The organism is Salegentibacter maritimus (assembly GCF_016236915.1).
Classification (GTDB): Bacteria; Bacteroidota; Bacteroidia; order Flavobacteriales; family Flavobacteriaceae; genus Salegentibacter; species Salegentibacter maritimus.
This window is the reverse complement of the sequence record NZ_JAEHOK010000002.1, coordinates 115344-173014: the sequence shown is the minus strand read 5'-3', so window position 1 is coordinate 173014 and position 57671 is coordinate 115344. Positions and strand designations below refer to the sequence as shown.

47 protein-coding genes and 1 tRNA gene (2 of these 48 cut by a window edge) are annotated in these 57671 nt (G+C 37.6%); 18 read left to right on the top strand and 30 right to left on the bottom strand.

Annotated elements, in window-relative coordinates; translation table 11 throughout:
* The 3 genes in view from I6U49_RS02330 to I6U49_RS02320 are tightly spaced (at most 26 nt apart) and all read left to right on the top strand, a layout consistent with a single transcriptional unit that may run on beyond the window.
* A protein-coding gene (locus I6U49_RS02330) for a T9SS type B sorting domain-containing protein (RefSeq protein ID WP_198627437.1) crosses the window boundary here: on the top strand, nucleotides 1-2691 show its 3' portion. It extends 1833 nt beyond the left edge of the window; 2691 of the gene's 4524 nt are visible here — the last part of the coding sequence; its start codon lies off the left edge, out of view; the stop codon is at nucleotides 2689-2691.
* Nucleotides 2692-2717: 26 nt separating this feature from the next.
* Nucleotides 2718-3659 (top strand): PorP/SprF family type IX secretion system membrane protein, encoded by a 942-nt coding sequence (locus tag I6U49_RS02325; protein ID WP_198627436.1) that lies wholly within the window; start codon nucleotides 2718-2720, stop codon nucleotides 3657-3659.
* A gap of 12 nt (nucleotides 3660-3671) precedes the next feature.
* Entirely contained in the window at nucleotides 3672-5291 is a 1620-nt protein-coding gene (locus I6U49_RS02320) for an OmpA family protein (protein WP_198627435.1), read from the top strand.
* A gap of 146 nt (nucleotides 5292-5437) precedes the next feature.
* Here I6U49_RS02320 and I6U49_RS02315 read toward each other — a convergent pair whose 3' ends face one another.
* The 3 genes from I6U49_RS02315 to I6U49_RS02305 all read right to left on the bottom strand — a co-directional run bounded on the left by I6U49_RS02315 (nucleotide 5438) and on the right by I6U49_RS02305 (nucleotide 8272).
* Complete coding sequence (locus I6U49_RS02315; RefSeq protein ID WP_198627434.1) at nucleotides 5438-5959, bottom strand: DUF4136 domain-containing protein; 522 nt, start codon at nucleotides 5957-5959, stop codon at nucleotides 5438-5440.
* An 88-nt stretch (nucleotides 5960-6047) separates the two neighbouring features.
* Nucleotides 6048-7055, bottom strand: coding sequence for a GTPase ObgE (obgE, locus tag I6U49_RS02310; RefSeq protein ID WP_198627433.1), 1008 nt, complete (start codon nucleotides 7053-7055; stop codon nucleotides 6048-6050).
* 104 nt (nucleotides 7056-7159) lie between these two features.
* Complete coding sequence (locus I6U49_RS02305; protein ID WP_193710288.1) at nucleotides 7160-8272, bottom strand: adenylate kinase; 1113 nt, start codon at nucleotides 8270-8272, stop codon at nucleotides 7160-7162.
* Nucleotides 8273-8390: 118 nt separating this feature from the next.
* On the opposite strand from I6U49_RS02305, the gene I6U49_RS02300 reads away from it, so the two are divergent.
* From I6U49_RS02300 to I6U49_RS02285, 4 genes are all read left to right on the top strand, one after another.
* Nucleotides 8391-9551, top strand: a complete 1161-nt coding sequence (locus I6U49_RS02300) for a 5-(carboxyamino)imidazole ribonucleotide synthase (protein WP_198627432.1) — start codon at nucleotides 8391-8393, stop codon at nucleotides 9549-9551.
* 52 nt (nucleotides 9552-9603) lie between these two features.
* Nucleotides 9604-10089, top strand: coding sequence for a 5-(carboxyamino)imidazole ribonucleotide mutase (gene purE / locus I6U49_RS02295; protein WP_198627431.1), 486 nt, complete (start codon nucleotides 9604-9606; stop codon nucleotides 10087-10089).
* A 270-nt stretch (nucleotides 10090-10359) separates the two neighbouring features.
* A complete protein-coding gene (locus I6U49_RS02290) occupies nucleotides 10360-12393 on the top strand; it encodes a M3 family metallopeptidase (protein ID WP_198627430.1) in 2034 nt (677 codons plus the stop codon).
* Between the two features lie 260 nt (nucleotides 12394-12653).
* Nucleotides 12654-13205 (top strand): sigma-70 family RNA polymerase sigma factor, encoded by a 552-nt coding sequence (locus I6U49_RS02285; protein WP_193710284.1) that lies wholly within the window; start codon nucleotides 12654-12656, stop codon nucleotides 13203-13205.
* A gap of 250 nt (nucleotides 13206-13455) precedes the next feature.
* Here I6U49_RS02285 and I6U49_RS02280 read toward each other — a convergent pair whose 3' ends face one another.
* Entirely contained in the window at nucleotides 13456-14274 is an 819-nt protein-coding gene (locus I6U49_RS02280) for a UbiA prenyltransferase family protein (protein WP_198627429.1), read from the bottom strand.
* Nucleotides 14275-14405: 131 nt separating this feature from the next.
* On the opposite strand from I6U49_RS02280, the gene gcvP reads away from it, so the two are divergent.
* From gcvP to I6U49_RS02260, 4 genes are all read left to right on the top strand, one after another.
* Complete coding sequence (gene gcvP / locus I6U49_RS02275) at nucleotides 14406-17252, top strand: aminomethyl-transferring glycine dehydrogenase (protein ID WP_198627428.1); 2847 nt, start codon at nucleotides 14406-14408, stop codon at nucleotides 17250-17252.
* Nucleotides 17253-17418: 166 nt separating this feature from the next.
* Nucleotides 17419-18477 (top strand): 3-oxoacyl-ACP synthase III family protein, encoded by a 1059-nt coding sequence (locus I6U49_RS02270; RefSeq protein ID WP_198627427.1) that lies wholly within the window; start codon nucleotides 17419-17421, stop codon nucleotides 18475-18477.
* Complete coding sequence (locus I6U49_RS02265) at nucleotides 18478-18999, top strand: class I SAM-dependent methyltransferase (RefSeq protein WP_198627426.1); 522 nt, start codon at nucleotides 18478-18480, stop codon at nucleotides 18997-18999.
* A gap of 38 nt (nucleotides 19000-19037) precedes the next feature.
* Nucleotides 19038-19886: a glycosyltransferase family 2 protein gene (locus I6U49_RS02260; RefSeq protein WP_198627425.1), complete on the top strand. Its 849-nt coding sequence runs from the start codon at nucleotides 19038-19040 to the stop codon at nucleotides 19884-19886.
* Here the strand turns inward: I6U49_RS02260 and pafA are convergent.
* Nucleotides 19878-21536 (bottom strand): alkaline phosphatase PafA, encoded by a 1659-nt coding sequence (pafA, locus tag I6U49_RS02255; protein WP_198627424.1) that lies wholly within the window; start codon nucleotides 21534-21536, stop codon nucleotides 19878-19880. The two genes, I6U49_RS02260 and pafA, sit on opposite strands and share 9 nt — an antisense overlap.
* Before the next feature lie 118 nt (nucleotides 21537-21654).
* Here pafA and I6U49_RS02250 point away from each other — a divergent pair, with 118 nt between their 5' ends.
* Together I6U49_RS02250 and I6U49_RS02245 are read left to right on the top strand one after the other, a co-directional pair.
* Nucleotides 21655-22392: an MlaE family ABC transporter permease gene (locus I6U49_RS02250; RefSeq protein ID WP_193710277.1), complete on the top strand. Its 738-nt coding sequence runs from the start codon at nucleotides 21655-21657 to the stop codon at nucleotides 22390-22392.
* On the top strand, nucleotides 22393-23157 hold the full coding sequence (locus tag I6U49_RS02245; RefSeq protein WP_193710276.1) for an ABC transporter ATP-binding protein: 765 nt from the start codon (nucleotides 22393-22395) through the stop codon (nucleotides 23155-23157). It abuts the gene before it with no gap.
* Here I6U49_RS02245 and I6U49_RS02240 read toward each other — a convergent pair.
* The 9 genes from I6U49_RS02240 to porV form a co-directional block, all read right to left on the bottom strand.
* A complete protein-coding gene (locus I6U49_RS02240) occupies nucleotides 23154-24596 on the bottom strand; it encodes a DUF389 domain-containing protein (protein ID WP_198627423.1) in 1443 nt (480 codons plus the stop codon). The two genes, I6U49_RS02245 and I6U49_RS02240, sit on opposite strands and share 4 nt — an antisense overlap.
* A gap of 97 nt (nucleotides 24597-24693) precedes the next feature.
* Nucleotides 24694-25776 carry a mannose-1-phosphate guanylyltransferase gene (locus I6U49_RS02235; RefSeq protein WP_198627422.1) on the bottom strand — a complete coding sequence of 361 codons (1083 nt, stop codon included), beginning with the start codon at nucleotides 25774-25776 and terminating at the stop codon, nucleotides 24694-24696.
* A gap of 10 nt (nucleotides 25777-25786) precedes the next feature.
* Nucleotides 25787-26386 (bottom strand): SprT-like domain-containing protein, encoded by a 600-nt coding sequence (locus tag I6U49_RS02230; RefSeq protein ID WP_198627421.1) that lies wholly within the window; start codon nucleotides 26384-26386, stop codon nucleotides 25787-25789.
* Between the two features lie 3 nt (nucleotides 26387-26389).
* The gene (locus I6U49_RS02225; protein ID WP_198627420.1) at nucleotides 26390-27070 is read right to left on the bottom strand and encodes an SDR family NAD(P)-dependent oxidoreductase; all 681 of its coding nucleotides are present in this window, start codon (nucleotides 27068-27070) and stop codon (nucleotides 26390-26392) included.
* A 70-nt stretch (nucleotides 27071-27140) separates the two neighbouring features.
* Nucleotides 27141-28121, bottom strand: a complete 981-nt coding sequence (locus I6U49_RS02220) for a M20/M25/M40 family metallo-hydrolase (protein ID WP_198627419.1) — start codon at nucleotides 28119-28121, stop codon at nucleotides 27141-27143.
* Nucleotides 28122-28188: 67 nt separating this feature from the next.
* On the bottom strand, nucleotides 28189-29829 hold the full coding sequence (locus I6U49_RS02215) for a pyruvate dehydrogenase complex dihydrolipoamide acetyltransferase (protein WP_193710270.1): 1641 nt from the start codon (nucleotides 29827-29829) through the stop codon (nucleotides 28189-28191).
* Between the two features lie 3 nt (nucleotides 29830-29832).
* The gene (pdhA, locus tag I6U49_RS02210) at nucleotides 29833-30834 is read right to left on the bottom strand and encodes a pyruvate dehydrogenase (acetyl-transferring) E1 component subunit alpha (protein ID WP_193710269.1); all 1002 of its coding nucleotides are present in this window, start codon (nucleotides 30832-30834) and stop codon (nucleotides 29833-29835) included.
* 108 nt (nucleotides 30835-30942) lie between these two features.
* Nucleotides 30943-31425: a cytidine deaminase gene (gene cdd / locus I6U49_RS02205; RefSeq protein ID WP_198627418.1), complete on the bottom strand. Its 483-nt coding sequence runs from the start codon at nucleotides 31423-31425 to the stop codon at nucleotides 30943-30945.
* A gap of 191 nt (nucleotides 31426-31616) precedes the next feature.
* Entirely contained in the window at nucleotides 31617-32771 is a 1155-nt protein-coding gene (gene porV / locus I6U49_RS02200; RefSeq protein WP_193710614.1) for a type IX secretion system outer membrane channel protein PorV, read from the bottom strand.
* 432 nt (nucleotides 32772-33203) lie between these two features.
* Between porV and gldJ the strand changes: the two genes are divergently transcribed.
* Both gldJ and I6U49_RS02190 read left to right on the top strand, forming a co-directional pair.
* Nucleotides 33204-34892: a gliding motility lipoprotein GldJ gene (gldJ, locus tag I6U49_RS02195; protein ID WP_198627417.1), complete on the top strand. Its 1689-nt coding sequence runs from the start codon at nucleotides 33204-33206 to the stop codon at nucleotides 34890-34892.
* Nucleotides 34893-35001: 109 nt separating this feature from the next.
* Nucleotides 35002-36300 (top strand): UDP-N-acetylmuramoyl-tripeptide--D-alanyl-D-alanine ligase, encoded by a 1299-nt coding sequence (locus I6U49_RS02190; RefSeq protein ID WP_198627416.1) that lies wholly within the window; start codon nucleotides 35002-35004, stop codon nucleotides 36298-36300.
* On the opposite strand, the gene I6U49_RS02185 is transcribed toward I6U49_RS02190, so the two are convergent.
* From I6U49_RS02185 to I6U49_RS02175, 3 genes are all read right to left on the bottom strand, one after another.
* On the bottom strand, nucleotides 36290-36910 hold the full coding sequence (locus tag I6U49_RS02185; protein ID WP_198627415.1) for a DUF4403 family protein: 621 nt from the start codon (nucleotides 36908-36910) through the stop codon (nucleotides 36290-36292). The two genes, I6U49_RS02190 and I6U49_RS02185, sit on opposite strands and share 11 nt — an antisense overlap.
* Before the next feature lie 243 nt (nucleotides 36911-37153).
* On the bottom strand, nucleotides 37154-37642 hold the full coding sequence (locus I6U49_RS02180; protein WP_198627414.1) for a hypothetical protein: 489 nt from the start codon (nucleotides 37640-37642) through the stop codon (nucleotides 37154-37156).
* A gap of 379 nt (nucleotides 37643-38021) precedes the next feature.
* A complete protein-coding gene (locus I6U49_RS02175; protein ID WP_198627413.1) occupies nucleotides 38022-38912 on the bottom strand; it encodes a bile acid:sodium symporter family protein in 891 nt (296 codons plus the stop codon).
* Nucleotides 38913-39167: 255 nt separating this feature from the next.
* Between I6U49_RS02175 and galK the strand changes: the two genes are divergently transcribed.
* Together galK and I6U49_RS02165 are read left to right on the top strand one after the other, a co-directional pair.
* Nucleotides 39168-40328, top strand: coding sequence for a galactokinase (gene galK, locus I6U49_RS02170; RefSeq protein WP_198627412.1), 1161 nt, complete (start codon nucleotides 39168-39170; stop codon nucleotides 40326-40328).
* A 10-nt stretch (nucleotides 40329-40338) separates the two neighbouring features.
* Nucleotides 40339-41379 (top strand): UDP-glucose--hexose-1-phosphate uridylyltransferase, encoded by a 1041-nt coding sequence (locus I6U49_RS02165; protein ID WP_198627411.1) that lies wholly within the window; start codon nucleotides 40339-40341, stop codon nucleotides 41377-41379.
* Nucleotides 41380-41683: 304 nt separating this feature from the next.
* Here I6U49_RS02165 and I6U49_RS02160 read toward each other — a convergent pair.
* The 6 genes from I6U49_RS02160 to I6U49_RS02135 all read right to left on the bottom strand — a co-directional run bounded on the left by I6U49_RS02160 (nucleotide 41684) and on the right by I6U49_RS02135 (nucleotide 49737).
* Nucleotides 41684-41756 (bottom strand) — tRNA-Met (locus I6U49_RS02160).
* A gap of 151 nt (nucleotides 41757-41907) precedes the next feature.
* Nucleotides 41908-42090: a CPXCG motif-containing cysteine-rich protein gene (locus I6U49_RS02155; protein ID WP_193710258.1), complete on the bottom strand. Its 183-nt coding sequence runs from the start codon at nucleotides 42088-42090 to the stop codon at nucleotides 41908-41910.
* Nucleotides 42091-42093: 3 nt separating this feature from the next.
* Complete coding sequence (locus tag I6U49_RS02150) at nucleotides 42094-43428, bottom strand: TolC family protein (RefSeq protein ID WP_198627410.1); 1335 nt, start codon at nucleotides 43426-43428, stop codon at nucleotides 42094-42096.
* Nucleotides 43412-46618: an efflux RND transporter permease subunit gene (locus tag I6U49_RS02145; protein ID WP_198627409.1), complete on the bottom strand. Its 3207-nt coding sequence runs from the start codon at nucleotides 46616-46618 to the stop codon at nucleotides 43412-43414. Before I6U49_RS02145 ends, I6U49_RS02150 begins: the two co-directional genes overlap by 17 nt.
* A complete protein-coding gene (locus I6U49_RS02140) occupies nucleotides 46615-47757 on the bottom strand; it encodes an efflux RND transporter periplasmic adaptor subunit (protein WP_198627408.1) in 1143 nt (380 codons plus the stop codon). The genes I6U49_RS02145 and I6U49_RS02140 overlap by 4 nt, the downstream gene beginning before the upstream one ends.
* Nucleotides 47758-47817: 60 nt before the next feature.
* On the bottom strand, nucleotides 47818-49737 hold the full coding sequence (locus I6U49_RS02135; protein WP_198627407.1) for an ABC-F family ATP-binding cassette domain-containing protein: 1920 nt from the start codon (nucleotides 49735-49737) through the stop codon (nucleotides 47818-47820).
* A gap of 107 nt (nucleotides 49738-49844) precedes the next feature.
* Between I6U49_RS02135 and I6U49_RS02130 the strand changes: the two genes are divergently transcribed.
* The gene (locus I6U49_RS02130; protein ID WP_198627406.1) at nucleotides 49845-50231 is read left to right on the top strand and encodes a DUF983 domain-containing protein; all 387 of its coding nucleotides are present in this window, start codon (nucleotides 49845-49847) and stop codon (nucleotides 50229-50231) included.
* Here the strand turns inward: I6U49_RS02130 and I6U49_RS02125 are convergent.
* From I6U49_RS02125 to topA, 7 genes are all read right to left on the bottom strand, one after another.
* Nucleotides 50228-51283, bottom strand: coding sequence for an NAD(P)/FAD-dependent oxidoreductase (locus I6U49_RS02125; protein WP_198627405.1), 1056 nt, complete (start codon nucleotides 51281-51283; stop codon nucleotides 50228-50230). The genes I6U49_RS02130 and I6U49_RS02125 overlap by 4 nt on opposite strands.
* A 210-nt stretch (nucleotides 51284-51493) precedes the next feature.
* Nucleotides 51494-52387, bottom strand: coding sequence for a type IX secretion system ring subunit PorN/GldN (gene porN, locus I6U49_RS02120; protein ID WP_198627404.1), 894 nt, complete (start codon nucleotides 52385-52387; stop codon nucleotides 51494-51496).
* Between the two features lie 13 nt (nucleotides 52388-52400).
* The gene (gene porM, locus I6U49_RS02115) at nucleotides 52401-53945 is read right to left on the bottom strand and encodes a type IX secretion system motor protein PorM/GldM (protein WP_198627403.1); all 1545 of its coding nucleotides are present in this window, start codon (nucleotides 53943-53945) and stop codon (nucleotides 52401-52403) included.
* 56 nt (nucleotides 53946-54001) lie between these two features.
* Nucleotides 54002-54658, bottom strand: coding sequence for a type IX secretion system motor protein PorL/GldL (porL, locus tag I6U49_RS02110; protein ID WP_193710249.1), 657 nt, complete (start codon nucleotides 54656-54658; stop codon nucleotides 54002-54004).
* A 42-nt stretch (nucleotides 54659-54700) separates the two neighbouring features.
* A complete protein-coding gene (gene porK / locus I6U49_RS02105; protein ID WP_198627402.1) occupies nucleotides 54701-56068 on the bottom strand; it encodes a T9SS ring complex lipoprotein PorK/GldK in 1368 nt (455 codons plus the stop codon).
* Between the two features lie 115 nt (nucleotides 56069-56183).
* On the bottom strand, nucleotides 56184-57344 hold the full coding sequence (locus tag I6U49_RS02100) for a formimidoylglutamase (protein WP_198627401.1): 1161 nt from the start codon (nucleotides 57342-57344) through the stop codon (nucleotides 56184-56186).
* A gap of 3 nt (nucleotides 57345-57347) precedes the next feature.
* On the bottom strand, nucleotides 57348-57671 hold the 3' portion of the coding sequence (gene topA / locus I6U49_RS02095; RefSeq protein WP_198627400.1) for a type I DNA topoisomerase. 2217 nt of this gene lie beyond the right edge of the window; the window shows 324 of its 2541 coding nt (coding positions 2218-2541); the start codon falls outside the window, past its right edge; its stop codon occupies nucleotides 57348-57350.

Genomic DNA, 57671 nt, shown 5'->3' with positions numbered 1-57671 from the left:
ACGGTAGATGAATCTATAAATTGTGTTGAGGGTAACGATGAAACTACTTTTACAATCGAAGTGACCCAGGGACCAAATGCTGGAAATGACGTTATAGACTCAATCTGTATCTCTGAACTTGAAGAAATTGTTGGCGATTACGACCCACAAAATCCAAACGCAACCTTAATACAACTTTTTGAGCGTTTTGATTGGAATGGTGATACTGACGGTGAGTTCACACCTAATATAGATATCTTAGGAGCCCAGTTACTGAATTACTACACAGATGAAAACAGAGGTCCTGAATTAACTCTCAGCGGAACTTATACCGTTGGCGATAGCCAAGACAATTGCGGCACCGACGAAGCTGCTTTTGCAATCACTATTGTAGATGGAACCCTGGTAGATGCAGGTGCAGACAATCTTGATAATGAATTATGTAATTCTCAAATCCCTGGTTTAGTAAATAGCACTCCAGGTGATGTAGAGGCATTGTATTTTGACCTATTGGAAGAAGGAGTTCCACAAAATGGAACATTTAATCCAACAATCCCTGAAATTATAGCTAGGTACAACTCAAATAACTTCCAAACATTTAGTACTACTTATACTGTAGGAACCGGTGCTTGTAGTGATTCAGTAGATCTTGCTATTACCGTTATTCCTGTTACTGATGCAAATGCAGGTAATATTGATGACCAGGTAGTTTGTTCTACCGATTCCATGGTTGATTTAATGGATTACCTAGAGTCAGGAGCTCAAACAACTGGAACTTTTAGTGGAAACGGAGTTCAGGGCAACATGTTCGACCCTTCTGCCGGAACTAGTGAGATTACTTATACCGTAAATGGTGATGATGAATGTGTTACTGAAGGAACAGAAGATTCAACTTCATTTACAATTTCTGTTGTTGAACCTGGTGAAGCTATTGCAGAAGCAATAGACGACACTATTAGTGTTTGTACCAGCGAAACATCTTATGATCTATTCACAGCTTTATCAGACGATACTACACCAGGGGGTAGCTTTACGCTAAATGGAGCTGCTTTTGCAGGAAGCACTTTTGACGTAACAGCTGTTGACGCAGGAGAGTATTCTTTCAACTATACTGTTGGATCTGATGATGTTGATTGTATTGAAGGACAAGCTAGCGCTTCTTTTACAATAAACGTAACTCCTAACGCAGTGGATGCCGGGGCAGACCAAACAGCATCTATCTGTAACGAAAATATTACAAATGGAATGTTCCCTAACTCTACTAGTGTTAGAGACTATTATTTAAACTTGCTTGATGAAGGAGTTTCCAGAGATGGTACTTTTAGTCCAAGCATTCAGGAATTAGTTAATTGGTACAACAACGAAAGTGAGATAGGCGATTTCACTACAACTTATACAGTTAACCAGGGCGAGTGTTCTGATTCAGCTGTTTTAACAGTGACAGTATTTGACGCCATTGATGCCGAAGTTGGTGAAATAGTAGACCAAACTCTTTGTTCAAGCGACGACGATTTAAACCTTTATAGCCTAATTACCTCTGGAAATGAAGATGGTACTTTCGAAGGCTACGAAGACGGAGTATTTAGTCCTTCAATGATGGGAGCCGGAACTTACGAAATAACCTATACCGTAGGAGAAGATATTCCTTGTGTTGAAGGTGAAGCCAGCACTACTTTTAGCGTTGAAGTACTTCAAGGAGCAGACGCTGGTGAAAACCTGGCAGTTAACCTTTGTACTAACGATGAGACACAAGACCTTTATTCTCTACTTTCTGCAGGAGCAGATATGGATGGTGAGTTCACTTTAAATGGTGAAGTTATTACAAACGGAACTATGGATCCTTCAGCTTTTGATGCTGGAGTTTACGAAGTAACATATACTGTTGAGGCTCAGGGAGACGATTGTGGTGGAGACGATGTATCTACAATTACTATCACACTTGGCGATGCCCCAGAAGCACCAACTACTGGAGAAACACTGGCCTTCTGTGCAATTGATGCTCCAACTGCCGATTTATTAGTTGCAGATGGAACCAACTTAACCTGGTATTCTGACGCTGACCTAAGCATGATGGTAAGCGATGACGACTTATTGGTAAACGGAGATTATTACGTAACACAAACTGCCGATAATGGATGTGAATCTGAAGCTGCAGTACTTACTGTAAATATTGTAGACTCTCCAGCACCAACTATTAATTCAGATTACGAGTTATGTACATTTGATGATCCTACACTTTCAGACCTTTCTGACGAGATCAATGAAGCTGGTACGATAACCTGGTACGATGCGGCCGATAGCATGACTGCATTAAGCAATAATGCCATGTTAACCGATGGTACTACTTATTATGCCACCTTAATATCAGACAACGGTTGCGAAAGTTCAGAAAGATTAGCTGTTACAGTTACTTTAGAAGACTGCCCATTACTATTCCCGGAAGCAATTACGCCAAATGGAGATGGCAAAAACGACAATCTGGTAATTGAAAATATTGCAAAAGAATATCCAAACTACAACATTACAATCTTTAACAGATGGGGTAATGCAGTGTACAAAGGCAACGCCTCTACTCCTGCCTGGGATGGAACTTCTAACCAATCGGGTAACCTGGGAGATGATGTACTACCTGTAGGTGTATATTTCTATGTGGTAGACTTTAACGACGGTAGCACAGAGCCACGTCAGGGTAAAGTATACTTGAACAGATAATATAAAAGGATAAACATTAGAAAGAAATGAAAAAAACAATCACAAAATATTTAATATTCGCTGGCATTATCCTTTTCTCGATTAAAGGTATGGCTCAGCAAGACCCATTATTCACTCAGTATATGTATAACATGAGTGTAATAAACCCGGCCTACGCTACCGATGATCCCGGTATGCTTAACCTGGGGGGGATATACAGATCTCAATGGCAAAATGTTGACGGTGCTCCAAGCACCGCCAACTTCTTTGCCCACACCCCAATTAGTGAAAGGGTAGAACTTGGTTTAACCGTTGTTCATGACGAAATAGGTAATATTGTTAAAGAGAACAATATTACTGCAGACTTCGCTTATGTAATTCCAACAAGCGGAGATAGTAAGATCTCTTTCGGTATAAAGGGTGGTCTTACCACTTTTGATGCAAACCTTGCCGGTTTACAGGTAAACGATCCTACAGATCCAGCTTTGGAAAATGTAAACGAAGTTTTCCCGGTATTTGGAGTAGGTGCTTTTTGGTTTGGAGACAATTACTATTTAGGTGCTTCTGCCCCTAACTTGTTTACTTCAAAATATATTGAGAACGAACAAGGTCTTGAAGCTTTAGGTGAAGAAGCCATCCACTACTATTTAACCGGTGGATATGTTTTTCAACTTAACCCAGATCTTAAATTGAAGCCTGCCTTTATGGCTAGAGGTGTTCAAGGTGCTCCATTAGCTGTTGATGTTACTGCTAATGTTTTGTTATATGATAGATTAGAAGCCGGTATTGGTTACAGGTTTAATGAAACCATTACAGGACTTGTAAACTTTAAAATTACCCCATCACTTCGTGTAGGGTATGCTTACGATCACTTTACTTCAGATTTCGCTACTTACGATTTAGGTGGAACTCACGAAGTAATGCTATTATTTGATCTTGATCTATTTGGCCTTACTAAAGGATATGACAAATCACCTCGATTCTTCTAAAACCTGAATAATATGAAAAATTTATATAGTACATTTTTTATTCTTTTTATAGGCGTAGCTACTTTTGCACAAAATGCCGAAATAAAGAAAGCAGATAAAATGTTTGCTCAAAGAGCTTATATTGATGCTGCAGAAGCTTATGAACAAGTTGTAGATAAAAATCAGCAGGTTTTACAAAACCTTGGAGATGCTTATTTCTACACTAACCAAATGGAAAATGCTGCAGAATCTTACCGTACCCTTTTCCTAAGACACGAAGAGAATACTGCTCCCGAATATCAATTTCGCTTTGCACATTCTTTACGCGCTATAGGAAACCATGACGAGGCTAACGAGTATATGAGTGCCTATAAAGGTGAAGATGTAGACTTCGAGGAATTTGCACGTAATTTAGATACTGTTGCACCTCACGTTTATACTACTGAGCAAATTATGAATAACAGTGCTTCAGCCGATTTTGGTATTGCATTTTATGGAGACCGAATTGCTTTTGCTTCTACCAGAAACCAGGCTCGCCCGGTTTACCCATGGAACAAAAAGCCAACCCTAGACCTTTACACCGCTGAAATGTCTGAAGACGGTGAACTAAGCGATATCGTATTATTTTCAGATAAAATTAATACCGATGAGCACGAAAGTTCTGCTACTTTTAGCCAGGATGGCCAGGTAATGTATTTTGATCGTAATAGCGAAAAAAGAGTAAAGAACGAAGAAGGAGTTAGAGTTGCCCATATTAAAATTTTCCGTGCAGAAATGGTAGATGGCGAGTGGAGCAATATCGAAGCACTTCCTTTTACCAGCGACGAGTATTCTACCGAGCACCCAAGTTTAAGTGCAGATGGAACTAAACTTTATTTTGCCAGCGATATGCCAGGCTCTGAAGGTTCTTTCGATATTTATGTGGTAGATGTAAATGAAGACGGAACTTATGGGGAACCAAAAAATCTAGGTACGGGAATTAACACCCCACATCGCGAGCAATTCCCTTACATTAGTGAAGAAGGCGTACTTTACTTTGCTTCCGATGGTCACCCTGGGTTTGGTAACTTAGATGTTTTTAGAGCTGAAGGAGACTTCTCTGAAGCACAAAACCTTGGTAGCACAGTAAACAGTGGTCACGACGACTTTGCCTTTGTTATAGATGAAGAAAACGAAAAGGGATATCTTGCTTCTAACCGAAGAGGTTCAGATAACCTTTATGTATTTACCAGAGAAGATTATGTTCCTCCGGTTGTTGATTTCGACGACAGAGAAACCAACCTTGAAACCGGTAGACAACAATTAAGAGACGTTGGAAACATTTACTTTGCCTTCGATAAAGCAATTATCAAAGAAGAGTCTAAACCAACACTTGATAAAGTTGTAAGCATTATGAACAAATACCCTGAACTTAAAATAGAAATTGGCTCTCACGCCGATGCTAGAGGTTCAGACAAATACAATATGGCTCTTTCTGAAAGACGTGCAGCTTCTACTCTAGAATATCTTGTTGAAAATGGTATAGACCGAGACAGGCTAACTTCTAAAGGTTACGGAGAAAGCATGCCTCTTAACGATTGTACTCAACCTACTGGTTGTACTTCAGAGCAATATGCAAAGAACAGACGTAGCGAATTCACTATTATGAATTAATGCTAAAAAAAATGAGAGGTATCTTTTTATCTTTCATTAGGTTAGCTACTAACTAACCAACCAAAATGAGAAAAGCCCCGGAAATTTCCGGGGCTTTTTTTATTGAATACTTTAAAAACCTAAACCCGGCTGTACTGAATATCCCATTATTTCTTTGGTGGATAGGCTTCAAGAGCCTTTTTAGCCATCTTATTGAATACTGCCCTACGTTCTTCCGGACTAGCATTAGAATTAAATTTAGTCTCTACTATAGCCTGCCATATTAAAGAATCTTTATTTACATCTATAAAGTCAACAGTAAGCTCTAATATAACCGAATTATTCTCTAATGGAATTCCTCCCGAAACTCCTACTCCCAGGTTACCACCACCGCCACCAATACCTATACCAAGACTACTACGATTTTGATCTATATATTCCCTGGAATAAACATTAACATAAATATCGGGGCTATCAGATTTAGAAAAACCCTGTACCTTCATCTCGGCTTCTAAACTTTTAATAAGCCGGCTTTCGTCCAATTGCGATAAACCAGATTGAAAATCAGGAAAAAATTGATAGGTTTTAAATTGATTAAAATTAACGCTATCATCGTAATCGTAAATAGCCCTGGTAGAATTACAGGAACTAAATATAGCACAAACAAAAAGTAAATTTATTAGTTTCATGAGTTCTTGTTTTTAATTATCATAAAAAAAGCAGCGAAGAAAAGATCTACGCTGCTTAAATTTAAACAAAAACTGTACAGAAAACGATTTAAGAAGTTTCCTTATTTAGCATTTCCCATAACCTGTCTTTAAGCTCTGTTAAGCCTTGCTGTGCCACCGATGAAATAAATAAATAAGGTGCTCCTAGATTTTTATCCAACTCATTCTTCATTTCTAATTTTAATTCGGCATCTAACATATCACTTTTAGAAATAGCAACAAGCCTATCTTTATCCAACATTTCAGGATTATAACGCCTTAATTCATCGAGGAGAATTTCATATTGTTCAGAAATATTTGGCGCATCTGCCGGAATTAAAAATAAGAGCGTAGAGTTTCTTTCAATATGCCTAAGAAACCTATGGCCAATACCTCTTCCTTCTGCAGCACCCTCAATAATCCCGGGAATATCTGCAACCACAAAAGTTTTAAAATCACGATATTCTACAATTCCCAAATTAGGCTTAAGCGTAGTAAATTCATAGTCGGCAATTTTAGGTTTTGCGGCAGTAATTACCGACAGCAAAGTAGACTTTCCCGCATTAGGAAAACCAACAAGTCCTACATCTGCCAAAACTTTTAGCTCTAATGTAATGTCTACCTGCTTCCCTTCAATTCCGGGTTGCGAATAGCGTGGGGTTTGATTGGTGGCGCTTTTAAAATGCCAGTTTCCACGGCCACCCATTCCTCCTTCGGCAACAAGATATTCTTTGCCATCCTCGGTGATTTCGTGAATAATTTTTTGGGTTTCGGTATCTCTAATAACCGTTCCAAGAGGCACCTCAATATACTCATCGGAGCCATCTGCGCCGCTACTTCGTTGTTTACTCCCGTTGCCCCCATGTTCAGCACGAATATGTCTTTTAAATTTTAGGTGAAAAAGTGTCCAAAGGTTTTTGTTTCCCTTCACAATAACATGACCACCACGGCCACCATCCCCTCCATCGGGACCACCTTTCGCTATGTATTTTTCGCGGTGCAGGTGTGAAGAACCACTTCCTCCTTTCCCGGAGGCTACATGTATCTTTACATAATCAACAAAATTCCCTTCAGTCATATTTTAAAAATTTAATAGAACTTATCGATAAACCTGAGCCGTTTAACCCTATGCTTTCCAATAATTCTGTAACAGGTCTTTTTGGTGTTCCCACCAATTAGTGTTTAGTCCTGTAGTTTATTAATTACGTCACTAAGCCGTTGGTTAATTTCTTCTATAGAACCTACGCCATTTACTCCGTAATATTTGTCTTGTTTTTTGTAATATTCTTTAAGAACTGCGGTTTCATCATAATACACCTTAATTCTATTTCTTATTACATTTTCATCGGCATCATCTTTTCTACCGGAAGTTTTTCCTCTTTCTAAAAGACGTTTTACCAAAACCTCATCTTCAACCTCTAAAGCAATCATTCCTGTAACTTCGGTATTCTTAGACTCCAGCAATTCAGCTAATGCGTCTGCCTGTGCCTTGGTACGCGGAAATCCATCAAAAATAAATCCGTTAGCTCCTTCGTTTTTATCAACTTCGGCATTCAACATTTTTATGGTTACCTCATCGGGAACCAACTGGCCTTTATCCATATAAGACTTGGCGCTTAAGCCTAATTCAGTTTCATTTTTAATATTATACCTAAACACATCTCCTGTAGAGATATGAACAAGTTTATATTTTTCCTTTAAGATGTCTGCCTGAGTTCCTTTGCCGGCACCGGGAGGGCCAAACAAAACCAAATTTGTCATGATTTTTTCTTTACGTTTATAGATTTGTGTTAGGTTACGTCCCAGACCATCGTAGTCCAGACCATAACCTACAATAAATTTATTGGGTATCTCAAACCCTTTATATTTAATCTCAAAATTCTTTTTATAAGCTTCAGGCTTGTAAAAAAGGCTCGCCACCTCATAATTACGCACCTCCTCTTTTTCTAAAATTTCATTGATTTCTTCCAGGGTATTACCGGTATCTACAATATCTTCAAGTAAAATTACCTCCTTACCTTTTAAAGACTGATTTAAACCAAGAAGCGTCTTTACATTACCGGTTGTTTGCGTTCCCTGGTAAGACCCAAGTTTTACAAAACTCACTTCACAATCTCCAGAAAATCTTTTTATCACCTCGCTGGCAAACATAAAAGAACCATTCAGCACTCCTAAAAAAACAGGGGTAACATCCCGATAATCCTTATTAAGTTCTTGTGCTAGTTTATCTATGGCCGCGTTGATTTCTTCCTCTGAAATGTATGGCTCAAATTCTAAATCATGTAGTTTAATCAAATCTGAAAAATTTTAAAAGGCAAAGATAAGGATTCTTAACAACCCAAACTGCCAGATTTCCATAAGAATAATAGCACAACTTAAGCTAAAAAATTATTTTTGCTGAAACTTATACGCTATGATCAACTATTTTTCTTCAAACTTTAAACTAGGAATACTTGGCGGCGGTCAGTTGGGTAAAATGATGCTCTACGAAACCCGCAAATACGACATTCAAACCTGTGTTTTGGAGCCAAACCCAGCTGCACCCTGTAAAATTGCCTGCGATTATTTTGAAACCGGCAATCTTATGGATTTCGATACTGTAGTTAACTTTGGAAGAAAAGTAGACGTGCTCACCTTTGAAATTGAAAGTGTAAATATTGAAGCACTAAAACAATTAGCCAGCGAAGGGATTAAAACATACCCTTCGGCTGAAACTTTAGAGAAAATACAGAATAAAGGAGTTCAAAAAAACTTCTATAAAAAACATCAAATTCCAACGGCTGATTTTGAAATTTTCCCAACAAAGAAAGCATTACAAAGTGCCCTGGAAAGCAATAAAATTAATTTCCCATTTGTTTGGAAAAGTACCACCGGCGGTTATGATGGTAAAGGAGTTTCAGTTATAAAAAACAGAGAGTCCCTAAACGAGCTCCCCGATGCCGAATGCATTGCTGAGTCGCTTGTACCTTTTAAAAATGAATTAGCAGTAATTGTTGCAAGATCGGCTTCGGGAGAGGTCAAAACCTACCCTGTTGTAGAAATGGAGTTTCACCCTACAGCCAACCAGGTAGAATATGTAATTTGCCCGGCTAGAATTGAAGATACTGTAGCCACTAACGCCAGGGAACTTGCAGTTAAAGTATCTGAAGCATTTGAACATGTTGGCCTACTGGCCGTAGAGATGTTTCAGACAGAAAATGATGAAATTCTCATAAACGAAGTTGCGCCAAGACCTCATAACAGTGGCCACTATAGTATTGAAGCCAGCTATACAAATCAATTTGAGCAACATATTCGTGCTATTTTAGACCTTCCCCTGGGAATAACCGACAGCAAAGTAGGCGGCATAATGGTAAATCTTGTGGGAGATTCAAATTATGAAGGAGAGGTAATTTACGAGAATATTGAAAAAATTATGAAAATGCCAGGAGTTACACCACATATCTATGGCAAAAAAATAACCCGGCCTTTTAGAAAAATGGGCCATGTAAGCATTGTTAACAAAGACCTTACTGAAGCAAGAAAAATAGCCGAACAAGTTAAAAATTCAATTAAAGTTATTTCTAAAAAATAAATATACCCCACAGGTTTCGAAAATCTTTGAGGTATTCATAACCATAAAAATTATGAGTAAAGTAGCAGTAATTATGGGAAGCACCAGCGACCTACCGGTAATGCAGGATGCAGTAGACATCCTGGAAGGTTTTGACCTGGAGGTAGAAGTAGACATCGTTTCTGCCCATCGCACCCCCGAAAAATTATTTGAATATGGCAAAACCGCCCATGAACGCGGAATTAAAGTAATTATTGCCGGTGCCGGTGGCGCAGCTCACCTACCGGGAATGATAGCTTCACTCTCTCCACTGCCGGTAATTGGGGTTCCGGTAAAATCCAGCAACTCCATAGATGGCTGGGATTCGGTTTTATCTATTTTACAAATGCCAGGTGGAGTTCCAGTTGCTACCGTAGCCCTGGATGGTGCAAAAAACGCAGGAATTCTTGCAGCTCAAATTATTGGCGCATCAGATAAATGTACTTTAGACAAAATTTTAGTCTATAAAGAAGGACTTAAAGAAAAAGTAATAGAAGGCGCAAAAACGGTAAAAAAATAACAAAAGCCACGTCTTACGACGTGGCTTTCTATGTAGTAGACTTACCTATATCTGTAAAAAATTATTTATTAACCATTCTAAATATTTAAACCAGAAAACTTAAAAACTACTACAATATTTTAAAGCCTGAATATACAGTTTTTCATAGAAAAACATCGTTTTGTGTTAAAAAAAATAATGAAAAACGTCAAATTTAGGTTAAGTACACCTTTCTACGCGCTTAGACCACTATTAATAAATAAATTAGCCCATTAAAATAAAGAAGATATAATGACTACTCATAATAATCCGCTTTTAGAGAAATTTGATCATGCTCCTTTTTCAAAAATATCGAACCAGCATTTTAAACCTGCCATCTTAAAAGGTATAGAAATAGCACGGGAAGAAATTAATGCCATTAGCACAAATAATACCGAAGCTACTTTTGCCAATACCATTGAAGCTTTAGAATATTCAGGAGAAAAATTAGATAGGGTAACCAGTATATTTTTCAATCTTAATTCTGCCGAAACAAACGAAGAAATTCAACAAATTGCACAGGAGGTATCCCCTCTTTTGTCTGAATTTAGAAATGATATCATACTAAACAAAGCTCTTTTTGAGAGAGTAAAAGCTATTTACAACAAAAAAGATCAACTTAAGCTAAATACCGAGCAAAAAACACTATTAGAAAGAAAATACAAAGCTTTTGCCAGAAACGGCGCCAACCTGCCTATTGAAAAGCAAAATAAACTTAGAGATATAGATAAAAAACTTTCAAAATTAAGCCTGGATTTTGGACAAAATGTCCTTGCCGAGACCAATAAATTTGAATTACATATTACTAATGAAAACGAGCTAAAAGGCCTACCGGAAAGTTTTAAAGAAGAAGCTGCACAAGTAGCGGCCTCCAAAGAAAAAGAAGGTTGGATATTTACTTTAGAATACCCAAGCTACCTTCCTTTTATGAAGTATGCTGAAAACAGGGAACTGCGTAAACAAATGGCCCTTGCCTTTGGTGCTAAAGGCTTTCATGGAGATGAGTTAGACAACCAGGAAAATGTATTACAAATTGCTAAATTAAGATTTGAAAGGGCCCAACTTCTAGGCTATAAAACACATGCACATTTTGTCCTGGAGGAGCGTATGGCCGAGACTCCTGAAAAAGTAAATAGCTTTTTAGAAGAGATTCTTGAAAAGGCAAAACCTGCCGCTAAACGTGAGTTTACCGAACTAGAAAATTTTGCAAAAGATCTTGACGGAATTGATCAATTACAAAAATGGGATGCCGCCTTTTACAGCGAGAAATTAAAACAAAAATTATTCAATCTCGATGACGAAAAACTAAAGCCTTACTTTAAACTTGAAAATGTAATTGATGGTGTTTTTACGGTAGCTCATAAACTTTATGGCTTAAGCTTTCAGGAGGTTTTTGACGTAGACAGGTATCATGAAGATGTAAAAATTTACCGGGTATTGGATGAAAACAATAAAGAAATGGCTTTATTTTATGCCGATTTTCACCCCCGCCCGGGAAAAAGAGATGGCGCCTGGATGACCGGTTACAAACCTCAATTTAAAAAAGACGGTAAAGATGAACGGCCACATATTTCTATTGTATGCAACTTCACTAAACCTTCTAAGAAGCAACCTTCTTTATTAACTTTTAATGAAGTTACCACACTTTTCCACGAATTTGGCCACGCGTTGCACGGTATTTTGGGAGACACCCAATACCCAAGCTTATCGGGTGCAAATGTTTATTGGGATTTTGTTGAACTTCCAAGTCAACTATTAGAAAATTGGTGTTATGAAAAAGAAGCACTTCAGTTATTCGCCAAACACTATGAAACCGGCGAGGTAATCCCTATGGAATTAATTCAGAAAATAAAAGAATCTGCTAATTTCCAGGAGGGAATGGCTACCTTAAGACAATTAAGCTTCGGTATGTTAGATTTAAGCTGGCATGGAATAGACCCTTCAGCTATTGAAGATGTAAAAACACATGAAGACAATGCTTTTGAACGCACAAAATTATTCCCAAATGTTACTGAAAACTGCATGAGCACTGCTTTCTCGCATATCTTTCAGGGTGGTTATTCTGCAGGATATTATTCCTATAAATGGGCCGAAGTATTAGATGCCGACACCTTTGAGTATTTTCAGCAAAATGGAATTTTCAGCAGGGAGATTGCCAATAAGTTTAAGACAAATATTCTTTCACAAGGAGGAACAGATCATCCTATGACGCTTTATAAAAAATTTAGGGGAAAAGAGCCTAAACCCGACGCTTTGCTAAAACGCGCCGGATTAATTGAGAAATAATTAAACTAAAGAGGCTGTTTGAAAAGTTTTTAAAATCGTCATTCTTAATTTATTTCAGAATCTAAGACTTTGGGTAAGGTGATAGAAGTCAAACAAGTACGCCTTAACGGACGGGCAGGTTCAGCTTGACGAAATTAGACTTTTTTCCAACAACCTCTTTTCTTTATTGATCCAATTTCAACATTAAAGAACCTTATAGAATCTATAACTGATAAAGTCAAATACTTTTGTTAATTTTAATTTGTTTTTGATATAAGCCTATGCCAACTCATAAACTAGATCCCACAAAATGGGTGGACAAGTATTCAGATTACCTGTTCAATTACGCTATTGTTAGAGTTAACGATCGCGAGGTGGCAAACGATTTAATTTCTGAAACATTTTTAGCCGGCCTTAATTCTAAAGAAAATTTTGAAGGAAGGGCCACAGAGCGAACCTGGCTTATATCTATACTAAAACGAAAAATAATAGATTATTATCGAAAAACGAATTCTATAAAAGGCCAGGCCGAAGTTCGTATAAATTATTCAGATTCTGAAAATGATGGAGATTGGTTAGAGGAACAGGTAGCCGATGCTTTTGATCGTACTGCCGAGGATGAGATGGAAAATACCGAATTAGGAATGGCTATCTTAGAATGTTTGGATCAAATAAACGAAAAGCACGCCGCCATCTTTAAAATGAAAACCATTGATGAGGCTGATACTGAAGCGGTCTGTAAAGAATTTAATATCAGTCCGTCTAACCTTTGGGTAATTATTCATAGGGCACGTACCGCATTGGCCGCTTGTCTTGAAAAAAACTGGTTCTAAAATATGCCGAAAACAAAATTTTTTATTTTCGATTGTTCGAAAGCAGAAAACTGCTGTGACAAAAGTCAATATAACGAGTCGAGTATTCGCGAAAAAATGTGTATGCTCATGCATCTAATTTTTTGTAAACCCTGTCGCAACTACACTTCTAAAAATTCTAAACTTACTCGTTTAATTAAAAAATCTAATCTTAGAACCTGTTCTGAGGAAGAAAAAAAAGCCTGGCAAAATAAGATTGAAAAAGAAATGGCTAAGAAAGAATCTTAGCTATCAACAACATCAGAAACCATAATACCGGAATTCCCTCTACCCAAAAAGACGAAAAATATACCCCCTGATTAACCTGGGCAGTTTTAATAAAATATACCGATGTTAGTAGCGTAAGACTTAGCGCGATTACATTTATTACTGAAAAATGGAACTTAAAAAACTCCAAAAAAAACACAATTACTACAAGAACATACCCCAATTTTTTGGTATTTTCTACCCCTATCTGCTGAGGGATGGTATGTAAGCTTCCAGAATCAAACTTTAAATCCCTTATCTCAAAAGGTAAAGTTATTGCTATCACAAAGAAAAATCGCTGAAAAAAAGTAATTCCCAATTCGCCGGGAGAAATTCGATTCATCAATGGTAAAATTGCAGTCACTCCAGCCCAAACTAAAGCGATTATAAAAATTTTCACCCCACCAATGTTTCTAAGATTTTGCTTGTTTTTCCACAGGGGAATGGCATACAATAGCGTAAAAACACCAAAAATAGCCGCTGCTATAAGTATTTCTATATTCTGCCTGAATGCAAAATATAGCAAGGCAAGAAAGCAAAAAAAAGAGAAAACCTGTATCAGTTTTAGGTTTTGGGCAAGACTGGCGTGATGTAGTTTTGCAATACGGGCATACTTCACAAAATTATAGCCGGTAATGCTTCCGAAGAAAACAAAAAAAAGCAAGTTTAAATCAATACCAAGATTGAACTCAAGAACACCTATCAAACTTAGGGAAACTACCGCCAGAGCCACATGCAGACTACTGTTTATATAGAAATTCAATATGTTTTTAAAACGCTGCATGTTGCTAAATTAATCATTCTTCCTGCAACCAATAGTAGCATCAAAAATCTTAACAAGTGTATACCGCTAATCATTAAAAAATTACGTAAAAAAATATGTACTTTTGCGGCACAAAACACAACTTTATTTTAATGAGAACAGATTCTTTTGCCCTACGCCATATTGGGCCCAGAGAAAGCAACCTCCAGGCAATGTTGGACACCATTGGTGTAGATTCGTTAGAACAGTTAATATACGAAACCATTCCCGATGATATTCGTTTAAAATCGGCCTTAAATTTACCTTCAGCACTTAGCGAAAACCAGTATGCCGAGCATATTGGAAAACTAGCTGCAAAAAATAAGGTTTTTAAGAGTTATATAGGTTTAGGTTACCATCAGGGTATCCTGCCTGCGGTAATTCAAAGAAATATCCTGGAAAATCCGGGTTGGTACACAGCTTATACGCCATACCAGGCAGAAATTGCCCAGGGTAGACTGGAAGCTTTATTAAATTTCCAAACTATGGTAAGCGATCTTACCGGAATGGAAATTGCCAACGCATCGTTATTAGACGAATCTACTGCAGCAGCAGAGGCCATGGGCTTATTATTCGCGGTGCGAGACCGTAAGCAAAAGAAAAATAATGCAAATAAATTCTTTGTTTCAGAACAAGCCTTGCCACAAACCATAGAACTTGTTCAAACACGTGCCAATTTTATGGGCATTGAGCTAGTGGTTGGCAATCATGAAGAATTTGACTTTAGCGATAAATTCTTTGGTGCATTAGTGCAGTATCCCGGCAAGCACGGGCAGGTATTCGACTATAGCGATTTCGTTTCAAAATGTAAAGATGCTGAAATAAAAGTAGCTGTTGCCGCTGATATTTTGAGCTTAGTTAAATTACAAGCTCCCGGAGAACTAGGTGTAGATGTAGTTGTTGGAACCACCCAGCGTTTTGGAATTCCATTAGGCTATGGTGGGCCGCACGCCGCTTACTTTGCTACTAAAGAAGCTTATAAAAGAAATCTTCCCGGAAGAATTATTGGGGTAACCAAAGATCTTGATGGGAACCACGCTTTAAGAATGGCGCTTCAAACCCGCGAGCAACATATTAAACGTGATCGTGCTACCTCCAATATTTGTACTGCACAGGTACTACTGGCAGTTATGGCAGGAATGTATGCCGTTTATCACGGGCCTGAAGGTCTAAAGTATATTGCCGATACCGTTCATTTTTCTACAGTAACTTTAGCTGAAGAACTCGAAAAAATGGGGGTTAAGCAACTTAACTCAGCTTATTTTGACACACTTAAGGTAAAAGCTGATGCTCAAAAGATTAAAGCAGAAGCCGAAAAGAACGAAATCAACTTCTATTATCCTGATGCTGAAACGGTTTGTATTTCATTAAATGAAACTACAACCCAGGAAGATATCAATAATATTTTGAAGGTTTTCGCTACAGTTTTAGGTAATGAATCTACTGAAATTAAAAACTTAAAAGAAGAATCGGCAATACCGGCAGCACTTCAAAGAAAAACAGAATTTCTAACGCATGAAGTTTTCAACCTTTATCATTCAGAAACTGAACTGATGCGTTATATCAAAAAACTGGAACGCAAAGACCTTTCATTAAACCAGTCTATGATTTCGCTTGGAAGCTGTACTATGAAATTAAACGCTGCTTCAGAAATGCTTCCGTTAAGCAATCCGCAATGGGGAAACATACACCCATTTGTACCGATAGAACAGGCGGAAGGCTACCAAATTGTTTTAAAAAGACTGCAAGATCAGCTAACTGAAATCACAGGATTTTCTGCCACCTCGCTTCAGCCCAATTCTGGTGCACAGGGAGAGTATGCAGGTTTAATGACCATTAGGGCTTACCACGAATCTAGAGGTGAAGGGCATAGAAATATATGTTTAATTCCATCTTCGGCACACGGTACCAACCCGGCCTCTGCAGTAATGGCCGGAATGAAAGTGGTTGTAACCAAAGCATCAGAAAATGGAAATATAGATGTAGACGATCTTCGGGAGAAAGCCATAAAACATAAAGACAACCTAGCTGCTTTAATGGTAACCTATCCATCTACCCACGGGGTTTTTGAATCGGCTATTAAAGAAATTACGCAAATTATTCATAATAATGGCGGGCAGGTTTATATGGATGGTGCCAATATGAATGCCCAGGTTGGCTTAACCAATCCCGGGGTAATTGGTGCCGATGTTTGCCACTTAAACTTGCATAAAACTTTTGCAATCCCACACGGTGGAGGTGGCCCGGGAGTTGGCCCTATTTGCGTAGCCGAACAATTAAAACCCTTTTTACCAGGAAACCCGGTTATTAAAACCGGTGGAGAAAATGCTATTGGAGCCATTTCTTCAGCACCCTGGGGCTCTTCTTTGGTATGCCTTATTTCTTACGGCTATATTACCATGTTGGGCAGTAAAGGACTTCAAAAAGCTACAGAATATGCTATCCTGAATGCCAACTATGTAAAAGAGCGTTTAAAAGAGCATTACAAAACTCTATATTCTGGAGAGCGTGGTCGTGCCGCTCACGAAATGATTTTGGATTGCCGTCCTTTTAAATCAAATGGCATAGAAGTGGTAGATATTGCCAAAAGGTTAATAGATTATGGGTTCCATGCCCCTACTGTTTCTTTCCCTGTGGCAGGAACTATGATGATAGAACCTACCGAAAGTGAAAGCAAAGCCGAACTCGACAGGTTTTGTGATGCTTTGATTTCTATTAGGCAGGAAATTGAGGAGTTGGATAGCCAAAAAGACAATGTACTTAAAAATGCCCCTCACACTATAAATATGTTAACTTCAGATGAGTGGAAATTCTCATATAGTAGAGAAAAAGCTGCTTATCCGTTAAGTTATGTGGCAGAAAATAAATTCTGGCCAAGTGTAAGACGTGTAGACGAGGCCTATGGAGATAGAAACTTAATGTGCACCTGCCCTCCTATAGAGGAATATATGGAAGCATAATTTTTTTAAATGCCTGAAAATTTATTCATCAGCTGTGCTGACATAATTTTCAGGCATTTTTTTATTAAGTGATTTTTATCACTAATAAGTTTATTTTTCCATTTTATTTAAAGCTCATTATATTTGTATTGAGTACATTCGGAGTCTAATCTTAACTAAAAGTCAGATGAACATTAAAATTACCGGCACAGGTAGTTATATTCCCAAAGTTATAACCGCAAATGCTGACTTTGAAAATCATGAATTTTTCAATCTTGACGGAACAGGTTTTCCACAGGATAACAAAACAACCATTGCCAAGTTTAAAGCTATTACGGGCATTGAAGAACGCCGTTATTTGGAGGAAAATTTAAATACCTCAGATATGGCAGTTATTGCTGCCCAAAAAGCTTTGGAGGATTCTGGAATAGATCCTGAAACGCTAGATTATATTATTGTGGCTCACAATTATGGAGATGTTAAACATCAAAGCATACAAAGTGACACCGTACCAAGCATAGCTACCAGGGTAAAATATCATTTACGTATTAAAAACCCAAAATGTGTAGCTTATGATATGCTTTTTGGCTGCCCGGGATGGATAGAGAGTCTTATCCAGGCACAGGCTTTTATTAAGGCCGGAATGGCAAAAAAATGCCTAATTATTGGTGCTGAAGCTTTATCTAGAGTAGTAGACCAACACGACCGCGACTCTATGATTTTTTCAGATGGTGCCGGTGCCGTGATTTTAGAAGAAACCGAAGAAGAAGGTGGAATCCTTGCTCACGAATCGGCTACTTATGCTTTTAATGAAGCTAATTACATCTATTTCGGAAAATCCAACCGTAGCGAAGCCCCTGAAGATCTGCGCTATATTAAAATGAATGGCCGAAAGATTTATGAATTTGCTTTAATGAATGTACCGGCCGCCATGAAAACCTGTTTGGAAAATAGTGGTAAAAGTATAGACGACTTAAAAAAGATTTTTATTCATCAGGCCAATGAGAAAATGGATGAAGCTATTATTAAGCGTTTTTATAAACTACACAAGTTAAAAGCTCCCGAAAGAGTAATGCCTATGACTATTCACGAGCTTGGTAATAGTAGCGTTGCTACAGTCCCCACACTTTATGATCTTGTAATTAAAAATAAAATTGCCCACCAACAACTTAATAAAGGTGATGTGGTAATGTTTGCCAGTGTGGGTGCCGGAATGAACGTGAATGCGATTGTTTACCAATATTAGATGTACGAAGAAAGCTTTCCCAACAAACGATATAAAGAAACTTTAGAGTTTTTAGAAGCTAACGTTCCCGCTCCTGCTAAAATCCTTGATTTAGGGGTCAAAAATCCTTTTTCAGAAATTATGGAAAAGCATAACTATAAGGTTGAAAACACCAAGGGGGAAGATTTAGACCTAAATACCCGGGCGGTAGAAACTACGGCCTATCAGGTAGTAACTGCTTTTGAGATTTTTGAACACCTGGTTTCTCCTTACAATGTATTATCTAATATTAAGGCCGACAAATTAGTAGCCAGCGTTCCTCTTAAACTTTGGTTTTCCAATGCTTATCGCAGTAAAACCGATATGCGGGACAGGCATTTCCACGAGTTTGAAGATTGGCAATTTGATTGGCTTTTAGAAAAAGCCGGGTGGAAAATTATTAGTCGAAAAAAGTGGACCAACCCCGTTAATAAACTGGGGATAAGACCTATTTTAAGATATTTTACGCCAAGATATTACGCGGTTTATGCAGAACGCATTTAGGCGAAAATATTTCTTGCTAAAACTTTAAATTTTGTCTTTTGAAGATTTATATCATTATCCCCGCGTATAACGAAGCTCAATTTATTGGCAAAACCCTTCAGTCTTTAATAAACCAAAGTACACCGGCCAGTAAAATTGTGGTAGTAGATGATGGCTCTACTGATGAGACTCCCAAAATAGTTTCAGAATTTGGTATAAAAAACCCGCAAATTTCGCTTGTAAACAATAATGCAATGGGCAAACATATGCCCGGCAGCAAAGTAGTAAATGCCTTTAACAAAGGGCTCCAAACTTTAGATAATGATTTTGACATTATTTGCAAGTTTGACGCCGATTTGATTTTTCCGGAAAACTATTTAGAAAGAATATGTTTTCATTTTAAGGAAAGCTCCAAAATTGGTATGGTTGGAGGCTTTTGCGAAATTCAGAAAAATGGAAAATGGGCACGCGAAAACCTAACCGGAAGCGACCATATTCGTGGTGCTTTAAAAGCTTACAGAAAAGCTTGTTTTAATAGTATTGGCGGCCTTAAACCTGCAATGGGATGGGATACAGCAGATGAATTACTTGCGCAATATCACGGTTGGGAGATAAAAACCGATGCAAAATTAAAGGTAAAACACCTTAAACCAACCGGCAAGGAATACACAAAAACTTCAAAATACAAACAGGGAGAAGCATTTTACAGTTTAAGATACGGCTTTGCTATTACCTTAATCGCTGCTGCCAAACTTGCCATTAAAAAGAAAGACTTTGGCTTTTTTCTAAACTGTATTAAAGGCTTCCTATATGCGCAAAATAAAAAACGACCCTATCTTGTAAATAAAGATGAAGGTCGTTTTATAAGAAATTTACGCTGGAAAAAAATGCAGAAAAAACTATTCTAGACTACCTGATTTTTTATCATCTAACATCATATACAATGGTTTCCCTGTATTTCCATTAGGAAAAGCTATACCTAACAAAGCAGAAACCGTTGGAGCAATATCTATTATTTCTGTACGCTCTGTTGTACTGCCCTGTTTTACTCCATTTCCATAGAAAATTAGCGGCGCGTGGGTGTCGTAATTTAAATCACTACCATGAGTAGATCCAGTTCTTGAATATACAATGGTAGCAGGATCTAATACATACATTATATCTCCACTTCTCTTTTGATTAAATCCATTTTGAATAGCTCTACCGGTACCTACAACAAAGCTACCACCGTTTATTAGCTGATCTCTAGTATATACTTTATCTATTTGGTCTAATTGAAGGATATAATGAGCTAATTTAGCCTGTAAAACTGAAGAGCTAATCTCCAATTCTTCCATTAATTCATAATTGAAGAATATTTGACTATTTGATACATTTTCTATAAGCTCCTCTTCCCCAAATTCCCTGGCAGTAAATTCTTTAAGCTCTTCTTCAAACTCATCAGACTCAAAGTATCCTGCCGGGATATTTACCGATTGCAAATAAGCAGGTACATCTACCCCACCGTGGTCTGCAGTTAAGAAAATCGTATAATTTCCTTCACCTACTTTAGCATCCAATTCTTTTAAAAGTTGGGCAATATTTTTGTCTAATCTAAGGTAAGTATCCTGAATTTCTTTAGAGTTCACCCCGAAGTTATGCCCTATCTTATCGGTACTTGAAAAGCTTAATGTAAGAAAATCGGTGTCCTCATCCTGCCCTAATTCTTCGGCTTCAACTGCGGCCAGGGCAAATTCCAGGGTAATATCGTTTCCATAAGCTGAATTTTCGATAATATCAAATCCACCATTCTCATCACTCAATTCTGCCAGATCATAAGGAAAGGTAGCATCTTTCTTTCCTCTAAAACCTCCTTCAAAATTATTTTTATCACTTCCGCTTTCTTTGTAAGTATCAATATCATAAAGAGTATTCCAGGGCTTTAAATAGGCTTCCACTTTATCGGAAGCGTTAAAATCTTTCACCCATTTTGGTAATTCATCCATATAAAATGAACTGGTAATCCACTTGCCCTCATCACCGCCATGAAACCAGTAAGCTGCGTTGGCAGTGTGCCCGGCAGGTAGAATAGAGCCGCGATCTTTAATAGAAACACCAATGGTTTTTCCTCGCATTTGGGTATGAAGCCTGTTCTCGTCGCTAACTGTGGTAGTTTTCATTCTATGTGGAGACATTTTACCGGCATTATCTTTAGTCCCAACCGGTTCTACAGTCTCATCTCCGGCACAATAAACAGACTCTTTTACAAATTTATCATACCATCCGTTCCCAATAATCCCGTGGTTCATTGGGCTGGTTCCTGTATAGACTGAAGCGTGACCGGGCCCGGTATAAGTAGGCACATAATTAAAATGGTTATTTTTAAAATTATAGCCTTCATTAATTAATTTCTTAAATCCATCTTCTCCAAACCGCTCCCAAAATCGGGTAAGGTAATCATAGCGCATTTGGTCTACCACAATCCCTACTACAAGCCTGGGCTTTTCCCCTTCTGTTTCCTGAGCAAAAGCCTGGAAACTAAACAATCCTATTAATACTAAAAATGCTAATCGCTTCATCTTATATATTTTTATTAGAAGTAGCCCAAAATTACTAAACTTATTGGGTCAAAGATTAATTCTACGTTAAATACTTTCGAGTAATTTTTTAGTATTTTAGCTTTACAAAAATTGCTTAATGAATTATCTACACTCCATTGGGGAATATTTTTTAATGCTGAAAGGAACTTTCCACCGAATGACTAAAACATCGGTTTTGAGAAGTTTGATCTTTAAAGAAATAGACGACCTCGTAATTGGATCAATGGGAATTGTTTCTTTTCTATCATTTTTTATTGGGGCTGTAGTGGCTTTGCAAACTGCCTTAAACTTAAACAATCCTTTAATTCCAAAATCCCTGGTAGCTTATGCTGCAAGGCAATCTATAATCCTGGAATTTGCACCTACCTTTATTTCTATTATTATGGCAGGTAAAGTAGGATCTTATATTACGTCAAGTATTGGGTCTATGAACGTAACCGAACAAATAGACGCCCTTGAGGTAATGGGTATAAACTCTTTAAATTACCTTATTTTTCCAAAGATTATAGCAATGCTATTTTATCCGTTCGTTATAGCTATCTCTATGTTTCTTGGCATTTTGGGCGCTTATACCGCAGCAGTTTTAGGAGGTTTCGTACCGCCTGATCTCTTTGTGCAGGGACTTCAGGAAGATTTTATTCCCTTTCATTTGGTGTATGCCTTTATTAAGACATTTTTATTTGCCTTTATTTTAGCAACTGTACCCGCTTACCATGGTTATTACATGAAAGGTGGGGCCTTAGAGGTTGGTGAAGCAAGTACCACTTCTTTTGTTTGGACGAGTGTGGTTATTATTATTACAAACTACGTTGTAACACAATTATTACTAAGTTAGATGATAAAAGTTGAAGATTTACATAAAGGCTTTGATGGTGAAGAAATTCTTAAAGGAATAGATTTCACCTTTGAAAGAAGTAAAACCAATCTTATTATTGGGCAATCGGGTTCTGGAAAAAGTGTACTTTTAAAATGCATGCTAGGCTTATTTACGCCTGAAAAAGGGGTGATAAAATATGATGGCAAACCCTACAATCAATTCACAGAAGACGAACGAAAAGACCTTAGTAAACAAATTGGAATGGTTTTCCAGGGAGGCGCTCTTTTTGACTCCATGACGGTTGAAGAAAATGTATTATTTCCATTAAGAATGTTTACCAAAAAGAAGAAAAAGGAAAATCTGGAACGGGTTAGGGAAGTTCTAGAACGGGTAAACCTTGACGGTAGTGAAAAAAAAATGCCTTCTGAAATTAGTGGTGGAATGCAAAAAAGGGTTTCCATTGCCCGGGCCATTGTAAACCGACCTAAATATTTATTTTGCGACGAACCCAACTCGGGGCTGGATCCTAAAACCGCTACTGTTATAGACAACCTTATTCAGGAAATTACGCACGAATATGATATTACTACAATTATCATTACCCACGATATGAATTCGGTACTCGAAATTGGAGAAAATATTGCTTTTCTAAAAGATGGCGTTTTAGCCTGGAAAGGAGACAAATCGCAAATCTTTAAAACCGATGATGAAACCGTAACAGATTTTGTTTATTCCTCTAACTTATTCCAAAAAGTAAGAAAAGCACAACAACAAGGGCTCTAATTAACAGATTTAACCTGCAGGGTATCGAGCTTCAACCTAACTTTTAGCCATTTTTCAAATCGGTCTTTCTGTTGAGACACCTCACTGGCTTTTATATTTTTCTTCCAACCTACTGTAAAAGTGGGAATAGTATCTGTCTTCGAGAAATTTGTGGTAATCAAATTAGAGTATCCCAACTCTTCTATTCCTTCATAATTTATTTTGGCTTCCTGGCTTAGATCGCTAAAAGAAAAAGAACTGCTACGGTATTTCGAAATTTCATTTTCTAAAATTGCTATTTTTTCATCTTTATCCTCTATTAGCTCCTGGTTTTTCATATACAAGTCTTCCAGGATCCCGCTTCTAACCTGTGTAGACAGCTCATCTATGGCCCCGGTAGGATCTGCTCCCTGATGTATAATTAGTTTCGTTTCCTTTAAAGCCTCAAAGTCTTTTAATTGTTTTTCCCAGGTGGTAATTGAAGTTTGCGGCACACGGTTCCCAATTAGATAAACTTCTATACTTTTTTCTTTATAATCGTAAGTGGCTTTAATGGTTTCTGTGCCTTCATACCTCATTACATTAGACACAAATTCTTTTGCTTTAGATTCAAAAAGCTGCTCCTGAAGCAGGAATACAAATAGAATCACACTGGGAATCATTACAATTACTGCAATGGTAGAAGCTATTTGGGCTGTTCTTTTTCTCCTTTTACTGTTTACATATTTTACCAAAGGAAAATCAAGCACCTTGGTTACCACAAAGGTAGAAAGCGCAATAAATACAGCGTTAATTGAAAATAGGTACAAAGCACCTCCGGCATAGGACCAGTTACCTATAGCCAAACCATAACCAACTGTACATAAAGGTGGCATAAGTGCAGTTGCAATTGCCACACCAAGAATCACACTGGCAATGGTACCTTTTTTTGTTTTTGCCACTATTAAAGCGAGACCACCAAAAATAGCTACCAATACATCTAAAATAGTGGGATAAGTTCTTGCAATAAGCTCAGGGGTTTCTTCTTTAACAGGCGAAATAAGAAAATAAACATAGGCGGTAAGCACACTTAAACCTACCATTAAACCCAGGTTAATAAAGGATTTTCTTAATGTAAGCACGTCATTAATGGCTACAGACATCCCTACACCAACAATAGGCCCCATTAAAGGAGAAATAAGCATCGCACCAATAACAACTGCTGTACTCCCCACATTAAGACCAACAGAAGCCACGAAAATAGAGAATATAAGAATCCAGGCATTATGCCCTTTAAAAGATATATCTTTCTTTACAGCTTCTACCGTAGATTCTCTATCGGTATCGTGCCTAATTTCCAGCAGCTCTCTTATAAGTGCCTTTATATTTTCCCAAATCCCTTTTGTTTTTGCTTCCAAGTTCCCAGACTCATCTTGAGTTTGGTAGGATATATTATTTTCTGGTTTTTGATTCTTATCCATAGAATTTACTCGATAAACGAGATTTAAATGCTACGAGCCTTAACTCGAAATTTATAGATTTCGCATGTGCAACCACCCGGGATTATTGTAGAGTGATTTATCCTAATTCTTCTCCAAATTGGTCAACTACCTTATCACGAATGGCTTTAATTTCCTGTATTCTATCTTTTGGAGTAATTAATAACACATTATCATTTTCTACCACTACAAAATCATGTAACTGGTCTAAAACTACAACTTTATTGTTTTTGGTTTTAATAATATTCCCGGTAGATTTTAATGGCAACAACCTACCGTTTACAATTGTATTCTGTTGCTTGTCTTGTATCAACTCATCTTCAAGCGATCTCCAGGTTCCCAAATCATTCCATTTAAATTTCGCCGGAATCACATAAACGCTATCAGACTTTTCCATAATGGCGTAATCTATAGAGATACTCTGTGCCTTCTGATAGTTTTCAACTAAAAACTCCTGTTCTTTTTCAGTATTATACACCTCAACTCCTTTTTGGAAAAGTCTAAAAGTCTCGGGTTGATATTTCTGAAAGCTCTCAAGAATAAATTTAGCACTCCAGATAAAAATTCCTGCATTCCAAACGTAGTTCCCTTCCTCTAAAAAACTTTCTGCCTTTTTAAAAGAAGGCTTTTCTGTAAATCTTAGCACAGGTTTTAGCCCATCGGCATCATCTTTTTTATATTTAATATACCCATAACCGGTATTAGGGAAAGTAGGTTCAATTCCCAGGGTAATTAATTTATCTTCTGAAGCTACTATCTCAAAAGCCTCTTCAATATTTTCCTGAAACGCAAGGTCCCCCTGAATCCAGTGATCACTCGGTGCCACTAAGATTAAGGCGTCACTATTTTTCTTTTTAATTTTTAAAGCACCCAATAAAATACTTGGCGCCGTATTTCTCATACAGGGCTCTAATACAATTTGCTCATCCTTCACTTGAGGAAGCTGTTCTTTCACAATCTCTTTATAATCTTTATGCGTAAGGATTATAATATTTTCTGCCGGCATTAACTTTGCCAGTCTGTAAAAAGTAATTTGTATAAGCGTAGAACCTACACCCAAAATATCCTGAAATTGCTTGGGATATTGTGTAGTACTAACCGGCCAAAACCGGGAACCAATACCGCCCGCCATTAAGATTGCGTAATGATTTGTGTTTTTCATAAAAGGGGAATTAATTTTTAAGCAGTTCTACTTCTGCATTTGGTTGAAACAAATAAACCTTTCCCGTATCAACCTCCAGACATTCGTAGCGTTTTATTTTCCGCTCTCCTTTTTTAAATGTTTTTCCGTTATAAATTCTAAAAATTCCCCCTACAGGAATTTCAAAAATATAGTTTTTATCGTTTTCAGGATCAAAAGTTTTAAGTGCCACCGATAATTTTGCATCGGTATCGCTGCTAGCTGTGGGATTTTTAAAATGCCGGGCAATTACCGGAAGTAATACCGAAGGAAAAACATCAGGCCTAATAAAAGGCAGCATTAATTCCTTAAAAGTATACTTCCATTCGCGACCGTGCGGCTTTATTTGCCTTCCAAATTTCTCAAAAGCCTGTAAATGTGCAATTTCATGAACCAAAGTGATTAAAAAGCGATATTCATTTAAATTGGCATTTACTGTAATTTGCTGTGTCCCATTAGGCATTCTTCGGTAATCTCCATGCCTGGTTTTACGTTCATTCACAATTTTTAGATGAACATTATTGTCCTTAATCATTTTAAAGATAGGAGAAACAGCTCGTTCCGGAATATATCTATTAAGGATTTCTCTCATTGGCTAAGGGGTACTATTTGAAACCTGAAGTATTTTACCATTATAGAATTTATGCCCGGTAAGACTAAAATTCGTAATATACTCGGCCATATCCTTTGCCGAAAGCGGAACTTCCAAACCGGGAAAGGCTTCCTCCAGCATCTCGGTTTGCACAGCCCCTAAAGCTAACACATTAAATGAAGGTCCTTTTTCTTTATACTCTTCAGCTAAGAGCTCAGTTAAGGTTATTACTGCAGCTTTACTGGAACTATAAGCTGAAAGGCCCGGGAATTTTACACTTCCCTGTATACCTCCCATAGTACTTATATTCACCACATGGGCATCTTTTTTCATAAAGGGCAATAGCTTTTGAGTTAAACCTATAACACCAAAGACATTAGTACCATACACCTGCTGAAACTCTTCTGCTGAAATTTTTTCAAAATCCTTATAGACCAGGGCTCCGGCATTGTTTATTAATACATCAACCTGTTGCCATTCTGATTTTATAAAAGCTTCAACTTTATCTAGATCTTCGGGTTTTGAAATATCACAGGAAATAGCTGTCACCTCATCCAAATTTAATTCAGAAACCGGCTTGTCATTTCGTGAAAGCGCCAGTACTTTGTGCCCATTTTCGGCAAAAAGCTTCACCATCTCATAACCCATTCCGCGGCTGGTGCCTGTTATCACTATATGCTTCATTTGTATATAACTTTAATCACTATCCAGAATGAACCCTTAAAAATTATACGAGTAACATCCTATTTATTTGTTATTCATTCAATTTTATTTCCTTCTCGGAAGTATTGGCCATTTTTAGAATGCCCGGAATCACACTTTCAACAACCCTGGCCATATGCTCCACATCAAGTCTTTGCGCCTCATCTGCAACATGGTGATAATAATTGTAATTTGTAAAATCAAATGTTGAAATAGTTTGTGCTGGTACATGAAATTCTTGGTAAAAAGGGTAATTATCGCTTCGCTTAAAAAGATTATACTCCTTTACCTGCGGCAAAAACCCAAGTACCTTCTCTCCAGAATATTCATTGAATTTTTCTGCGAAATTAGAGTTTTCATACCCCGTAAGGTAACCTATATAATCCTTCCCGGTCATAGGAACACCAATCATTTCAAAGTTAAATAAGGTGTATAGATCGAGCTTATCTTCTTTAAGCCTTTGTGCTATTTTCTTTGCTCCCACCAGGCCCATTTCCTCTGCCGAAAACAATACAAACATAATGCTTCGTTTATGTTCGCCTATTTCGGCAAATTTCTTGGCCAATTCTACCACTGCCACAGTTCCTGCAGCATTATCGTTAGCTCCATTGGCAATAGAATCTCCTTCTACAGGTTTCTGAACACCTATATGATCATAATGAGCCCCAAGAATAATAAATTGATCCTTCAATTTAGGATCGCTGCCCTCCAACATACCCACAATATTAAAACCCTTAACACCATCTATGGTAAAATTATGCCGGTAAGAATCAAAATATTTCTGGACATTGTTTTCTTTGAAAATATTTTCAATTTTCTGCGCAGCTAATTCTATTCCTTCTGTCCCGGTTTGCCTTCCTCTTAATTCATCAGAAGATAAATAATTTAACAGCTCCTGAATTTCAGCTTTATCAACCCCGGTATTTAAGCCTGCTTTAATTTCTACTGAAGCTAAATCTGCCTGTGCTTTTGCGTCTGCAAAATTTAATAGAAAAGTCGCTAATAATGCAAAGTGTAATGTAATTTTTCTCATATCGCTAAAGATAAAAAAATCCCGCAAGAGTGCGGGATTTTAATAATTAGTTATTTATAAATCTAGTTTATGCCAACATAGTTACCGGGTTCTCCATATACGTTTTAAGCGTTTTCAAGAAAGCAGCACCGGTTGCACCATCTACAGTTCTATGATCACAGGCAAGTGTTAATTTCATAGTATTCCCAACTACAATCTCGCCGTTTTTAACTACTGGTTTTTCAACAATAGTTCCTACAGAAAGAATTGCAGAGTTTGGCTGATTAATAATACTTGTAAATTCAACAATACCAAACATTCCCAGGTTAGACACGGTAAAGGTACTTCCCTCCATATCTTTAGGTTGCAACTTCTTATTTCTTGCTTTACCGGCAACGTCTTTTACATTATTCCCAATTTGGGTCATGGACATTTGATCGGCAAATTTTAAAACAGGAACTACAAGACCTTCTTCTACGGCTACCGCAACACCCATATGAATATGCTTAGCGATTTTCATAGATTCACCCGTCCACTGGCTGTTTACCTGCGGATGTTTACGAAGTGCCATGGCACTAGCTTTAATCACCATATCATTAAAAGACACCTTGACATCTGGCATCTCATTTATTTGCTTACGTGAAGCCATTGCGTTTGCCATATCTACCTCTATAGTTAGATAATAATGTGGCGCATTAAACTTAGACTCACCAAGTCTCTTGGCAATGGTTTTACGCATCTGAGAATTCTTAATTTCCTCGAAACTCTCTTCTCCTGCAGGCACGTAAGGCTGTGGCTGTGCTGCAGCAGTATCTTCTTTGGCAGCGGCTTTAGTTTCAGCAGGTTTTTCTGAAGGTTTATAATCTTCAATATCCTTTTTAACGATACGGCCATTACCACCGCTACCTTGAACATTTGATAGATCTATACCTTTATCTTCTGCCATTTTCTTTGCTAATGGAGAAGCAAATATCCTACCTCCGTCTTTAGTTGCTCCAGAAGATTTCTTTTCTGAAGATTCACTACTACCAGTCTCCTGAGATTTTTCTTCTTTTTCCTCTGATTTCCCAGAAGTTTTCTTTTTAGACTTTCCATCTACCGAAACATTAGAAACATCGGTACCTTCTGGCCCAATAATAGCCAACAAGCTATCAACTTTTGCAGTCTCACCCTCTTCAAGCCCAATTTTAAGAAGCGTACCTTCATAAAAAGATTCAAACTCCATCGTAGCCTTATCGGTTTCAATTTCTGCAAGGATATCTCCTTCTTCAACTTTATCTCCTTCCTTTTTCAACCAGGATGCAACGGTACCTTCCTCCATAGTATCACTAAGACGAGGCATGGTTATAACCTCTACGCCTTCAGGGATATCTGAGTCATCACTTTCGTCATTGCTTTCTGTCTCATCTTGCCCTGCGGCTTCTGAGGACTCTTCTTTTTTGTCTTCCTTAGCGTCTCCTCCGCCATTTAGCAAGCCTGAAATATCTTCACCTTCTTCCCCAATAATAGCAAGCAAGGTATCTACAGGAGCGGTTTCACCCTCTTCGATTCCTATATGAAGCAAAGTCCCTTCATGAAAAGACTCAAACTCCATCGTAGCTTTATCGGTTTCAATTTCTGCAAGGATATCTCCTTCTTCAACTTTATCACCTTTTTGCTTTAACCATTTTGCCACAACACCTTCTTCCATGGTGTCGCTTAAACGCGGCATATTTATTACTTCTGCCATAATTTATTGAGGTTTATGTGCTAAAAACGGATAATCTTCCTGTTCGTAAACAACATCATACATTACGTTCTTTTCAGGGAAGTCTGATTCTTCTGCGAATTTCTCGCACTCAGCAACCTTATCTTTAACGCGCTTGTTGATCTTTTTTATCTCATCTTCTGAAGCATACTTTTTATCCTTAATTATACCCAAGACTTTAGTGATAGGATCTAATTTCTGATATTCTTCAACTTCTTCTTTTGTTCTATATTTTTGAGCATCACTCATAGAGTGCCCACGGTAACGGTAAGTTTTTAATTCTAAAAATGTAGGACCTTCACCTTTTCTTGCTCTTTTAATCGCTTCATCTAAAGCCTCTGCCACCTTAATAGGATCCATAGCATCTACAGGACCACAAGGCATTTCATAACCATTACCGAGTTTCCAGATATCTGTCCCTTTAGCAGTTCTAGCTACCGATGTTCCCATTGCATAACCGTTATTCTCTACACAAAATACTACCGGTAAATTCCATTTAACCGCCATGTTTAAAGTTTCGTGAAGGGAACCCTGTCTTGCAGCACCATCTCCCAGGAAGGTAAGTGTTACGGCATCACGCTTAAAGTATTTATCTGCAAATGCCAGCCCGGCACCCAGTGGAATTTGACCCCCAACAATACCGTGACCACCGTAAAAATTATGCTCTTTAGAAAAAATATGCATGGAACCACCAAGACCTTGAGACGTACCGGTTCCTTTACCATAAAGCTCTGCCATTACACGTTTAGGATCTACTCCTAAACCAATTGGCTGCACGTGGTTACGATAAGCAGTAATCATTTTATCCTTTTCCAGGTCCATTACATGAAGGGCACCTGCCAGGATAGCTTCCTGCCCATTATACAAATGCAAAAAACCTCTTACTTTCTGCTGTATATAAACTTGCGCAAGTTTGTCCTCAAATTTACGCCAAAACAGCATATCCTCGTACCACTTTAAATACGTGGCTTTTGTTACTTTCTTCATTTAACATATTAATTTTAAGCCAGACAGATAGGGTTTGCCAAGCGGATAACAAAAATACTATTTTAAACAAGAATGGAAAACAGTTTTCAAGCAAAAATAACGAAAACGTTATAAGGCCGTCTTATCAAACATTAAAGGAAGTAAATCTTTTATGGAATTTGCCTTCATAACCTGCCCACTTTCCCCCATAAAAAATACCGGAATTTCAGATTTCTGCTTCACTTCATACTCAACCAGCGCCTGCCTACATGCCCCACAGGGCGGCACAGGAGCATCAACTTTATGCTTCATAGATTTAGCTGAAATAACCATATAATTAATTTGTGCCTCTGGGTATTTAGCACCCGCATAATAAATTGCCGTACGCTCTGCACAAAGCCCGGAAGGATAAGAGGCATTTTCCTGATTACTTCCAGTAACAACTTCATTATTATTTAAGACAAGAGCAGCTCCAACCTTAAACTGAGAATAAGGCGCATAGGCATTATCACGGGCTCGCATAGCTTGCTTCATCAAATCCCGAATAACTTCAGGAAGCTCTTCGATAGACTCATAAACTTCAAAAGTTGAGGTAACTTTAAATGGCTTCATATAAATATATTGAACACAAAAGGTAAAATAAAGCTTTTATGCGGCAAACATTAAATTGCAAAAAGTATCCTAAAATTAAATTAGGTCGCGGCAAGCTAACAGAAGATTAGACGGAAACACTTTTTTTTAGACCCCAGAACCAAGCTTGGAGTCCCGATAACTATAGGCATAAGTCCTGAATACAAATTAAATTAGTAGGCTGTATATTGATCTCCAAAATTAAAGGTTAAGCCAAAACGCAAAGTTCCCTCTAAAGGACTGGGAACAGAAGAAGTAGAAAACAAATACGACACATCTATATTCACCTGCTCGTATTTAAAACCCGCCCCGAAAGAAGCAAATCTTCTTGAACCTTTAGTTAGGCTCTCACTAAAATATCCTGCTCGAAATGCAAAAGCTTCGCGATACACATATTCGGCACCAAGGGCCCAGGTTACCTCCCTAAGCTCTTCACTAAAACCATCTGGAGCATCACCCCAGGATTTAAAAATTCCTTCAATAGCACCTATATCATTGTAACGCGCGTCATCTTCAGCATCAATTTCACCATCGCCATTAAAATCTTTAGGCGTTGGCACTAAAAGTTTATTGAATTCAACATAAGCTCCCAATCTATTTTCAATATCGAAAATAAAATCAAAACCTCCACCTACTTTAAAATTAGTAGGAATAAAGTTCTCCTGGCCGGCATCGTCATATTTCATTTTGGGACCAATATTGGAAATATTAGCACCCGCTTTCCAAACACCATCGAAACCAGAAAAAGTTAACTGATCACTCCTATAAAAAGCAGCTATATCTACCCCAAAACTATTTGCGGCACCTAAATCTTCTTCATCCTGCAAACCCAAGTTTGAGTGCAAATAACGCCCAGCCACTGCCATAGCAATATTTTCGCTTAATTTTAAAGAATAAGAAAGATCAAAAGTAAGTTCATTTGGATTCACCACGAGAGGTGCCTGTTCAATAGTAGAACGCCTTTCTATACTACCAAGACTAAAATACCTTAAACTGGAACCAAAGGCACTTCTTTCACTAATACGCTGGTAATAGGTGATATTTCCAAGAAAAATATCATTAACAATATCACTTAAGTAAGGTGTGTAAGAAACTCCAACCCCATGTTCACTAGGCGAAAAAGCGTACTTGGCAGGATTCCACTGCTGGGAAAAAACATCAGCGGAAGTAGCAACACCCTGATCTCCCATTCCGGCAGCCCGGGCATCTGCAGCTACCTGCAGGAAAGGCACTGCAGTAGTAATAACCCTATCCCTTTCTTCCTGGGCCATCATTTTAAACTGAGAACCTAAAACCACCCCAAGGATTAATATTGTAATTTTTTTCATCATGCTAGTTAATGATTAACAAATATATACTAATAATCTTGTTAAGAAAAGACCTTAAGTTTAAAATATCTTAAAAACGAAAAAGGAAATCGCTTTTATTCCCAGTTAAAGTCTAAAAATAATTAGTGTAGGTTTATAAAAACTCAAAATAGGCCAAAATATTGTATAATCAGTATTTTAACTACTTTTTTAATCCCAACGACCTTCAATTAAATAAAAATCATTTAATTTTGCTGCTTTCATGTGTAGCCTTCCCTTTAATTTTGAAAGTTATGCAGATGTTTTTAAAAACCCAAACACACCCTAAGCCTTAAGGCCATCAGGGGTTTAAATAAAATTAAAGCCCTGGCACCAACATAAAATAAACTTGTACTTTTAGCGTTAATTACTATATTGCAAAGCCTAATATTTCTACCAAAAGAGAAAACAAATATGAGAATCAATATTGCTTTTAGAGCCTTTACAACCCTTGTTCTTGGCGTTGGTTTGCTAAGCTGTAACAATTCCCGAGACTACGATAACAGATCCAGAGCAACCGGATGGGACATTAATTCAGATGAAGGCGGATTTCAATACAACACAGATTACAAAGAGCAAGAAGCCGGCCCAGGGCTTGTTTTTGTAGAGGGTGGAACCTTTACAATGGGACAGGTACAGGACGATGTGATGCACGATTGGAACAACACTCCTACTCAACAGCATGTTCAGTCTTTTTACATGGACGAAACCGAAGTTACCAATATGATGTATATGGAGTATCTTGATTGGTTAAAGAAAGTTTTCCCTCCTACACAGGAAAATTTCCGAAATATATACAATGGCGCCGTTCCAGACACCCTTGTTTGGAGAAACAGACTTGGGTATAATGAAACAATGGTAAACAACTACCTACGCCATCCCGCATATGGAAACTACCCTGTAGTTGGTGTTAGCTGGATACAAGCGGTAGAATTCAGTAAATGGAGAACCGATAGGGTAAATGAGCTCTTACTGGAAGAGGGTGGTTATACCAAAGAAGGTGCCCGTTTAACCGACGTACAGGCCGGTACCACTTTTAACACAGAAACCTACCTTAACGCCCCAAGTAAAGCATATGGAGGCAATACAGAAATTAGCCAGGGAGGCGATGAGTCTCAGGACATGATTGAAAACCAAAATACCGATGCAGAAGGCAATGCTCTTGGCGGCCAAACTTATGTGCAACGCAAGGATGGTGTTTTATTACCAGAATATCGCTTACCAACTGAAGCCGAATGGGAGTACGCTGCTTCTTCTCTGGTAGGAATTAGAGATTACAATGTATATAGAGGAAGAAAAAAATACCCATGGGACGGGCAATACACTCGGTCTGGCGATGTAAAAAGACAGGGAGACCAATTAGCCAACTTTAAGCAAAGCGATGGAGATTACGGCGGAATTGCCGGTTGGAGTGATGATGGTGCCGATATTACTGCTGAAGTAAAATCTTACGAACCCAACGATTTTGGTCTTTATGATATGGCTGGAAATGTTGCAGAATGGGTAGCCGATGTTTATCGCCCAATAGTTGATGATGAATTTAATGATTTCAATTATTATAGAGGAAATGTTTACACTAAGAACGCAATTAATGAAGATGGAAGTGTAAAAGTAGTTGGTGTAGATGAGATTGAATTTGACACCTTAGCTACCGGAAGATTGGTTGCAAGATCTTATCCCGGAAACATCGCACAGGTACCGGTAACAGAGGATGACACTTACATGCGTACCAATTATACCAATAGTGACCAACGTAACTTTAGAGACGGCGACAAAAGCTCTAGCCGTTATTATAGATCGTATCAGGAAACCGAAGACGATTCCCAGCGTATGTACAACTCACCAACCTACAATGTAGCTGGCACTCGTGACACTTCTGGAGTGGCAAAACGAGGCTATGACAGCGCAGATAGAACAACACTTATTAGCGATGAGGTAAGAGTTTACAAGGGCGGATCCTGGAGAGACCGTGCTTACTGGTTAGACCCGGCACAACGCCGATATTTCCCACAAGACATGGCTACAGATTATATTGGATTTAGAAATGCAATGTCCAGGGTTGGATCAAAATCTTTAGATAGTAATAAAAAAGCTAAGAATTAGAGATTCTAATCTTCTAAAAATTATAATAAAAGCCCTATTCATTTAGGGCTTTTTTTATAGTTTTATTTTTAAAGCAGCCAGAACCAAAAAGGTTTACAAAAAACCCATTATGAAAACAGCTATAATCCATCAAAGATTTCTTGTAAGCACCGGTATTTCTACCGACACCCGCAATATAAAACCAGGAAGCATCTTTTTCGCTTTAAAGGGAGCTAATTTTAACGGAAATAAGTTTGCTGCACAAGCTATTGCAAAAGGAGCAGCTTGTGCTATTGTAGATGACAAGGATGCAGCCTTAAATAACAAGGAATACATATTAGTAAAAGATAGCCTTAAGGCACTGCAAAAATTAGCCACATTTCATAGAAAGTTCCTGGGAATTCCAGTAATTGGAATAACCGGTAGTAATGGCAAGACCACCACAAAAGAACTTATTTCCAATGTACTCTCAAAAAAGTACAAGGTTACAGCTACACGGGGAAACCTAAACAACCATATTGGGGTACCTCTTAGCTTATTAACTATGACGGAAGAAACCGAGATAGGCTTAATTGAAATGGGAGCTAATCATCCCGGAGAAATTGAATTTCTATCTAATATAGCTATGCCAGATTACGGTTTTATCACAAATTTCGGAAAAGCTCATCTGGAGGGTTTTGGAGACTTAAATGGAGTTATACAGGCTAAGACTGAACTATATAGACATTTAAAAGAAAACAAGAAATTAATATTCCTAAATCTAGACGACGACGTACAGATGCAGGAAATAAACTATAAGCATACATTTAGTTTTGGAACAAACAGAAAGGCCCAGGTAAACATTATTTACCCCGAAAATAGTGAGTCGGCAACATTAAGCTTTAACGATATACTTCTTCAAAGTCAGTTAAGCGGCAGCTACAATTCAAAAAACATGGCAGCAGCACTATGTATTGGCTTGTATTTTAAAGTTCCTCTTAACGAAATTAGGACAGCTATAGAGGACTACGCCCCCTCTAACAATCGGTCTCAGGTTATAAACTGCCATTCCAATAAAATTTATATGGATGCCTATAATGCAAACCCAACAAGTATGATGGCCTCCTTGCAACATTTTAACAACATACAAACCAACACCACCAAAATTGTAATCTTAGGGGATATGGGAGAGCTTGGGAATGCTTCAGAAACTGAACATCAAGTTGTGGTCAACTTCCTGGAAAATGCCAATATTTCGGAAATTTATCTGGTAGGAAAACAATTTAAAAAGACCAACACCAACAAGCCTAACATCATCAAATTTGAGAACACCAAAAATATTAAAAAGCATTTACAGCTTGCAGAATTAAAAGACTGCAGCATTCTCATTAAAGGCTCCAGGTCTATGGCTTTAGAGGAACTATTAGAGGTATTTAACCCTAAAGCTTAATCTCCTTTACATCCAAAAACCCATACGCACTTATATTAAGAAGAATTAATAGCAAACTGTCTCCTGGAATAATTTGGGCAACCTTAAGAGTATTTACATTACCTGAAAGAAAAATACCAGGTGCAGTTTCCATTTTATCTCCAAGTTTATCGTTTACCACCCCTAGCTGCTCTTTGATATGAGGTTTGAGATCTAACCTCATTTTATTTTTAATCTTTTGATAAATTAAGGTATTGGCAAATGCTTCTAGTGAGTTATCCATAAACCAATTTTCGCTATGCCCTTCCAGTTCATATTCCTCTACATCTATCACCTGATCTTCTTCATTAAAACCTAAAGAAATATGCACAACCAAATCCACCTCTTTATTTTTAAAAAATGTAGTTAGTGTTTTCAGTCTCAAATGAAGGCTAATATCAAAGTTTGGTTCTTTACTTTTAACCAGACTAACACCAAGCACTTCCACATAATTTTTTACGGTACCCCTGGAGTCTTCCATCCCAATTTGCTCACCCAGTAATTGTCTCTGGAGTACAGCTTCTAACACCCGGTAACTAATCTTTACCGGTAAATCCAACCTTATATTGTCTTCCTTTAAAAATTTATTCATAACTGATGCTTCAGTTTTTAAATTAGCTTCTATAAAAAGGAAACTTAAGTTATTTCTGACAAAATATTCTGAAAAAGCAGTTAAATAAAATCAAACTTTTTAGTTTAATCTTATTTAGCAGAACACCTTATAATAGCGGAAAAAGAAAATTTTAGACATCACTTCAAAAGCAGCTTAATTTTTAACCCAGAAACATCTGTTTACAACTCTATAAATATTAAAAATAAGTAAGAACCTCAGCTATTACAATTCAGAATCCAGTTTAAAATTAAAACTACCATTACTTACCAACTTCACAGAATTATCTATACTATTATAAGCTTTAAAACCAAAATTCCCCTTAACATAATTACCATCGTCTTGTTGAATTTGTATAAAGGGAAGCTTGTTTTCTGCCTGCCTTGTTTCAGCATAAGAAAACCAGTCTCCAGCCGGATTAACCAAAGCATACCCCATCCAACTTTCACCAAATTTATCATATCCAAAAGTATATTTCTTTGGACCAATATAATTGCTTAGAAAAATCTCCATAATTTCCCCATTGTTTGTTTCAGCCCTTATCACAAAGCTAATTCCACCATAATCATTTAATCTCTTCTTACAGGAAATAATTCCTTCTACACGATCTATCTTGAGGTCCTCACCATCAATCTGCGCACTTAAAAATTCTTGTTCCTGTCCATTATCTATAGTGTCATCATCACTACATCCTACTAAAAGACATATTATCAAAAAACATGGGTGTTTCACCCTATTTAATTGCAAATCAATATTTTACATGTATTAATTTTTCTTAAATGCTTATTATAACAGCAAGAACCCGTTAATATTAACTATATAACTCTAAATCCCCCCTCACAATAAAATCCCAAATTGTGCTGTTTTTTCCTTAAAACCAAAATATTTTATATCTCAAAATAATGATTTTCAGCATTTTGCATCCCATTTACGGAAATCCGTAAAAACCTACGTAACAAATGGCCTAAATTCGTGACACATAGAAGCAAATAGATCTGTATTTGCACTTGTTTAATTTGGCGATTAAATAATACCGGTTGCAACGGAGATTAAACTGAGTAGGGTCTGTTTAATTTTTACGTAGCCGGTATTTTTATTTAATCACCTCCCTTTTCTTTTTTCCGAAATAGTTTTTTAAAAGCCATCCACCCAAGAAAGTTGTAATTAAAGAAAAGCTACTGTAGAGAATCGGTACCAGGCTAATATTACTGTCCCTCAACACCTGGTTGGCAATAAATAGTGCAAGCACACTATTCTGTAGCCCCATTTCTATAGCTATTGTATAGGCCGAGCTATGTTTCAGTTTAAACCACACACTAACCAGATAACCGATAATTATCGTTGTAAAATTTAAAATTATGAGCGGAATAAGAAGATTTAGATGCTTTAAATATTCAACATTCTGTTGCGATTCATCAAAAAAGATCACTACCAGAAAAGCCAGCAACATAATACCAGGTAAGATATATTGTAGAGCCTTATGAAGTTTACCACCAAACTTATGCCCAAAGAATTCATTTAAAAGTATCCCTAAAATTACGGGCAAAATCACAGTGAATAAAATATCACTCATCGTATCTCCAAAGCTCAAGCTAAAGGAAAGCGCATCATTTTCAAAAATCAAAAAACTCAACTGAACCACCAAAGGAACCGTGAATAGAATAATAAAGCTATTAAACGCTGTTAAAGACACAGATAACGCCACCCTTCCCTTAAGTACTTTGGTCACTAAATTTGAAGCTGTTCCCCCGGGACAGGCGGCGAGCAACATTATTCCAATTTTATACACAGGCTCTATTGGCCAAAAATAAATTAAAAGAAATGCGATAACAGGCAACAAAAGAATTTGAATAGCCAGCCCGGTAATTATGGCTCGTGGATAAGCAAAAACCCTCCTAAAATTCTTAAAATTCAACTCCAGGCCTATCCCAAACATAATAAGGCCCATAGCCAGCGGCATAAAAATATTGGCGATTTGTTGCATATTTCTTTTAAAACGAATTCAAGATAATATTTTTTTAGCTCGAAAGGACTTTCCCACATATTTACTCTTACAAACCAAGAGAAAGAGTTAATACTATTTTAAAAATTTTAGTTGCAAACTCTTTGATTCTTTGATACGCAAGAATCTTTATTTAAGCTTTCGAAAGAACAAAAAAATTGAAAGATTTTAAAACAAAACAATTAATGTAAAAAATACGTTTATTATCTTTGAAACTCTCTTAAAACAAACTGCAATTTGAAACCAACAGATCCAAACAAGAACATCCCGGAAGAATTTAAAGCTTTTAAAGCTGAAGTAAAGGTGGCTTCCCCAGGAAGAATTAATTTAATTGGTGAACATACCGATTACAATCAGGGGTTTGTAATGCCTGCGGCTATAGACAAAAAAATTTATTTCCAATTTAGAAAAAACAACTACAATCTAGCACGCATTTACAGTGAAACCTTTGATGCTTATACAGAATTTAAGCTTCAGGAAATCACAAAAAGCAGCAACTCCTGGGAGAACTATTTACTGGGCGTTATAGATGAAATCCAGAAATTAAACAAGCAGCTAGAGGGTTTCGATTGTATTATGAGAAGTGAATTACCCATAGGAGCCGGAATTAGTTCTTCGGCGGCGTTAGAATGCGGTTTTGCGGGAGGTTTAAATTCCTTATTCAATTTAGAACTAACCCCTATGGATATCGTTAAACTTTCGCAACGAGCAGAAAATAACTTTGTGGGAAGTAATTGCGGAATTATGGACCAATTTGCTTCAGTAATGAGCAAAAAAGATCATTTTATAAAACTTGATTGCGAGACATTAGAACCCAAATTTATACCGGCTAAAATTGAAAATTGCAAACTACTACTCGTAAACACCAATGTTTCGCATAACCTGGCCGACAGTGAATATAATACACGCAGAAAGGAATGTGAAGATGTCGTAGCCATGATTCAGCAAAAATATACAGAGGTACAATCACTAAGGCAGGTTTCTTTTGAAATCTTAGAAGAATTTAGAGATCAAATTGACGCCACAAGCTTTAAACGTTGCCAATATGTATTAGAGGAAAACGAACGTGTGCGCCAAACAGAAAAAGCATTACAAGACGCTAACCTAAAATCAGTTGGCCAATTAATGTATGCCTCCCACAGAGGTTTACAACATCAATACGAAGTAAGCTGCCCTGAACTGGATTTTCTGGTCGATTTTTCTGAAGATAAAGACTTTATTTACGGCTCCCGAATGATGGGTGGAGGTTTTGGCGGATGCACAATTAACTTGATTGAAGCAGATAAGATTAAGGCTTATATTGAAGAGGTAGAAAAAGTATATAAGGCAAAGTTTAATATTACGCCAACAGCAATAACAGTAGTTCCAGATGCCGGAACTCAAATTACTAAAGTTTAAAAGAAGCAAGATGAGCACCGAAATAAACAAACATCCACACAGACGTTATAATATTTTAACCGGAGAATGGATTTTAGTTTCACCACATCGCACCAAAAGACCCTGGCAGGGAAAAACTGAAAAAAACAATAATGAGAAACGGGAAACCTATGATCCCAAGTGTTATCTATGCCCCGGAAACTCAAGAGCAGGTGGAGAAACAAATCATAACTACACGGGAACTTACGCCTTTGAAAATGATTTTCCTGCCCTATTAACCGAAGCTCCCATAAAAGACTTTGATAACGGACTTTTAAAAGCCGAGGCCGAAACAGGAATATGTAAAGTGGTTTGTTTTTCTCCAGATCACTCCCTAACCCTACCTTTAATGGAAATAGATGATATTACCGAAGTCGTAAAACTTTGGAAAAAGGAGTACCAGGAACTGGGCAGTAAAGACGCTATAAACTATGTTCAGATTTTTGAAAACAAGGGAGCCATGATGGGGTGTAGTAACCCACATCCACACGGGCAAATTTGGTCACAAAAATCTATTCCAACAGAAATCTTAAAAAAATCCAGGCATTTTAAAAATTATTGGGACGAAAATAAAAGCAGTTTACTAGGCGATTATTTAAAACAAGAGTTAGAATTAAATGAGCGTATTCTAACTAAAAACGAGCATTTTGTTGCCCTGATTCCTTATTGGGCAGTTTGGCCATACGAAGCCATGATTATTCCCAGAAAGCATTATCAGCATATTGGGCAGCTAAATAAAGAAGAAGAAAAAGCTTTTGCCGAAATTATTAAGATACTCACTACAAAATACGACAATCTTTTTGAGACCTCTTTTCCGTATTCTTCGGGAATTCATCAAATTCCTACCAACGGAGAAGATTATCCTGAATGGCATTTTCACATGAGTTTTTATCCACCGCTTCTAAGATCGGCTACAGTTAAAAAATTTATGGTAGGCTACGAAATGTTTGCAGGCCCACAGCGCGATATTACCGCAGAACAGGCAGCACAGAATTTAAACGCACTTTCTGAAACACATTACCTTAAAAAATAATCGAAACTAAAACTTTCCTTTAAAAAGCCCTTTCATTATTTGGAAGGGCTTTATTATTTATCGAAACTGGACCAACATTGAATCAGGTTTTAAAGCAAGCGGGGGTTTCCTATCCCACGCCTTCTTACTTATTAAAAAGAAAGCTTCTTTTGATACAAATTGGAAAAATTGTTTTCAAAACCCAAGAAAATGTTCTTGATCCAAAATGGTCTTGATCCCTTGATCCGTTATTCTGTACCTTATTCTGTACCCATTGCAATAAAAAAAGGCTTCACATTTCTGTGAAGCCTTTTTTTATTGCTAGTAGCGGGAACTGGACTCGAACCAGTGACCTTCGGGTTATGAGCCCGACGAGCTACCTACTGCTCTATCCCGCGATATCGACTGCAAATATAAGACGTTTTTTAAGTTTCAGCAAAGCTTTTTCAATAAAAATTAAAGAAAAAATCAGGAAAAATAATGCATACCTGAATATCAAACAACTAGCCTGGCCTTTTAATATAAAACAACTAAAAACTAAAGAAATAATTATTGCTCTATGCTATTGGCTTCAAAAGCCTGCAACTCATTTTCATGAAATGAAACCACAAACTCAATAGGATTACAGCAATTCTCACAGTCTTCAATATAAATTTGTTGTCTCACCGAAGGATCTAGCAAAACCGATATTTCTTCCCAGCAATATGGGCATTGAAAAAAGTGCTCAAACATATATTACAATTCAACATTCAACAATTGACCGGTAAGCTGTAACAAGCTTAACTCGGCAAGCTTGGCATCGTATTTTGCAAGGCTTAGACTTGTCCTGGCATCTAATAGGTTAACCTGGGCCTGCCTAAACTCAATAGAAGTAATTCTTCCAAGTTTAAATTGTTCCCGGGATCGTTCAAAATTATCTTCATTGGTCCTTACATTTTCTTTCTGGACCTTATAAATATATAATCGGTTTTCATAATTACCAAGGGCATTGGCAATGTCCCTTCTAATTCCCAGCGAAAGTTGCTTTTTTTGTAATTGCTGGTTTTCATGATTTATTTTAGCATTCTGTACGCGCAGGCTTGTAGCCCCCCCATCAAATAGATTCCAATTTAAGCTAACTCCACCCGAAATCCCGTCGGTAGTTTGCCTACTACCCGGAAAAAATGCCGTTGCTGCACTTCGGTTGTAATTCCAGCCATAAGAACCGCTTAGGTCTATGGTAGGCAGGTATCCCGATTTACTTATTTTAATATCATAGGCTGTAATTTCCAAACTTTTATCTAACTGTAGTAAAGACACATTATTAACTTCGGCATCTGCAACATAGCTATCCAGCTGTAATTTTGGGATAAAGCTTACCGTAGTATCCACACTAAAATCTTTATGTGTCATTTGGCGGTCTAATAATACGTTTAAATCTCTTTTTGTATTACTAAGCTGTTGCCGTGTTTGTAGAAGGTTTACACTATCGTTATTAACATCTACCCTGGCATTAAGGACCGCAAGATTGTTACTTTGTCCAAAATCAAATTGATACTGCGCCCTGGTTACTCGGTCTTTTGAAGTTTCCAAAACATCTTTTAAAACTGCTACATTTTCAGTAAGCCGTGCGATTTCATAATACACAGCTAATAATTGTAACATGGTATTTTCTATAGTTTCCCGGGCCTGTAATTTTGAAAGCTGATATTCCTCTTTTAAACTTTTATAATTATACAACCTGCCCAGGCCATCAAAAAGGGTATAATTTAAATTCACAGAGGCGTTATAAGAATTGTTTTCTATCCCATCTTGCTGTAACGGTTCTCCATCTTCAGGTTCGGTTAACCTATCGTTTAAATCGTATCCTGCTCCTGCCCTACCCGTGAGTGTGGGCAAATAACCTGAATTTAAAATTCCCTTATTATTTTCAGCAATTTCAACCTCATTTTCGGCAATTTTAATTCCATAATTAAATTCTAGCGCAAGCGAAATCGCCTTTTCTTTTGTAATAACTTCTTTCTCCTGAGCCAGGAGATTCCCTATAAAAAAAAATAGGATTGCAAAAGTTAGCTTAACTGACCTCTCCATGGGCTTTCTCTTCTTTTTGTTCTTTTATAGCTCTTTCTACTTCTTCATTGCTTACCTTATTTCCCGTGGCAAGCCATTTTCCGCCTACTTTAATATTATTGCTGATAGACAAAAGTAATGGCAGCAGGAGCAATGTTAAAACAGTAGCGATGGCAATTCCGTAAGAAATGGAGATTGCCATGGGTTTTAAAAACTGAGCCTGCCTGCTTTTCTCTAAAAGCAATGGCGCCATTCCTGCTATGGTGGTAAGTGAGGTAAGAAAAATAGCTCTAAACCTGGCACGACCGGCTTCATACAATGCATTCTCAAACTTCATCCCATTTCGCAAGTTCACGTTGAATTTACTAATAAGCACCAGGCCATCATTAACCATAATTCCAACTAAGGCAATAATTCCTAAAGCTGAAAGTACATTTACCGGAAAATTATGAATCCAATGTCCCCAGGCTACTCCAATAATGCTAAAAGGAATCATAATCATTAACAGTAATGGCTGACTGTAACTTCTAAAAGTAAAGGCGATTACTGCATAAATAAGAAATAACACTACCGGCAAAACTCCTTTTGCTGAACTAGTTAATTTATTCGCCTCCCTGTTTTGCCCTTCATAAGAAACCGAAAGGCTGGGGTATTTTGCCAAAAGTTCTGGCATCACATTGCTTCTAATATCTGCAAGTATTTCCGTTGAGCTTCCATTAGGATCTTCCATATCTGCACTCACCCTAATTTCCCTAAGTCCGTTTAAATGGCTTATAGATTCAGTACCACGAATAATCTTATAACTGGCTATTTCTTCAAATGGCACACGATCTCCTCCGGGGGTTGTTAAGCGCATATCGTCTAAATCGTTAATAGAGGAACGGTTTTTAAGGTCGTAACGCACCCAAACCCTTATCTCGTCCTGACCTCTTTGAAAACGCTGTACCGGAGTTCCAAAAAAACCGTTTCGTATCTGGCGCATAACTTCATTAAGATCTAATCCTAACGCATAGGCGCTTTCCTTAAGCTCAACATTAATTTCCTTTATTCCCTGCGGATCATTATCTGTAACATCTTTTAAGAGCGGGTTGTTCTCAAAATTCTCCTTCAACTCTTCTTTTGCAGCTTCCAATTCCTGGAGGTTGTTCCCCAATAACGACACCGAAACTGGTGAACCTCCAAAATTACCACCCGAACCAAAAGTAAGGTTTTCCACCCCATATACAGGCCCAACTTCATCCCTTATCGCATTGGTTATCTCGGGAGACCCAAAATCCCTTTCTTCACCTGGAAGTAAATTTACTTGCAAAGAAGCTTTATTATTCCCGGGACCAACTCGTTTTATAATATTCTCTACTACGTCCTTATCCCCACTTTGACGCTTACTAAAATCTTCATTAACCCGCCAGGCTGCTGCTTCAACCATAGAGATAATAGAATCTGTTTTTTCAGGATTAACACCCTCGGCCATTAGAAGGCTTATACTCACACGGTCACTGGCAATACTGGGAAACAAAGTAACCCTAATCCAGTTTCCGCCAATAGCTCCAATAGTAAGAATTAGGATCGCCACTAAAATTCCTAAAGCTAATATTTGTTGCCTGAGCACAAATTTTAATATTGGGCTATAAAATTTATCCCTTAGATAGCTCATAGCATTATCTCCTACGCGATTTACAACGCGCATCTTAATAAAGAGTTTTGCAAGCCCCTTTTTCTTTTTATCTTCTTCTGGTTTTCTTGCTTGTAAAGCTTTGGAATGAGCAATATGTGCAGGCAAAATTATAAGCGCCTCTACAAGGGAAACTATCAAAGTTAATATAACCACCGTAGACACTTCTCCGAAAAACTCCCCTATTCTACTATCTAGAAATAAAAAAGTAGAAAACGCCAAAACCGTAGTTAGAATAGCGGAAATAATGGGCGGAATAACCTCCATAGTTCCATCTAAGGCCGCCTGAATGGGAGATTTCCCCATCTCGTAATGCTGATAGATGTTTTCACCAATAACAATACCGTCATCTACCAGGATACCAATTACAATAATCATCCCGAATAAAGAGAGCACATTAATGGTTACGCCAAATTGCCCGGCAAAAATAAACATTCCCAGAAAGGCTATAGGCAGGCCAAAGGCTACCCAAAATGCCAGTCTTATATTTAAAAAGATAGATAAAAATAATAGAACAAGTAATATTCCTACCGCGCCATTCTCAAGTAATAATTGAGTTCTTTGACTTAAGGTGATAGACGAGTCTGAAACAACATCCAGTTTAATCTTACTGGCTTTTGCGTTATAGTCTTTTATATAGGCTTTTACCTTTTTTGCCGCAGATAAAAGATCTTCGTTATTTGTATTGCTTATAGCTACATTTACGGCGATATTCCCATTAAAATAAGAAGAATTGGAGGTTTCGCCAAACTGATCCCGAACTTCAGCTACATCACTTAAGCGTGTAGTTTGCCCGGTGACTGAAGACCTAATTACCAGATCGTTTAAAGCATCTGCATAGTAACTTCTGCTATTTGCCCTTATTAGATAATCTTCGGCTTCGGTTTTAATAGTTCCCCCGGTACTTAAAATATTTGAAGCTCCAACGGTTCTTGCAACTTCTTCAAAAGTTAAATTATAAGCCAAAAGATCGTCCTGGCTAACGGCTATTTCAATTTCTTCTTCTGGGAAGCCCGAAATTTCTATTTGCGAAACACCGTCTAGTTGTCGTAAATCATTCTCAATTTGCTCACTAATACGCTTTAATGTTACCAATGGCACATCTTTACCGCTTATGGCAAAACTAATAGAGGGTCTAACCCTTTCCTGTTTTGAAACCACAAGTGGCTCCATTCCCCCGGGAAAGCTAGGCACCCTATCTACCGCGTTCTTAACTTCGGTAAGCATAACATCTATATTCTCGTCTTGCTCAATCTCTACGGTAATAGAACCACCACTTTCGCGTGCTGTAGATGTTACCCTATCTATACCTACAAGGCCCTTTAGGTTATCTTCTATTTTTAGAATAATACCTTCCTCAATTTCCTCGGGTGCCGAACCGGGGTAGTTTACATTGATATTTATAATTCGGGAGTCCTCCAGCGGAAAGAAAGAAGAGTTTAAACTGGCCACTCCAACAATACCAAAAATTACAAATGCAAGGATGAGTATATTTACGGCTACCTCGTATTTTATAAAATAACTGATTAACTTTCTCAAAGTTCTGTAGCTTTAGCAGTGTCTATTTTCTCCTGAATTTGCACTTCCATTCCCGGGTATGCTCCAGGAACCGGAGCAGAAACCAAAGTCTCACCATCTTTCAGGCCTTTTACCACCACTTTATTACTCGAAAAATAAACCGGGTTAATTTCCTTTAAAACCAAAGCGCTATCCTGTACTAAATAAACTTTGGTACGATCTATTAACAATTCCCTGGGGATTTCTATGGCATTTTCTTCGTCCCGCGCGTCTAATTGTGCCTCCAGGTACATTCCTTCCCTAATCCCCGGCTCTTCAATTCTTATAAAAACCTGTATGGTTTGTGAGGCCCTATCTACCCTGGCGTTAATTCGACTTACCGTACCTTTAAAAGTTTGATTACCTTCAAGGTCCTGTAGTTTTACATCTTCCCCCGTTTTCAAAAGATCTGAAAACCTTTTTGCCACGGCTACTTCCAGTTCGTACACCGATGGGTCTATAAATTCCCCCAATTTTTGGCCAGGTCTTACCAAAGTACCGGGATTTACGGCAGCTTCGGTTAAGACACCATCAAATGGTGCTCTTATGGTAAACTTTCTAAGGCGTTCTTCCAGGTTTTTTATATTGTAATAAGCTGATTCGATTCCCCGACCGGTAACGAAGTACCGCTCTTTATCTGAATCTGGCTCTGGCAATGGTTTTATAGAGTTATTGACATCAAAATTAGTAAGATATTCCTGCCACTTTGGGAAAGATTCCGGGTAATCTAACCGAAGGTCTGGCATGATAGAAGTGATATTATTAAATAATTCACTTTTAGCTGAACGCACACTGGCAGCATATTCTTCTGAATTTATACTTAAAAGAACCTGCCCCCGACTATAAACCTGCCCCGGCCTAAAATCTTTACTGCTACGCTGAAATATGCCCTGTACTTCCGAAAAAAGCTCCAGTTTTTTAAGTGCTGTTACATTTCCATTAGCAGGAACCACAATAGGTACCTTACGGTTTTCTACAGTTTCTACGAATACATTTTTTATAACTTTAGTGCTTTCCGGCACTTTTTTCACATTACTGTCAATAATTGCTTTTGCCCCAAAAACTGCTAAAACAATAAGTAATACTCCAATAAAAGAAAGAATGATTTTGCGTTTATCCATGTTTGTAAGACCGCATTCTTTCCATTTGGTTTAATTTTAAAATTGAAATTTTACAAAAAACTATTCCAAATCATCAAGAAGCTCCTGAATTTCTTCCCATTCCTGCATTAAAGAGTTTAATTCTTTTTTCTTGCTTTTATACTTATCTAAATACCCGGGACGGGCCATAACCTCTTCGTAACTTGTAGCCAATTCCATATCCCGTGCTTCAAGATCCTTCTCCAGCTTCGTTATTTTAGACTCGGTGTTACTTAGTTTATTTTTCAGGGATTTTATCTTCTTTTGATCCTTGTAGGCCTTTTTGTTGTTAGTGGCGGCTACTTCTTTTTGCACTTTTGCAACCTTCTCCTTCTTCTCAACACTTCGCATATCTTCCAGCTTACGTTGGTCTAAAAAGAAATTAATATCTCCTAAATACTCCTTGATCTTAGAGTCTTTAAACTCATAAACCTTATTGGTTAAGCCCTGAAGGAAATCCCTATCGTGCGAAACAATTATTAAGGTTCCTTCAAACCTGTTTAAAGCTTCTTTTAAAACGTTTTTAGATTTTATATCCAGGTGATTGGTAGGCTCATCCATAATAAGCACATTAAAAGGCTGTAGCATAAGTTTACAAAGGGCCAATCTGTTTCTTTCACCACCAGAAAGCACTTTTACCTTTTTATCTACTTCATCTCCCCTAAAAAGGAAAGACCCCAACATATCCCGAACTTTGCTTCGGTTCTTTTCGTTGGCGGCATCAATCATAATATCATGTACGGTTTTTTCACCCTCCAGGTAATCTGCCTGGTTTTGAGCAAAATAACCTAACTGTACATTATGCCCTAGTTTAAGATGTCCTTCATAAGAAATTTCATTAATTATAATCTTGGCAAGGGTAGTTTTACCCTGCCCGTTTTGCCCAACAAAAGCTATTTTACTTCCACGTTCTATTAAAAGGTCAATACCGTTTAACACCTGATTATTGCCATAAGCTTTTGCTATATTTTCGGCTTCTATCACCACTTTTCCGGGTTGTATAGAAAGCGGGAAGCTTACATTCATCACCGCATTATCATCTTCATCTACTTCTATACGGTTTATCTTATCCAATTTTTTAATAAGCGATTGTGCCATGGAAGCTTTTGAAGCCTTAGCACGAAATTTCTCAATAAGTTTTTCGGTAGTTTCAATCTCCTTTTGTTGGTTCTTTTGTGCAGCCAATTGTTGTTCTCTTAACTCTTTTCTAAGAACCAGGTATTTTGAATAGGGTTTATTGAAATCGTAAATTTGGCCTAATGAAATTTCTATGGTCCTATTGGTTACATTATCCAGGAACATTTTATCGTGAGAGACAATAACCACACAACCAGAATAATTATTAAGAAAATTCTCTAACCAAATTATACTTTCAATATCCAGGTGGTTGGTAGGCTCATCCAGTAGCAAAATATCGTTATTTTGCAACAATAGCTTGGCCAGCTCAATACGCATTCGCCAACCTCCAGAAAAAGTCTCGGTTAATTTATCAAACTGTTCCCGCTGAAAACCGAGCCCCAGTAACACCTTTTCGGTATCACCTTCATAATTATAACCTCCAATAATTTCGTAGGTATGGGTTATCTCACTAAGATCCTGAATAAGTTGTGTATAAGAATCACTTTCATAATCGGTTCTTGTCGCTAATTGATGGTTAATATCATCTATTTGCTTTTCGAGTTTCTTTATTTCCTCAAAGGCTTGTTGAGTTTCCTGCAACACAGTTCGCCCTTGTTCAAAATCAATATCCTGCTTTAAGAAACCTATATTTAACTCTTTATCTCTTGCTATTTGGCCTTCGTCATATTCCTGCTCACCGGCAAGAATTTTAAGCATAGTAGATTTTCCGGCTCCGTTCTTTCCAATTAGTCCCACGCGATCTCCGGCACCAAGCCTAAAGGTTAACTCTTCAAAAAGGTATTCTCCGCCAAAAGAAACAGAGAGGTTATGAATATTAAGCATTTGTATATTTTATTTTTGCAAATATGCCTAAATTTACAATGTGAAAAAAATATGTTCACGCCCAATCTACACAGTCATAAATACATATAACTCCCTGAATACCAATTATGAAATTTTTAGAAGGAAGTAAACTTTACAGTATTTTTACCGGCACCTGTCCGGTTTGCCATGCAGAAAGCATGTACAAAGAAAGCAATCCCTATAAAATACACCGTGTTTTTGAAATGCACGAACATTGTTCTAACTGTGGTACTAAATATAAGATTGAGCCCTCTTTCTTTTTTGGAGCTATGTATGTAAGTTATGCGGTGGGAATTGCATTTGCAGTCGCGGCCTTTATAATTACTTATCTTTTTGTGGGTAGTGATTTAATAACCTCCTTTTGGGCAATTATAGGAACCCTGGTAGTTTTTATGCCTGTAATTATAAGATTATCCCGAAATATCTGGATTAATTTCTTTTTACACTACAAACCAAATGCTGGCAAAAATTAAGCAGGAAAATGCTTTTTATTAAATCGGTGTAAATCTATTTCGGCCGGAAGTGGAATTTGGTCTTCAATCAATTCAATTAATTGGGCTGAGATCATAGGAGAAACAAGGATTCCCCTGCTCCCAAAACCGTTACAACAATAAAGGTTTTGATGCTTTGGATGCCGTCCTACAATTGGCTTTCTATCATTACTGGCAGGCCTAATCCCCGCAGACTGATCCAATACCTCATATTTACAGCTAATGAGTTTTAAAAGCTTCTCTTCCAACTCATGCCTTGCTTCTTTGCTTGGCCGCGGATCTTTATCTTTACTATTATAGGTTGCGCCCACTTTATATAAATTATTGCCCAGGGGAATAATAAAAACCGAAGATTTCACCGCTTCCTGTAGCTGCAATTCTTCTGAATAAATTGTGAGATATTCACCTTTATTTCCGCGAAGCGGAAGGTAATTAAAGAATGGATTTTGCTGCATTCCAAAACCTTCACAAAAAATAATTTGTTTAGCTGAAATACCATTGTATTCCACTGAATCGGGTTTAATCTGAAGCTTATTGTATTCGAATCTTTCAAACTTAATTTTGCCTTCTTTATTTAAATAGTTCCGATATTCATTTAGTAAAACATCGGTATCCACAATTCCGGTTTGCCGTACCCTGCCAAATGAAAACTCAGAAGGAATACATGCATTAATTTTCTTAACTAAATTAGTGTCTAAAAATTCAGCAAGCAACGGTTTATCTGCTGCTGCAAACCAGTTATTTTGTTCTTCAGCCGAATAAAATTTCCTATAGATTTCTATGGGGTAAACAATTTTTGCCTGTAAATGCTCCTCCATTTCTTTATAAAAAGGAATTGCGGTTTTCATATGCTCATGGGCATTCCAGGCCAGTGTAAAGCGTTTTAGGATAACCGGATTAAACAATCCGCCGGCCACCAGGGAAGACCTTTGTGAACTGTCCTCAAAAACCACAAACTGCTTATTCCTTTTTTCCAGGTTACGACTTATAGCCACCCCACTTAAACCTAATCCAACTACTATATAATCTAACATATTTCAAAAATAAAAAATTAAAGCAAATTGTCTCCTTGCAGCATTCCCATCAAAAACAAGTCATAAAAATCAAAGGAGACATTTATTAAAATATAAATGTTTACTATTAAAAAATCCGCTCATTAAACCAATTTAAAATTCACTTTTAGGTAGGCATAAAAAAAGCGCTCCCGGGGGAACGCTTTATATTTTATTATGGTTTTTACAGCATTAGTAATTCCACATATCTAACTCGAAGTTTCGTATTTGTTCTTTTATACGTTGGGCTTCCAGAAGTTCCATAAAGGCATTATCCACAATATATTCATCTACTTCGCGATCTCCATAAACATTTTCTTCTTTGTATATTACTGAAGAAAACCTCCTGGAATTAAGCAAATGATCGAAAGTGACAGACTGGCCTGAGTTATTGCCGGTAAAGGCTTTATTATCATGCAAAACTTCTCTGGCATCGGGGAACCAAATCCAGAACAGTTCAACAAGATCTGTTTGACCTGAGTCTATAAAATTAACATCTGGAGCAACCGGTGCAATACCAAGGAGACGGTATTTCATCTCTGCCTGGCGCTTATCAAAATACCACATACCGCGAATATGATATTCGGCTATATCAGCTGCACCAAGATCCCTACGATCTATAAATTGCGCATCTACCTGCTCTCCTGCATTATATTGCTCAATACCCAGATCTGTTGTATCTACTTTAGAAATCGTTGCCTGGATATCTTTTAAAGTACGCTTTTCATTAAAATAAGAATCGGCATAAATATTCTTAATCTTTCCGTCTTTAATAGCAGAAATCAGAACATCATAAAGAGCACGACGATTGTTTCCAATGTTATTAGTATCTATTGGATAATATAGTGGAAAGTTAACCCTTTCGTCCAGATCTATCTTCTCCCATACAATTTTAGACCACAACACATCTCTTTCTTCAACATACCCATACTCTAACGGCTTATCATTTAAGTCGCTTTGAATTTGAGCTTCAGTTCTTTTCCCTATATCTTCCGGACTATTGGCATTTAAGATATTAGCCTGTCCATAAGATGTTACGGTAAGAACCAACATCAAAGTATTTAATAAAAATCCTCTCCAACTCATCTTCTAAATTTTATTAGTTTGTCAACTCAACAATTACAGGAGCTACCTTTTTTAACTTGTAACTAGAGTTTCCGGCAATACTGGCCTGAATATCAAAAATTTGTACAGTCTCACCTCTTCCTGCTCTTCTCAAGGCCGCTTTTGCGTTGTTATCTAACTTACTACCATTAACTCGGATGGTAGGCTGTCCAGGGACTTTAAAACTAAATCCTGAAACATTTAAGTTAAGATTAAAATCAAAGTCTGGCAAATCTGCACTAATAGTAGAAATCTCTAAGCTATTACGCTGCATTTTAACCGTACCATCTTCTCCCCTAACCGTTCCAACCGGAGTTGGAATATCTTTAATTCTAAAGGTTTTACTATCTGAAACAGTTTCTCCACCCGGTAATTTACCGCTAACATTAATTGCTACCTCTCTAGCCTGAAGGTTGGTAACGTTCATCACATAGTTTCCTGCCCCTCCGGCAGATGAAAGACCCGGCGCCTGAGCGCTAATACTTCCAACCCCGGGAATAGAAATCGTCATTGGGTTTTGCACACCGCGATAAAGCACATTCATCTTATCGGCCGAGATAACGGCAGAATTTGGCTTTGGAATAACAGCATAAGAACTTTTAATAGGTATTCTAACAATAGAATCACCTTCCTTAAATTGCAGCTCTCCATTAATTTCTTTTTCTCCTACATTTCCTGCAGGAAAATCTAACATTACCTGACCGGCCTGAGTACTTTCTACATCATTGCCGTTTATGGTTACGTTTTCAAATTTTAAAGTCGGATCAACCCTACCTAATACAACTTTTCCTTTAAAGTTTTCTCCACTAAAGAAAGCCGTTTTATCTGGAACCACGATGGCCTGGTAATTAGTTAAAGAAACATCGCTTTGTAACTGTCCTTCAAGCATAGCAGACAGAATATCATTTTCAGTGGTTCTTACATCAGACTGGATTTGCGTTAATTTTGTAAGCGAAGCAATTAAAGGGAAGCCCTGATAATTGTACATTAACCAAGGTTTAGTCACATTTTCGTTATTGGTCACCTCTTCTGTAGAAAAATCTTTTGCTATTTCACTTCTAATTTGCGGAAAACCATCACCTAGTATAGCTAATACCTCATTCCTATAATTATCTATTGCCGCCACAAATTCCTCTCCTCTAGGAGTTACCCTTCCGCTTGCAAAAAACAAGTTATCAAGCTTATCTGCACGATCCATAGATTCGTAATTGGTCTTTTCTTCAGCTTCAAAATCAGATAATAATTCCTCCTTAAGGCTACCTATTGTATTATATAAATTATCGGAAAGGCTACTAATTTGTTCTGCTTTTGCCTTTAACTCCTCATATTTTGCAGGTTGTTCTTCGGCTTTAGTGGCTAAACCTGCCATTGCCATCTCATTACGTTGTGATGTGGTAGTATTAGACTCCTCAAGGTCCTCGTTCATTTGACCAAAGGCTGTTAATACTTCCTTAGACATATTTAGTGCCATCATCGCGATGAATACCAAATACATCAGGTTAATCATCTTCTGTCTTGGTGATTGTTTTCCAGACGCCATGTGCTAATTAGTTTGGTTCATTAATAATTTAGATTTCAGGTAATGTAATGCAATCACTAATTAGACATACTACGGGTACCGTTCATTGCAGTAAGCATACCTCCATAAACTCCGTTTAACGAGGAAAGGTTAGCGGCAAGTGACCCCATTTCCTGGTTCAATTTACCGGCATTCTCAGCAACTTCCTGATTGATCTCTGCCTGACGGGAGGCCGATTCTACCTGAGCCTTATAAATATTGTTTAATGTTTCCATTTGGGTTGCAGCAGTGGTAAGCTCTTCACTATATTTCTTTTGTGAAGCCATAGCATCTACAGTTGGAGCAATCCCCTTTGCTGCTCCTTCAAAATTACGAATACTATCTCCAAGGCTATGCATTAAGTTTGCATCTATCTTAGCTTCCTTAAGCATTTCGTCTAATTTCTTAGAAAGTTGCCCTTGTGTTTCTTTGTCGTCTTCAATTACAGTGGCAGTTTTACGAGTTCCCTGACCACCGGCTAGTTCCGGGTATACAAGAGACCAATCAAGATCATCATCGGTTGGTTCAAAAGCAGAATAAGCAAATACAAAGGCTTCAACTACAAGACCTGCAATAAGCATAGGATTTGCAAAAGGCCAGTGCATAATTTTAAAAAGGGCTCCCAATATTACAACCGATGCACCTAAACCGTACACCATGTTGGTTATTCTTTTACTTGAATTTGATTTTGCCATAATAATAAAATAGATTTAGATTCTCTACTGGTTAATAGGTTGTTAATTGTTGTTTGGTTGATTTAAGGTCACATCAGTACCGAGGTAATCCTGTACTGTTCTAAAGCCGATATAGCTTCTTGCTGAATCTGCATATTCGTAATCTCTTGAACTTACCTGAAGGAAATAAGCTACATCCTTCCAGGAACCTCCACGAACCACTTTTCTCATATCATCAGGATTGTTAACAGTAGGGTTCATTGAAGACATATATTGGTAAGAAGCCGGATCGTAAGAAGAATCTACCCATTCTGCAACATTTCCAGCCATATTGTAAAGTCCATAGTCGTTGGGATCGTAAGATTTTGCTTCTACGGTATACAAAGCCTGATCTGCGGCATAATCTCCTCTTAGAGGTTTAAAATTCGCCATAAAACACCCACGATCGTTTTTAGCGTATGGACCTCCCCAGGGATAAGTTGCTCCTTCCAGGCCACCACGGGCAGCATACTCCCACTCTCCTTCTGTTGGCAAACGGTAAGAGGGTACATTATGCTCTCCTTTTTCTCTTCTATAATAATTATGGTACAGAGTTCTCCATTGCGCAAAAGCTCTTGCCTGTTTCCAGGAAACCCCAACTACTGGATAATCATCAAAAGCACTATGCCAAAAATAATCGTTATGCATAGGCTCATTATAAGAATAATTAAAATCTCTAATCCAAACAGTAGTATCTGGATATATAGAAATCTCTTCCCTTTTTATAAAATTACTTCTATTTCCCTTTTCCCTGGCAGCATTTTGCACATCCATCCAGGAATAAGTAAACTTTAATTTTTCAACATCAATGGTACGTTGTCCATTATAAACTTCCTCCATAGGGATGTACATCATATCCATTACCTCGGCATAATAAACATCGGGGTAATCTTCAGTATCCCAAATAATATCTATATCCTTGTTTAGCCTGCGATTTTCATATGTATCTGATGGACCACCCTGCCCATAAGTATTCAACATATATTCTTCGTATGGCGTCATATTAGCTTCATCTGAATCTAAAAATGCATAGTCACCAATTCCACCAGAACCTTCTGCCTCTCCCATATTCTCGGCCATAATAGCCAATTCAGTCCTAACGATAGAATCTTTTACATAATCTACAAACTGCCGGTATTCAGCGTTGGTTATCTCGGTTTCATCCATATAAAAAGAACGTACTGTCACCGTTTTTGGGGGTGCATTTCGTTGGCCTGCGATATCATCATCAGACTTACCCATAATAAAGGCACCTCCGGGAACTAATGTCATCCCCAGCGGCTTTTCTGGATTCCACTTTTCCCCTTTCGCACCAACCAACTGCCCACGATCTCCACGCCCACAACTTGAAAGTATGGCTAGAACAGCTATCAGCGAAATAAATTTCTTCATAGTATTTCTTCGGTTAAGACATCTCAATTTACGGCAGTAAACCTATCTAATTATTTTTTAAAAAACAATAATTTGGTTAAAAATACAGTAAATCAAATTAATGCGTAAATTTATTTTAAACTTCGTTTTTCCTTTTTGCTTTGTACCATCTTTCAGGAATTACCTGATTACAGGCCTCCAAATAATCTTCCTCACTGCAAGGTAATAACGTGCTTCTTTTAAGTTTAGTATCTATGTGTGGCAAAAACGGAATCTCTATCCACCAACGCCCACTTACCGGACTTTTATAAAAAACAAGCACTTCATCATCTATAGGAACCTGATACTTTATAAACTCTTTTCTTGCCGAAATAGTATTCTCATTGGTACGATAATTAACCCCTTCAGCAAAATACCACATTATTTGCGCCATTAACATGCCTCCCAGGTTTCCGTATTTAATATTATCGTATTCGTAAATACCAAAGGAACTTACTTTATCACTAATGCCGGCATAGCGTGCAAGCGCACAAATTTCCTTTCCGTCAAATCCATTAGGAGAAGCAATATCCCTGGCTCCCGAAGAAGCCGCACTAACAGCTGCCAAATCTACAGCTACCATATTGGCGTCTCGCATTACCGGCTCTACCAATTTAAAGTTATTACTTAACTCACCTAAACGATACGCATCAAAAAAGAGGCGGTCCATCAACTCTATTTCATCTTGAGAATTAAAATAAGTTTGATAACCCAAATTTGAATAATTAAACAAATTATAAGGCTGATTCACAACTATTTTACTAATATAAGACCTATTATTTATAGGGCTCTCTGCATCACCCAAATCAAAACGACTATCTATATTCACAAGATTAACCATTTGATCTAAGGTATCGTATGCCCTGTATTGTGCGTAAACCAAATCCTGACTTCCGCCCAAAATCATAGGAATAACATCTTTTTTCACCAGTTGCGCTACCAGGGTCTGTAACGCAAAATACGTATCTTCTACAGTTTCGCCTTTTTCAATATCACCTAAATCTGCAATGGTAACATCCCAGTTTCCGGGATACAAACTATAAAAAGCTTTTCTAACTTCTATAAAATCAAAAAAGTCTATTTCATCACCAAGGCGATTTTCCCTAACACCAACAACAGCAACTTGTACAGTTTCCAAATCTGGCAAACCTTCTTCTAAAGTATGCTTTTTTATGGAATTACCTAAAGAATGCTCACCAAACCCGGCAATTTCCTTTAGCAAATCTTCAGAAAGGGGACTCAGAAAGTCTAAATCCATATATTATTTCTTCTTTTTGGTAGTCGTTTTTTTCTTAGAAGCAGTTTTTTTAGCCGCCGTCTTTTTAGCAGGCGCTTTCTTTTTGGTGGTTTTCTTCTTAGACTTTTCTTCTAGAATCTCCTGCACCTCCTGTAAAGTCAAATTTTCTGCATCGGTAGTTTTTGGCAGTTCAATCTTGGTTTTACCTTTTATAATATTGAATCTTCCCCAACGTGCTTTTTCCACCCTAATTCCTTCTTCTTCCCAATTATGGATTAATTTCTCGCGTTCCTTGCGTTTTTTATCCTCAATTAAGGTTTCAATATCTTCAACAGAAAGATTATCAAA

Excerpts from the sequence above, each read along its gene's own strand:
- porK (WP_198627402.1), bottom strand. The coding sequence starts at position 56,068 with ATGAAGAAATTTATTTCGCTGATAGCTGTTCTAGCCATACTTTCAAGT.
- I6U49_RS02155 (WP_193710258.1), bottom strand. The coding sequence starts at position 42,090 with ATGTTTGAGCACTTTTTTCAATGCCCATATTGCTGGGAAGAAATATCG.
- I6U49_RS02270 (WP_198627427.1), top strand. The coding sequence starts at position 17,419 with ATGAACATTAAAATTACCGGCACAGGTAGTTATATTCCCAAAGTTATA.
- I6U49_RS02165 (WP_198627411.1), top strand. The coding sequence starts at position 40,339 with ATGAGCACCGAAATAAACAAACATCCACACAGACGTTATAATATTTTA.
- I6U49_RS02215 (WP_193710270.1), bottom strand. The coding sequence starts at position 29,829 with ATGGCAGAAGTAATAAATATGCCGCGTTTAAGCGACACCATGGAAGAA.
- I6U49_RS02240 (WP_198627423.1), bottom strand. The coding sequence starts at position 24,596 with ATGGATAAGAATCAAAAACCAGAAAATAATATATCCTACCAAACTCAA.
- obgE (WP_198627433.1), bottom strand. The coding sequence starts at position 7,055 with ATGACTGAAGGGAATTTTGTTGATTATGTAAAGATACATGTAGCCTCC.
- I6U49_RS02135 (WP_198627407.1), bottom strand. The coding sequence starts at position 49,737 with ATGCTTAATATTCATAACCTCTCTGTTTCTTTTGGCGGAGAATACCTT.
- I6U49_RS02230 (WP_198627421.1), bottom strand. The coding sequence starts at position 26,386 with ATGAGAGAAATCCTTAATAGATATATTCCGGAACGAGCTGTTTCTCCT.
- I6U49_RS02185 (WP_198627415.1), bottom strand. The coding sequence starts at position 36,910 with ATGAATAAATTTTTAAAGGAAGACAATATAAGGTTGGATTTACCGGTA.
- I6U49_RS02140 (WP_198627408.1), bottom strand. The coding sequence starts at position 47,757 with ATGGATAAACGCAAAATCATTCTTTCTTTTATTGGAGTATTACTTATT.
- I6U49_RS02280 (WP_198627429.1), bottom strand. The coding sequence starts at position 14,274 with ATGCAGCGTTTTAAAAACATATTGAATTTCTATATAAACAGTAGTCTG.
- I6U49_RS02285 (WP_193710284.1), top strand. The coding sequence starts at position 12,654 with ATGCCAACTCATAAACTAGATCCCACAAAATGGGTGGACAAGTATTCA.
- I6U49_RS02190 (WP_198627416.1), top strand. The coding sequence starts at position 35,002 with ATGAAAACAGCTATAATCCATCAAAGATTTCTTGTAAGCACCGGTATT.
- I6U49_RS02130 (WP_198627406.1), top strand. The coding sequence starts at position 49,845 with ATGAAATTTTTAGAAGGAAGTAAACTTTACAGTATTTTTACCGGCACC.
- porL (WP_193710249.1), bottom strand. The coding sequence starts at position 54,658 with ATGGCAAAATCAAATTCAAGTAAAAGAATAACCAACATGGTGTACGGT.
- porV (WP_193710614.1), bottom strand. The coding sequence starts at position 32,771 with ATGAAAAAAATTACAATATTAATCCTTGGGGTGGTTTTAGGTTCTCAG.
- I6U49_RS02100 (WP_198627401.1), bottom strand. The coding sequence starts at position 57,344 with ATGGATTTAGACTTTCTGAGTCCCCTTTCTGAAGATTTGCTAAAGGAA.
- I6U49_RS02125 (WP_198627405.1), bottom strand. The coding sequence starts at position 51,283 with ATGTTAGATTATATAGTAGTTGGATTAGGTTTAAGTGGGGTGGCTATA.
- gldJ (WP_198627417.1), top strand. The coding sequence starts at position 33,204 with ATGAGAATCAATATTGCTTTTAGAGCCTTTACAACCCTTGTTCTTGGC.
- I6U49_RS02245 (WP_193710276.1), top strand. The coding sequence starts at position 22,393 with ATGATAAAAGTTGAAGATTTACATAAAGGCTTTGATGGTGAAGAAATT.
- I6U49_RS02225 (WP_198627420.1), bottom strand. The coding sequence starts at position 27,070 with ATGAAGCATATAGTGATAACAGGCACCAGCCGCGGAATGGGTTATGAG.
- I6U49_RS02325 (WP_198627436.1), top strand. The coding sequence starts at position 2,718 with ATGAAAAAAACAATCACAAAATATTTAATATTCGCTGGCATTATCCTT.
- gcvP (WP_198627428.1), top strand. The coding sequence starts at position 14,406 with ATGAGAACAGATTCTTTTGCCCTACGCCATATTGGGCCCAGAGAAAGC.
- I6U49_RS02290 (WP_198627430.1), top strand. The coding sequence starts at position 10,360 with ATGACTACTCATAATAATCCGCTTTTAGAGAAATTTGATCATGCTCCT.
- pafA (WP_198627424.1), bottom strand. The coding sequence starts at position 21,536 with ATGAAGCGATTAGCATTTTTAGTATTAATAGGATTGTTTAGTTTCCAG.
- I6U49_RS02265 (WP_198627426.1), top strand. The coding sequence starts at position 18,478 with ATGTACGAAGAAAGCTTTCCCAACAAACGATATAAAGAAACTTTAGAG.
- pdhA (WP_193710269.1), bottom strand. The coding sequence starts at position 30,834 with ATGAAGAAAGTAACAAAAGCCACGTATTTAAAGTGGTACGAGGATATG.
- I6U49_RS02175 (WP_198627413.1), bottom strand. The coding sequence starts at position 38,912 with ATGCAACAAATCGCCAATATTTTTATGCCGCTGGCTATGGGCCTTATT.
- purE (WP_198627431.1), top strand. The coding sequence starts at position 9,604 with ATGAGTAAAGTAGCAGTAATTATGGGAAGCACCAGCGACCTACCGGTA.
- I6U49_RS02250 (WP_193710277.1), top strand. The coding sequence starts at position 21,655 with ATGAATTATCTACACTCCATTGGGGAATATTTTTTAATGCTGAAAGGA.
- I6U49_RS02150 (WP_198627410.1), bottom strand. The coding sequence starts at position 43,428 with ATGGAGAGGTCAGTTAAGCTAACTTTTGCAATCCTATTTTTTTTTATA.
- cdd (WP_198627418.1), bottom strand. The coding sequence starts at position 31,425 with ATGAAGCCATTTAAAGTTACCTCAACTTTTGAAGTTTATGAGTCTATC.
- I6U49_RS02315 (WP_198627434.1), bottom strand. The coding sequence starts at position 5,959 with ATGAAACTAATAAATTTACTTTTTGTTTGTGCTATATTTAGTTCCTGT.
- I6U49_RS02235 (WP_198627422.1), bottom strand. The coding sequence starts at position 25,776 with ATGAAAAACACAAATCATTACGCAATCTTAATGGCGGGCGGTATTGGT.
- porM (WP_198627403.1), bottom strand. The coding sequence starts at position 53,945 with ATGGCGTCTGGAAAACAATCACCAAGACAGAAGATGATTAACCTGATG.
- I6U49_RS02320 (WP_198627435.1), top strand. The coding sequence starts at position 3,672 with ATGAAAAATTTATATAGTACATTTTTTATTCTTTTTATAGGCGTAGCT.
- I6U49_RS02220 (WP_198627419.1), bottom strand. The coding sequence starts at position 28,121 with ATGAGAAAAATTACATTACACTTTGCATTATTAGCGACTTTTCTATTA.
- I6U49_RS02300 (WP_198627432.1), top strand. The coding sequence starts at position 8,391 with ATGATCAACTATTTTTCTTCAAACTTTAAACTAGGAATACTTGGCGGC.
- porN (WP_198627404.1), bottom strand. The coding sequence starts at position 52,387 with ATGAGTTGGAGAGGATTTTTATTAAATACTTTGATGTTGGTTCTTACC.